Consider the following 55,609-nt stretch of genomic DNA (forward strand, 5'->3'; position numbering starts at 1 on the left):
ATTGATTGGTCTTTGGGTGAGGCTGCTGACCATCCCAAAGCCTTGGCTCTATTCCGGCATCCTCGTGTTCGCGACGCTTGGCACCATCGGGGCCAATCCATCCGTGTTCGAACTCGGACTGCTGCTCACCTTTGGCGTGCTGGGCTATATCATGCGCGTCTTCGGTTATCCGATCGCTCCTGTCATCGTGGGCCTGATCCTTGGCCCCATGGCCGAGCAACAGCTTCGTCGAGCTCTGTCGATCAGCCAGGGGGACGCGACCGTTCTCTTCACCTCGCCGATTGCAGCGATCTTGCTTATCCTTGCTGCTGTCGCGCTCTTCGTGCCCATGATCCTTCGGGCTCGCGGCAAGGGTCAGGTGCTCGCACAGGTCGCTGGCAGCGAGGATTGACGGCTAACACTCCTCTGCCGATGCAGGACTTCGTTAACTCGGCCTGCATCGGCTGCATGGCTGGCCTGACTTTCCATCCATTGTAATTCCGTCGTCGGAGTATCATCTTCTGCTTGCAAACAAAGAAAGCGAGCAAAGAAATGTCTAGCCTCCGCAAGTCCATCCAGCAGGGTTTCCTCGGTCGTGCGATCGCCGTTATCGGCGCTGCAAGCTCCGCAGCGGCCGCTGTCGAGGGACATCGTCGTCCGAAGGACCATCACCTGAAGACGCTCGGCATCAACCCTGCCGATTTCCCGCGCTACTGATTAGCGGCGAGACAATGGGTGCCCATAAGGGCGCTTGAGTAAGGGCCGAATAGCCCAAGTGCATTATGCCGAGCGCTCCATCGTGGGCGCTCTTTCTGTTTGAACGATCCCGCAGCGGGTTACCTGCCGAGTCGCTCCCCTGCCGCAGTGAGCGCGATGATGACGCCGCCCGGCAGCCACTCAAAATCGATGCTTCCGCCGAGGTGGTGAATCGCGCTGGTTCGCGCCAACTTGCTGCCGAAGCCTTCCTGGGTTGGAGCCTTGATTTCGGGGCGGATGACATTTTCTTGCCATTCCAGATGCAGCGCATCCTGGTCCATCCGCCAGCGAACATCGAGCCTACCATCCTCATCGCGGAAGGGGCCATATTTTGCCGCATTGGTCGCAAGTTCATGAAAGATCAGTGCAAAGCTCGTTGATGCATGCGGGCCGAGACGAATTTCTGGGCCTTTAAGGGTGACTTGCCTGTCACGATCCGCCAGATGGGGTGACAGGATTTCTTCCAGAAGTGCGTGGAAGGCGACGGTTTCAGCAACTGATGATCCGGCGATGATGGCCGGCTGGATCAGGTGGTGGGCCTTCGCCAAGGCTTGCAGGCGACCGTGCAGTGATTGTGCCATCACGCTTACCGACGATGAGGATCGTGCGGTCATGTTGATCATGCCTGCAGTGATGGCGAAGAGGTTCTTGACGCGGTGGTTGAGTTCCCGCAGCAGAAGCTGACGAGCTTCCTCGGCCACCTTGAGATCGTGAATATCCGTGCAGGTCCCATACCAGCGTGTGATTTCGCCGTTCTCGTCGCGCACGCATTGGGCGCGTCCGATGACCCAGCGATAGACGCCGCTTCGATGTCGAAGACGGTATTCCACGTGATACGGTTCGCCGGTCTCCAGGCTGTGCTGCCACTTGGCCCAGGTGTCAGCCCGGTCATCGGGGTGAAAGACATTTTCCCATTCCGAGCCGTCGGTGAAGCCTTCGGCGACGCCGGTATATTCGTACCAACGCTGGTTGAAGTAGTCGTGGTATCCGTCTGCTCGGGTCGACCAGATCATCTGGTCGATTGAGTTCACGATGGCTTCGAAACGCTGTTCACTGTCCCGGAGAGCGGCCATGGCCGTTGTCGCCTCGGTGACATCAGAGGCCTGGATGAAGATGCCCGCTGGCTGGCCCGCCGTGTCGGTGATCGGCTGGAAGACGAAGTCCACGTATCGCCCCTGGAGTTTCCCATCGGGGCGCACGAATTCCACTGGCACCGCCTTGCCCTGGTAGGGTTCGCTGCTCGCATAGACGGTATCGAGCAGGCGGATGAAGCCTTGATCCTTCACTTCTGGCAGGGCCTCTTCAACTGGTCGTCCCAAGAGATTGCTTCTCTGTACCAGCTCTTCATAAGCCGGGTTGGCTAGCTTGAAGGTATGCGAAGGGCCTTCCAAAATGGCGATCGCGGCCGGTGCCTGCGCAAAGAGCCGGCCCAGCCGGGCAATCTCTTGCTGCGTCTGGCGCCTGGCGAGGACGGCAGCCGTGGTTTCGTTGCCCTGGTTGAAGATGCCGACGATGTTGCCGTGTTCGTCGCGTATGCTGGACAGGCTGTAGTTCCAGTAGCCTTCAGTCGGAACGCCGTTGCGCTCCATCATCAGCAGCTGGTCGTAGGTCGTCACGCCTTCCCCGGTGGTCATCACCTGGTGGAATTGCGGTCCGACAACGTCCCAGATGTCCAACCATACTTCGGCCGCCGGTCGGCCCAAAGCCCAGGGATGGCGGTCTGCCGGAATGGGTGCCCAGCTATCGTTATAGAGGAGCCGCATTTCCGGGCCCCAATAAATGGCCGTGGGAAAGCTAGAGTTCAGACAGATGGACAGTGCCGAGCGCAGCGCGGCTGGCCACTCTTTGATAGGGCCGAGACCGTCTGCCCAGTCATGCTTCAGGATAAGTTCGGCCATCTGGCCGCCATTCCTGAGAAAGCCGGGTATCACGTTTTGTTGCTCGTCGTGGGACATATATCCGGCTGCCTTGAGCTATGCGTTGCGGCTTATGCTATGTCAGATAGGACAAACACGTTTCCGTGTCTATTGCCCCTTATGGCCCGCTTCGGGCGGCCTTGGCATTTCAAAATCCCTGGTCGTCAAATTTTTTGAGAGTGCAGGGAACTTTTTTATTTGGCCGTTGTTTTCGATGGTGGCCTGTTCCAGGACTGGGTATGAATGTCTGATAAAAACTCCTCGCGCCGCGACGCACAAGACGCCGGCGACCGCCTACTCGCCTCCCATCCATCCGAGGATCCGTTCGCGGCAGCCTTCAAGGCTACCCGCATGCCGATGCTGATCACGGATCCGCGGCAGCCCGACAACCCAATCATTTTCTGCAATCAGGCATTTTCGAACCTGACTGGCTACAGCACCGATGAGCTCATCGGGCGCAACTGCCGTTTGCTGCAGGGACCGGAAACGGACAGCGGTGCGATTGCCCGTCTGCGCGAGGCTATTGCGGCAGAGCGGGACGTTGCGATCGACATCCTCAACTATCGCAAGGACGGTAGCCAGTTCTGGAATGCGCTTTTCGTCAGCCCCGTCCGGGATGCCGACGGCGAAGTGGTCTATTTCTTTGCATCACAGCTCGATTTCACGACGATCAAGAGCAAGGAACTCGATCTGGCAGAGGCGCGGCAATCGGCCGAACGTGAGGTCGCAAGGCGGACGCATGATCTGTCCGAGGCTCTGAAGGCCCAGACCCTTCTGGTGCATGAGGTCGACCACCGCGTGAAGAACAACCTTTTGACCATCGCCTCGATCGTCAAGCTGCAGGCGCGAATGTCTGGAAACGACCTCGTAAAGAGAACCTTGTTCTCGGTGCTCAATCGCGTCGAAGCGCTGAGCACCGTGCAACGAAAGCTGTTCACAAGCGCCGACCTTGGGCGGTTTGACGTTTCCGACTTTGCCAAGGATCTGATCGAGGATCTGGTCGGCGCCTTGAAGCGCGACGACATTCGCGTGACGACCGACCTGTCGCCTGTGCTCGTTCCGGCGGTGAAAGCTTCGCCGCTCGCTCTCATCATCAACGAACTGGTGCTGGATGCCGTGCGCCGAGGACTGAGCGACGGGGGTGGCGACATCCATCTGGAGGTGCGGCGGACCAACGGGCATTTCTTGATCCGGGTAACCGATACGACGAAGCCGGTCTCCGTCAATCCGGAAGAGGAGGCTTTTGGCAGGCTCATGCTGGAGACCTGTGCCAAGCAACTGGGCGCGAAGATCGCGCGAGAGGTCGAAGGCTACCGGACCGACGTTCAGGTCACAATGCTCGTCGAAGACGCAAAGGAAACAGACACTTGAAGATCATGATCGTCGAGGATGAGGCGCTTCTTGCCCTGGAACTGGAGCTTGAAGTTGAGGCCGCCGGCCATGTCGTCGTGGGCACGGCCGCGTCGCGCAAAGCCGCATTCGACATCATCGAATCCAGCAAGCCGGAATTCGCCTTCGTCGATGTGCACTTGAGCGATGGTCCCTCCGGGATCGAGATCGGTCGTCGACTGGCGGAACGCGAGGTCCCGTTTGTGTTCGTTACGGGGAATGTCAAACGGATACCGGAAGATTTCGTCGGCGCCATCGGAGCGATTGAGAAGCCTTACACGATGAACGGCCTTCAGAATGCCCTGACCTATATCAGTGAGCAGGTGGCCGGCGGTCAGGTGGCTAACCCGCCGCCGGGCTTGATCCTGGCCAAGGGTCGGCCGGTTCAGAACGACGCCAGCTGACAGGGCTGGCGCGGGCCGCCGCCATAGGGCTGGTAGGTGTTGTCGCTCGGACGATAGGAGCGATAGCGTTCCATGCAGGCCATGACGTGGCCTTCGTCCCCCATGCCGGCACCAGGATTGCTTCCGTCGGCACTGACGGTCATGACCCTCGCGTCGCCTTCTTCCAGCTCCGCCATGACCTCGACCTGGTAGGGTGAGTCACAGGGGCGAATGTCGCCGCTGAAGCCGCGATAGGCATTGCGAACGGGATCGTAGGAACGATAGCGCGCTTCACACCAGGAGAAATGCTCCGGAGGCAGCGTGTCGGCGCCGAAACCGGATGTCGCTTCGTCGATCGCCGCAGTGACGAGAGTGTCGATGTCACCAACCTCGGAACCCTGTTCTGCGGTCGCGGTCTGCATACTCTGATCCGATGACCCTACGTCGGGTTCGACTATCACCACATGGCTTGCATAGCGGGGCGGTAGACGCTCCAGGTTCTGTGCGGACCTGTCGATGCGAACAGGCTCCATCGTCCAGAGGTCCTGGATGTCAAGGCCGGTGAATCTGTGGGGGTCTTCTTCCGGTGCGAGCGCGGCTGACGCGAGGACGACGCCACCAATCACCATCCCGGCGGCGAGCGCTGACGCTGAGAGCAGTTTTATCACGGGTTTCATCGGGATCTCCATTCATCGTCTGTGACAGAAGAATGAGATTCCCGTCGGAGGGTTCCCGATGAAACGTGTCTTGTCCTTGATTTTTCGACGGTTTCTCCGAAAGGAGGTTAACAATCGAAATTCGTCTCAGTGGTTGTGACGCGGCGGTGTCTTGGAGATCTGCCGGAAATCCTCTGCGTTTTTGATCGTCGCACCATCGGCCAACTGGGTGACTGTCTGACGATAGAGCCGCTGCCAGGGTGTCGCGTCTTTCGGCACGGGGGGAATGCCCTCAGCTTTGCGCGTTTCGATTTCCTCGTCGCCCACCAGCATGTCGCAACGCCCCTCATTCAGGTCGATGCGGATGGTATCGCCGGTCCTGACCCATGCCAGACCGCCGCCGGCTGCACTTTCAGGCGATGCGTTGAGGATCGAGGGGCTGTCGGCAGTGCCGGACTGGCGGCCGTCGCCGATCGTCGGAAGACTGAGAATGCCCCGCTTGATGAGGTGATCCGGTGGCTGCATGTTGACCACTTCGGCAGAACCCGGCCAGCCGAGCGGGCCGGCGCCGCGGATGACGAGAACGCAGTCCTCGTCTATGTCGAGGGCGGGGTCGTTGATGCGCTTGTGGTAGTCCTCCGAGCCGTCGAAGACGATCGCGCGGCCCTCGAAGATGCCTTCGCGGCCCTTTTCCTGCAGGTAACGCAGGCGGAAACCCTCGGAAATGACGCTCGTCTTCATGATAGCGAAGTCGAAGAGGTTGCCCTTCAGCACGACGAAGCCGGCGCGTTCACGCATCGGTTCGTGGTAGGGCTTGATCACCTCCCGATCCGTCGCCTCCCTGCCTTGCAGGTTCTCAACCATGGTGCGGCCGGTTACCGTGCGACAGGTCGTGTCGATCTTTCCGACTTGCATCAGCTCCCACATGATCGCCGGGACACCTCCGGCGCGGTGGAACCGCTCGCCGAGATAGGCGCCGGCCGGCTGAACGTTGGCGAGCAGCGGAATGTCGTAGCCGTGAACCTGCCAGTCCTCGGGCAGGAGTTCGACGCCAGCATGCTTGGCCATGGCCATCAGATGCGGCTGGGCATTGGTCGATCCGCCGATCGCCGAGTTGACCCTGATGGCATTGAGAAAGGCTTCGCGGGTGAGGATGTCCGAGGGGCGGATATCCTCCAGAACCAGTTCGACCGCCCGCTTGCCGGTGCGATAGGCCATCTGGCCGCGTTCGCGGTAAGCGGCGGGAATGGCGGCGCAGCCGGTGAGCGACATGCCGAGTGCCTCGGCAATCGCGTTCATGGTCGAAGCGGTGCCCATGGTGTTGCAATGTCCGGCAGAGGGGGCCGAATCGAGCGCGCGTTCAAGGAATTCCTCGCGGCTGATCTCGCCGGCCGCATATTTGCGACGCGAGCGCCAGATTACGGTGCCGGAACCCACCAGCTCGCCATCATGCCAGCCGTCAAGCATGGGGCCGCCGGATAGCACGATCGCCGGGATGTCCACCGTCGATGCAGCCATCAGGGCAGAGGGTGTGGTCTTGTCGCAGCCGGTGGTCAGCACGACGCCATCGAAGGGATAGCCGTAGAGCAACTCGACCAGACCGAGATAGGCAAGGTTGCGGTCAAGGGCGGCCGTCGGTCGCTTGCAGTTCTCGAACAGCGGATGCGACGGGAATTCGATCGGAATGCCACCAGCGTCGCGGATGCCGTCGCGCACGCGTTTGGCAAGATCCAGGTGATGACGGTTGCAGGGATTGATGTCGGAGCCCGATTGGGCGATCCCGATGATCGGCTTGCCGGAGCGCAGTTCCTCCGGCGTCGTGCCGTAGTTCATGAAGCGCTCCAGATAGAGCGCGGTCATGTCGAGGTGATCGGGGTTGTCGAACCAGTCCTGCGAACGGAGGCGGCGTTTCGGTTTCTCAGACTCGGTCATCGACAGCACCTTTGCGGCGGTTGATCTTTTCCAGATGAAGCAGAAGGGCACTGTGGTCGAGTTCGCCATTGCCGTCTGCAACGAAGGCTTCGAAGGCCTGGCGAACGTCCGATGTCAATTGGAGCTCAAGGCTAAAGGTCTCGGCCATGGCGGCGACGGCGTTCAGGTCCTTCAACTGCAGGCGCGAGGGGCCGCCCGGCTCGAAGCGCCGCTCGACCATACGCTGTCCGTGCAGTTCCAAGATGCGGCTTTCGGCGAAGCCGCCGCGGATTGCTTCGCGGAACTTCTCCCGCGAAGCGCCGCCGGCCTCGACGAGCATCATGGCTTCTGCAACGGCGCCGATGGTGATCGCGACGATCTGCTGGTTGGCGAGCTTACAGATCTGGCCAGCTCCTGATGGGCCGACATGCGTGACGCGGCCGAGCGGGGCGAAGACATCTGCCAGGCCCTCGATGACATCGGCATCGCCGCCCGCCATGATCGCCAGCGTGCCGGCTTCCGCCCCGACGACGCCACCTGACACGGGTGCATCGACATGGGCTACGCCGTGGCCAGCGAGACGGTTTGCGTGATCTTTGGCAATCGGCGGTGCGATCGATGATGTGTCGATGACGACCGTGCCCTTTGCCAGCGCTTCGGCCGTACCCTTGGTGAAAAGTACGTCCTCGACTGCGGAGCCGTCCGACAGCATGGTGAAAATCACGCTTGCGCCGGAGACTGCATCTGCAGGGCTCTTGGCAAGCCTTGCACCGGCCGCCGCCAAAGGCTCTGCCTTGCCAAGGTCACGGTTCCAGACCGTGACCGGAAGGCCAGCCGCGAGCAGGCGCCTTGCCATGGGCGCGCCCATCAGTCCCGTCCCGAGAAAGGCGATCTGCCTGTTTTCAGTTCCCGTCAAAGCTTGCCTCCCAGTTCATCCTCGATATGCACCCGAATAATTTCGTCAAAAGAGCTTTCGGCGGTGAAGCCGAGTGCGCGGGCGCGGGTTGCTTCGAAGCCGGGAGCCCAGCCGGCGCAGATGCGCATGATCATCTCGTCAGGCTCGTGGCGGATGAGCTTGACCGCTTTCTCGCCTGCTACGCGGCGCAGCGCTTCGATCTGCTCGCCAACGGTTGCGCTGAGGCCCGGCATCGACAGGTTGCGGCGTGGGCCGACGGTTTCCAGGTCGATGTTTGCGCCGTGGATGAGGAACCCGACCGCAGATCGGGGCGAGGCGTGCCAGTGGCGGACATCGCCGCCCACCGGCAAGACGGCCTCCTGGCCGACCAGCGGCTCGCGCAGGATGTTGGAGAAGAAGCCCGAGGCTGCCTTATTCGGCTTGCCGGGGCGAATGCAGATTGTTGGCAGGCGGATGCCGATCCCGTCGAAATAACCCTTTCGGGAATAGTCGGAGAGCAGCAGCTCGCAAATCGCCTTCTGCGTGCCGTAGCTGGTAAGCGGCGTGGTGTGGAACTCGTCCGGGATCGGGTAAGGCAGCGGCGCACCGACGACCGCGATCGACGAGGTGAAGACCACTCTGGGGCAATAGCCGTCCGCCATGTGGGCGAGACGAATTGCCTCGAACAGGTAGCGGGTGCCGTCGAGGTTGATCTTGTAACCCTTTTCGAAGTCGAGTTCCGCTTCCCCTGAGACGATCGCAGCGAGATGGAAGATGACATCGGGGCGCGATGCAATCAGGCGCTCGGCGGATGCGGGCTCGGACAGATCGACGGTCTCTATCGTCACTCTGCCGTTGAAGCCTGTGGGAGCATCTGCAGCCACGACATCGGCGAGCGTCATCGCCGTGATCTGCCGTCCCTGCAACTCTCCATCGCGTGTGAGCCTTTGCGCCAGCTTGCGCCCGACCATGCCGGCCGCGCCAATCACCAGAATATGCATGTGACAGTCTCCTCCCGTGTCATTCTTCGACCCTGCGCGCATCTGCACAAGGGCCTTCTTCAAAAACCATTTGTAAGGTTGTCTGATAACCTTATATCACTTTCATGGAAACCGAATTTTTGGTCCAGCTTGCGATGGGCGGACTGGGAGACTGATGATGGCCATGGAAAGCGCGATCGAGGGCAAGGATTTGTGGAGCGGGGCGGGCAACCCGGTTCCTCGCCTCGTCGAGGCTCTTGGGCCCGACATGGTGGTCGTCGGCGCCGAGGTCGAGCGCTACTGCCGGGATTGGCATGGCGATGTCACGACCGGTGCGGTGGCGGTTGTTCGTCCGCGAACGACTGAGGAGGTCTCCCTTGCCGTTCGGACCATCCGCTCTCTGGGGCTGACGATCGTGCCGCAAGGCGGCAATACTGGGCTGGTTCTCGGGTGCACTCCCGACGCGCCGGCGAGCCAGGTTGTCGTCAGTCTCGAGCGCATGACGGCGATCCGCCGCATTGATGCGCATGATTTCTCGGCCATCGTCGAAGCGGGCGTCATCCTGCAGGACTTCAAGGACAAGGTGGAGGACGCAGGGCTATACTTCCCGCTTGCTCTCGGTGCGCAGGGTTCCTGCCGGATCGGCGGCAATGTCTCGACCAATGCAGGCGGCATCAACGTGCTGCGTTACGGCATGACGCGCGAACTTGTGCTTGGTCTCGAAGTCGTCCTGCCCGATGGCTCGATTTTCGAAGGTTTGTCCACGCTGCGCAAAGACAATCGCGGGGTCGATCTGAAGCAGCTGTTCATCGGGGCGGAGGGCACGCTTGGTATCGTCACCGCCGCTGCCTTCAAGCTTGCTCCGCCGGCCGAGAAGGTTGCGACGGCTTTGCTGGGGCTTGGGGCCTTGTCGGATGCGATCACGCTCTATCGGCGTGCACGCAGAGACTGTTGTGATCTGATGTCTGCCTTCGAGTTCATGCCGCCGATCGCCTTCACCCTCGCGCAAGAGGCAATTCCTGATCTGGCCATGCCCATGAGCGCCGACTATCCGGCCTATGTGCTGCTCGAGATTTCGGGTTCCGGCCTTGTGGATATCGAAGATCTGATGCACCGCTTTCTCGAAGGCGTGCTGGAGGACGGCCTGGTGCTGGACGGCGTCGTCGCAACGTCGCGGAGCCAGGCCCGCTCTCTCTGGCTCTTCCGCGAGGGCATGAACGAGGGGCAGGCCAAGCGGGGCCCGCATCTACGAACGGATGTGTCCGTGCCTTTGTCGCATCTTCCGGAGTTCGTCGAACAGGCGGAAGCGGCCATCGCAGCCCGCTTGCCGGACTGCACCTGCGTTTCCTACGGTCATGTCGGCGACGGCAACGTGCATCTGAACGTGCTGCCGCCTTCTGGTCTTTCCCGCGATGAGGTGGCCGAGAGGATCTACACGGCCAAGCACGTCGTCAATGATGTTCTGGATGGTTTCCAGGGGTCGATCAGCGCCGAGCATGGTATTGGCCGCTTGAAGAAGCCGGACTTTCTCTCGCGTGTGCCGGCCACGCAGCTGAAACTCCTGACTGCGATCAAACAGGCCATTGATCCCTCAGGGATTATGAACCCGGGTTGCCAATTGAATTTGACTGCGGATTCGTGAAATACCGGAGTGGATGGCAAGGAGACCAGCGGGCATGTCGATCGACCTCGGGCAATTGAATTTCGGACAGATCAGGCGCAGTGAGCACCTGCCCGCCCGAATTGCCGCGCAATTGGCCGACGAGATCAGCCAGGGACGCTTGAAGCCAGGTGAGCGATTGCCCACCGAGCATGTTCTGGCCAAGACGCTCGGCGTCAGCCGTTCTGTCGTACGCGAGGCCATAGCGCAGTTGCGCAACGAAGGTCTGGTGGAGACCAGGCAAGGTGTCGGGGCGTTTGTCAGCGAACCTTCGGCCAGACCTATCCGCATCAAGGATGGCGAACTCTCCGAGCCCCAGAGTTTTCGCGCGCTCTTTCAGTTGCGTGTGCCACTCGAAATCGAAGCGGCCGGTCTCGCTGCCGTGCATCACACCTCGGAGGATCTGGCGAAGATCGACGAGGCGCTGTCGCGCATGACGGGGGCAGGAAAGTGGACAGAGCAGGGCATCGTCGCCGATCTCGCCTTCCACCGGGCCGTCGCCGAGGCGACGCACAATGAGTATTTCGCGCTATTCATCGGCTTCATTGCCGAGCGCATTAGCATGGCGATCGATGCGGCACGCTCCCGCGCTGTGCTCGAGGAGATCGTCGAAGTGACCATTGCCGAACACGTCCGGCTGAGAGATGCGATCGCGAAGCGTGATGGCGCTGGCGCCCGCGAGGCCATGCGCGCCCATCTGCACGGTGCGGCAAGCCGGATCGATCTCAGCCTCGAGCAGTTCTGACACGGTCTCGTGCGGCAGCTTTGTCCACAAGTCCGTCGTCCGGGGTAGACAGGCGTCAAATCTGACCCTATGAATTTGCATCAAGAGTTGTCAGACATCCTGACAATATGGCAGGCGACAGTGTCGTTCATGCCGGAGGACAAGGAGGAGGTCCATCTTGCAGCGCCGTCAAAGTCTCGAATCCGTCTATATTCTGCCGGAAGATTCCTCCCAAGCTTTGCTGGTCGGCAGGGTTTGGTCGAAGGCCGCCGGTGGTCCTTGCCCGGTAATCGTGCGCAACGGCACCCTCTGTGACCTGACGGGCATCTCCCCCACGGTTTCCGGACTGTTCGAGTTGGACAATCTCGCCGAGCGCTTGATGGCTGACGAAAGCCTCCCCGCTTTGGGTACGCTCGACCAGTTCCTGTCCGGCGAGGCCGGTCATCTGCTCGCCCCCATCGATCTTCAAGCCGTAAAAGCCGCCGGTGTCACCTTTGCAGACAGCATGCTGGAGCGGGTGATCGAGGAACAGGCGAAGGGTGATGCCGGGCGTGCCCAGGCCATCCGCGAGAAGCTTGCTCCCGTGCTGGGCGACAGCCTCCGTGGGCTCGTCGCCGGCTCAGAGCAGGCGGCAAAGGTGAAAACACTGCTGCAGGACATGGGTCTCTGGTCGCAATACCTGGAGGTCGGTATCGGCCCCGATGCCGAGATCTTCACCAAAGCCCAGCCGATGTCATCAGTGACCTGTGGGGATTCCGTCGGCATTCATCCGATTTCCCAATGGAACAATCCGGAGCCCGAAATCGTTCTTGCCGTTCGTTCCGATGGCAAGATCATCGGTGCGACGCTCGGCAATGACGTCAACCTGCGAGATGTCGAGGGCCGGTCGGCGCTGCTTCTGGGGAAGGCGAAGGACAACAATGCATCGTGCTCGATAGGGCCCTTCGTCCGGCTTTTCCATGGCAGCTTCACGATGGACGTGCTGCGCAAGGTTCGCGTTTCGCTGCTCGTGCGGGGCGAGGACGACTTTGAAATGACGGGGGAAAGTCCGATGGAAGCGATCAGCCGGGCGCCGGAGAACCTTGTTGCGCAATTGCGCAACCGCAATCATCAGTATCCCGACGGCGCGGTTCTGTTCCTCGGCACCATGTTCGCGCCGGTCAAGGATCGCCGTGGTGCTGGCCTCGGCTTCACGCATGAGGTTGGCGATCGTGTCGAGATCGCGACACCGACGCTCGGTCGCCTGGTTAACTGGGTCGATCGCACGGATGCCTGCCCGGAATGGACCTTCGGAACACGTGCTCTTTTCCGCAACCTGGCCCAGCGCGGCCTGCTCGACAAGGCGTGAGAGCTGATGACCAGAATTGTCGATCTCTTCTACAAGCTCCTTGAACTGATTCTGATCCTGCTCTTGTCGGGCATGGCGATCATGGTGTTCCTCAACGTCATCTTGCGCTACGGCTTCAACTCCGGCCTGACGGTCTCGGATGAAATGGCTCGCTATTTCTTCGTATGGTTGACCTTTGTTGGCGCGGTCGTCGGCTTTCGCGAATACGGACACATGGGCGTGGAAAGTCTTGTCGCTCTGTTCGGTCGGCGCGGGCGGGTCATCTGCATGATCCTGTCCAATCTCCTGATCCTCGGCGTTTCTGCCATCTTCTTCTGGGGAACCTGGAAGCAGTTGCCGATCAATGCCAGCATGAGCGCACCAGTCACCGGGCTCTCCATGGGCTGGGTCTATGGTATCGGCTTCTTCACGGGTGCCGGCTGCAGCCTGATCGCGCTCGAACGCCTCTTCCGTCTGTTCACGGGGCGTGTCACCGAAAGTGAAATCGCAGCATTTGCAGGCGAACACCAAGGCATTGAGAAGCTGGTGGAGCGTGCCTGATGACCCTTCTTGTCTTTATCACCTCGCTCCTCGGCGCTATGGCCATTGGTGTTCCGGTCGCCTTCGCTCTGATGTTCTGCGGCGTGACGCTCATGTGGTACATGGGCATGTTCAACAGCCAGATCATCGCGCAGAACATGATTGCGGGCGCCGACACGTTCACGCTGCTCGCCATTCCGTTCTTCGTGCTGGCTGGCGAGTTGATGAACTCCGGCGGCCTGTCACGGCGCATCATCGAGTTCGCGATTGCCTGTGTCGGGCACATCCGTGGCGGCCTCGGCATCGTCGCCATCATGGCCGCCGTGATCATGGCCAGCATCTCCGGCTCGGCCGCTGCCGACACGGCAGCTCTGGCCGCGATCCTCATTCCGATGATGGCCAAGGCGGGATACAACGTGCCGCGCTCCGCCGGCCTCATTGCGTCCGGGGGCATTATTGCTCCCGTCATCCCGCCATCGATGGCGTTCATCGTCTTCGGTGTTGCGGCGAATGTCTCGATCACGCAGCTCTTCATGGCCGGGATCGTTCCTGGCATATTGATGGGGGTCGCCCTGGTGATTGCCTGGCAGATCGTGGTCCGCAAGGAAAATGTGCTGCCCTTGCCGAAAGCGCCGGCTAAAGAGCGCTTGCGAGCCACAGGGCGTGCTGCCTGGGCGCTCGGCATGCCGGTTATTATCCTGGGAGGGATCAAGGCCGGGGTGGTGACGCCTACGGAAGCGGCTGTCATTGCGGCTGCCTATGCCATGTTCGTCGGCATGGTGATCTATCGCGAGCTGAAGCTGAGGGATCTGCCGCGGGTCATTCTGCAGGCGGCCAAGACAACCTCGATCATCATGTTCCTGGTTTGCGCAGCGCTCGTCTCCGCCTGGCTGATTACCGCAGCCAATATTCCTGGCGAGATCACGCGCTACATCGAGCCTCTGATCGATCGGCCGATGTTGCTGATGTTCGTCATCATGGCGCTGGTCCTGGTGGTCGGAACCGCATTGGACCTGACACCAACGATCCTGATCCTTACGCCCGTGCTGATGCCGATCATCAAGCAGGCGGGCATCGATCCGGTCTATTTCGGTGTCATGTTCATCATGAACTGCTGCATTGGCTTGATCACCCCGCCCGTCGGCGTCGTGCTCAACGTGGTCAGCGGGGTCGGGCGCGTGCCGCTTGGCAAAGTCGTGACGGGTATTGGTCCGTTCCTGCTGGCGCAGGTGCTGGTTCTCGTTCTGCTCGTCATATTTCCCGAGATCGTCATCGTGCCAGCGCAGTGGCTACGGTGAGGAAAGAAGTTCAACCAACTCATTTCAATCCAAGGGAGGATACACCATGAGGAAGACACTACTCGCAACGACAGCACTGGCATTCGCCGTTTCCGGAGCCGTTCCGGCTTTTGCGGAATTCAACGACCGCACCATCCGCGTATCGAACGGCATCAATGCCGATCACCCTGTCGGTAACGGCATCGAGGCCATGCAGAAGTGCCTGGATGACAAGTCCGGCGGCAAACTGAAGCTGCAGGCCTTCTGGGGCGGTGCCCTGGGTGGCGACCTTCAGGCGACGCAGGCTCTGCGCTCGGGCGTCCAGGAAGCCGTGGTGACGTCTTCGTCGCCGCTCGTCGGCATCGAGCCAGCGCTTGGTGTCTTCGATCTGCCTTTCCTCTTCGGCTCCGCTGACGAGGCCTACAAGGTGCTCGACGGCGAGTTCGGCGACATGATGAACCAGAAGCTCGAAGCCGTCGGCCTCGTGAACCTCGGCTACTGGGAGAATGGTTTCCGCAACCTGTCGAACTCGGTTCGTCCGGTGACGAAGTGGGAAGACTTCGAAGGGATGAAGGTTCGCGTCATGCAGAACAACATCTTTCTCGATACCTTCCAGAACCTGGGCGCAAACGCCACCCCGATGGCATTCGGCGAAGTCTTCTCGGCACTCGAGACCAACACCATCGACGCCCAGGAAAACCCCTATGTGACGATCGATACCTCGAAGTTCTTCGAGGTTCAGAAATACATCACCGAGACGAACCACGCCTATACGCCGTTCCTCTTCCTGTTCTCCAAGGCGATCTTCGATACCTATACGCCGGAAGAACAGGCAGCCTTGCGCGAATGCGCAACGGTTGGCCGTGATGTCGAGCGTTCGGTTATCGCGGACCTCAACAAGCAGTCGTTGGAGAAGATCAAGGCTGCCGGCCTTGAGGTAAACACGCTTTCGCCTGAAGAGCAGCAGCGCATCCGTGAAAAGTCCATGGTCGTCTATGAAAAGCACAAGGAGACGATCGGTGCCGAGGTGGTAGACGACATTCTCGCCAAGCTCGCCGAACTCCGTAAGTGACCTCCCTGGTCGTGGCGCTCTTGAGCGCCGCACCAGAAGAAGCCCGCAGCGGGAAACCGCTGCGGGCTTTTAATTGATCATTCTGGGACGGAGGGCAGAACCTTGTCCTGCTTCTTCAATTGCTGCTCACGGAAGAAGATGAACAGGCCCGAGCCGACGATGAGGGTTGCTCCGACGATCATGGTCAGTCGAGGCACTTCGCCGAAGAAGAAATAGCCGAAGACAACAGCCCATAGCAGCAGTGTGTATTGGAGCGGCGCAACGGTCGCGGCGTCCGAGATCTTCAAGGCACGGTTGACCAGCATGTGCGCGCTCATGGCGACGATGCCGAGAAGTCCAAGCAACAGGATTTCATTCACCGACGTGATCGGTGTCCAGCCGAAGGGGGCGGCAATCAGGCCGACCACTGCGGCTCCACCCGTCTGGAACAGAACCAGCGTCTTGTCCGGCGTGCCGCGCAGGCTGCGGCCAGAGAGCATCATGAAGGCGAAGGCGGCGGTGCCGATGATCGAGATCAGCGCGGGTGTGGTGAACATCGCGCTCGACGGCTCCAGCGTGATCACGACGCCGATGAAGCCGATGGCAATTGCGGTCCAGCGCCGCCAGCCGACCTTTTCTCCCAGCAGGAAAGGCGCTGCCGCCGCCACATAGATGGGCGCTGCGAGCCAGTAGGTCATGACATCGGCCAGCGGCAGATACATGACCGCATAGTAGAAACAGAAGAGTTCCAGCGTCGAAAGCACGACGCGCGTGAACTGCAGCCAGGGTCTCTCCGCCTCGACGATCGGCTTCAGGCCGGCCATCCAGAGGAAGGGCGCAAGGATCAGAAGTGCTGCAATGCTGCGGATCAGGATGACCTGACCGAGGCCGTAGCTCGCAACCAGCCATTTGCCCATCGCATCGTTCATCGCAAAGAGCAGCATTCCGAGCAGCATGACCGCGGGGCCAGCCATGCCGGCCAGTCCGAGTGCCTTTCCAGAAGCCTCATCTGTCGTGTGCGTTGTCATGGCTCCTCCTTACAAGCGTACGACTCTCGTCTGTCATGTTGTCTGACAATTCAACAGTTGTATTGGCTGATGGGCCATCGATTGACAAGGCCACAGGCATGCCGTTTCGCCCAAGACTTGCTGATTGCCCTGGCTGGGCGAGATTGGTTCACGACCGGGCTTACCATAGAGAGGAATTTTCCGAACCCGCCCATCTTTAGAATACCAATCTAGTCGTGATTGTTGACGCGGAGCTGATTATGACGAAAATGTGTCAATATCAGCCGGAGCCAATGAGTGGCTCCGTTCGTGGGAGATGGCGATGTCACATGCGATCGCGAAGTTGTTCGGTGAACCGAAGTCCTGGCGTTCTGTCGAGGTTTGCCGGCAGCGGATCGCGATGGCCGCCGCGACTGTTTCCATCGCCTTTATCGCGGTGCTCATCGTCACGCTGTAGGCTTAGGAACATCCGATCATCGAAGAGACGTTGATAGTTCGTGGTTGAGGGCCAGCGTTACGATTTAGTTCTCTCCGGCCCTTGATCGCCATAACCGGGCATAATCCTCCAGTCCTTCAAGTGCGTTGCTAATGCTCCGCATTTTGACGTCGAGCGTGATTCCGGTCAGCAGGGCTGCGCCGATCGCGGTGCCTGTGGTCGCCGCCGATGCGTGCACCGGGCGCTTCGTCAGCGTGTGAAGCGCTCGAAGATAGAGTTGATTGGCGGCAAATGGACCCTCGACGATAATCGGCCCCTTTGCTTCGATGAGATCGAGACAGGTCTGGGTCATCAGGGCTTCGTAGAGGCTGGCCGCGGCCAGTCGTTCGCTCACAGAGCCCGGCTCGTCGATCCAACGGACATGCGAATTCGGGAACGGGCCGGTACCCTTGACCACGCTCGGCAGGATCATCGAACCTGCGTCGATCACCGCTGTCGCGGCAATCAGTTCCTCCTCTATGGGGACGACCGCCATGTCGCGGGTCAGAAGGTCCCATTCGCGGCCGCCCATGAAGCGGGCCGAGGGAACCGCCTGACCATTGGCGTCGACATTCACGAGTGTATCGCGCGAAAGATCCAGTCTTTGCGGCTTGGCACCGACGCCGAAGCAGATCACCCAGGTTCCCGTGGACACGACAGTGCAAGGGCTGCCGAAGCCGACGAGATGCGGCAATAGGGACGCGTTGGAATCGTGAAGGCCGCAATAGACGGGTACCGGGATCTTTAGGCCGATCGTGTCGGCCACCTCCGGTTTGATAGGCCCAAGGGCATCGAAAGCGGAGCGCAAGGGTGCCATCCGCTCGCGAATGCCAAGCGTGTCAACCAGCGTCGAATACCGCCCTTCAAACGGGTGCCAGAGGTCAGTGTGGCAACCAAGCGAGGTCCGCTCGTTGGCGACAACACCCGTCAGGCGGTAAGCCCAGTACTGCGGATAGGTGAGGATCGTTGCGACCTTGTCGAACTGGTCCGGGAAAGTTGTCTTCTGATAGTGTAACTGCGCCCCGACGTTCAGGCCCCCTGTGAGAGCTGGCGAGAAGGTTTCCGAAAAATGCGGCCGCAGCTTGCCATAGGCTTGGCTTGTGGCGTCTGGATAGAGATGTTCGTAGTCCAGAACCGGCATTGCCAGGCTGCCCTCGTCGTCCAGCAAGGCTGCCGATGCGCCATGCGTGGTGATCGACAAAGCGTCGAAGCCAGGTCCGGCGGCGAATTCCCTCAGAGACGCCAGCAGGAACGCCCAAAGCGCCTCGACATCGAAGTGCGGGTAGGGTGGGCCGGGGATGACCGCATTCGCGGTTTTTCGCACTGCCAGTTCGGTGCCGGTCATCCCATCCACCAGGACGACCTTGGCATTGGTCTTACCGATGTCGATGACGGCGATGCGTTGGAAAGACTGGCTCATGGCATGTGAAAGACGGGTTTCAGATCGACGGCCCAGGGCGAGTTGTCGGGGTTGGTGGCCATGATGTCGGCCATGTGCGCCCACCAGCGCTTCATCACGGGATGCGATGGCAGCGCCGCCATGCTGTGGCTCTTGGTCCGGGTCAGGACTCCGATCAGCAGGTTCGTCTCCGGATCGAGATGGATCGTGTAGTCGCTGATGCCGGCATCATGCAGCAGGTCGACGAGATCAGGCCAGATCTCGTCGTGGCGCTTTTTATACTCCGCCTCCATGCCCGCATTGAGTTTCATCTTGAAGACGTGGCGTTCGGTCTCGCTCATTGCGCGTTCCTCGCATGCTTGATCCGCCGCGCGACTATGGGGAGCGCAATGGTGATGATCAGGAGCAGGCCGATAAATATCGACATGACGATGCCTGGCACGTTGAGCAGGCCAAGGCCGAAGGTGACGAGGCCCATGACGAAGGCGGCGATGACAACGCCGACGATGGTGCCCGAACCGCCGAGGATCGAGACGCCGCCGAGCACCACCATGGTGACAACTTCAAGCTCCCACCCTTGAGCGATCGAGGGGCGGGTGGAGCCGAGGCGCGAGGTGAGACAAACGGCGGCGATGCCGCTCATCAGGCCGGTCAGCAGGAAGAGGATGAACTTCACGCGCTCGACCGGGATGCCGGAGAAGCGGGCTGCCAGCGGGTTCATGCCGATGACATAGACGTGGCGACCGAAATTCGTCCGGTGCAGCAGGATGGCGAAGAGGCAGGCGACAACCAGGAACAAGACGAACTCGAATGAGATGACCCAGAAGACGTAACCCTGGCCGAAGAAGGCAAAGTCCGCAGGATATCTGCCGAAGGCCTGATCGCCCAGCACGAGATAGGAAATGCCGCGGAAAAGGCTCATCGTGCCGATCGTCACGACGATTGAGGGCAGTTTCAGGCCGGCGACGAGCAGGCCGTTGAAGGCGCCACAGGCAAGGCCTGTGGCAATGCCGATCGCGACCAGCCCCGGTGCGCCGACGCCGAGCTGTGCTGCATAGCCCATGGCGGTCGAGGCAAGCGCAATGATGGCGGCAACCGAGAGGTCGATCTCTCCGGCGATTATCAGAAGGGCCATGGCAAATGCGATCAGCGCCTTTTCGGTGAAGTTGAAGGTGGCGTCCGACAGGTTCCAGGCGTTCAGGAAGTAGGGGGAGGCCAGCGAATTGGCGATGAAGATCAGGATCGCCACGCAGAAGAGCAGGACTTCCCAGCTGCCGAGCAGTCGGCGCAACGGCGTTTCGAGACGGTCGGGGATGACGCGCTTTGTCTGTTCGGCTGCAGTGCTCATGCGGTCACCTCCTTTCCGGCTGCGCGGTCGCGCAGAATGATACGGCCCTTCTTGGCTTCGGCCCGGGCGTTGAAGACAACGGCGAGTACGATGACGATGCCGGAGATCGCCATTTGGGCGAAGGGCGAGATGCCGATGACGGGCAGGGCGTTCTTGATGACGCCGAGGAAGAGTGCGCCGAGCACCGTGCCAATCACGGTGCCGATGCCACCCGCAATCGAGATGCCGCCGATGACGCAGGCAGCGACGCTGTCGAGCTCGAAGCCGGCGGCGATATCGACATAGGCGACTGCATAACGCGAGACCCAGAGGTAACCTGAAAGGCCCGCCAGCGCACCGGATAGGACGAAAGCCAGAAAGCGGGCGCGACCGACATCAATCCCTGCATAGATGGCAGCCACCGGATTGCCGCCGGATGCATAGGTCGAGCGGCCGAAAGGGGTGCGGGCGAGGATGAAGCCGACCAGCAGGATGACTGCGATCGCGACCCAGGAGAGGATCGGCAAGCCCAGCACCGGCAGACGCGGGACGCCGAGAAAGTCCGGCTGCATCTGGTGGGCATTCACCCAGGCGCCGCCTGAGAGCACGAAGCTCATGCCGCGATAGATGGTGAGCGTGCCGAGGGTCACGACGATCGGCGGGATCTGCAGCGCCCAGACGAGGAAGCCGTTGATAGCGCCGAGGGCGGCACCAATGCCAATTGCGATGAGAACGAGGAGCGCCAGCGGCAGGCCTGGATAGGTGCTGTCGAGCATGGCGACCGCCATGCCGGTAAAGGCGAGATTGGCGGCAACCGAGAGGTCGATCGATTTGGTCAGGATCACGACCATCTGGCCGAGCGCCAGGATGATCAGGATCGAGGTGTCGTTGAAGATCGTCACCAGGTTTTCAGGTGTCGCGAAATTGGGTGCGCGCGTGGTGAAGCTCAGGATCATGCCGATGATGATCATGCCAAGCAGCATTTCCCGGTTTTTAAAAAGGTTCTGCATTGTCATTCCTCACGCATTGCCGGTCGCGGCGCGCACGAGCGTCTCGGCCGTCAGGCCCTCGCGCTCGAAAATGCCGGCCTGCAGGCCCTCGCGCATCACCATCACACGGTCCGACATGCCGAGGATTTCGGGCAGTTCCGACGAGATCATGATGATCGACAGGCCTTCGCTAGCGAGTTCCGAGATGAAGCCATGGACGGCGGCCTTGGAGCCGATATCGATGCCCTTGGTCGGTTCATCGAGAATGATGACCTTGGGCGAGGTGGCGAGCCACTTGCCGATGACGACCTTCTGCTGATTGCCGCCGGACAGCGTGCCGACCGGAACCGACAGAGCGGCTGCCCGCAGGTCGAGCCGTTCGGCGAAACGGCGCGCAAGCTTCAATTCATTGGTTGCCTTCAGGAAACCTGAGACGGAGGTCCGGATCAGCGAGGGCAGGGACATGTTCTGGTAGATCGGGAGCTCGAGCGCCAGACCATGGCGACCTCGTTCCTCGGGCACATAGACAATGCCGGCTGTAATCGCATCGGAGGTGTTGCGAATGGTGATCTCGCGACCTTCGAGTTCCAACCTGCCGGACTTCGGCCTGTTGATGCCGAAGATCGACTGGCAGAGCTCCGATCGCCCGGCACCGATCAGGCCGTAGACACCGAGGATCTCGCCCTTGCGCAGGGTGAAGCTGATATCGCGGAATTCGGTTTCGTGGCTGTAGCCGCGGACACTGAGAACGGGCGCACCGATGACGGCTTCGACTTTCGGGAAGACATCGTGCACGTCGCGGCCAACCATCATCCGCACGATCTCGTCCTGGGGCGTGTCTCTCAGAACGCCGGAGCCGACCATGCGGCCATCGCGGAAGACGGCATAGTTGTCGGCGATCTCGTAGAGTTCGTCGAACTTGTGGCTAATGAAGAGGATGGCCTTGTCCTGGCGCTTCAGGCCCTCGACGATGCGGAAGAGATCGTCGATCTCCTTGCGGGAAAGGGCAGCCGTCGGCTCGTCCATGATGACGATGCGTGCGTCGACCGATAGCGCCCGGGCGATGGCCACCAGGTGGCGCTGGGCGATCGAGAAGTCCTTGAGCTTGGTGGTCGGGTCGATGTCGCTTTCCAGCGCCTTCATTAGGTCCCGAGAGCGATCGTTGATGGTGCGCCAGTCGATCAGCCCGAAGCGGGTTCGGGGGGCGTGGCCGAGAAAGATGTTTTCGCCGACGGTCAGTTCGTCGAACAGCACCGTCTCCTGATGGATGGCTGTCACACCTGCGTCGATCGCCTCCTGGGCGTTGGAGAAGGTGGTCGGCTTTCCGTCGATCAGGATCTCGCCTTCGTTCGGGCGATAGATGCCGGTCAGGATCTTGACGAGCGTCGACTTGCCGGCGCCGTTCTCGCCGATCAGCGCGGTCACCTTGCCCGGGTAGAGGGCGATGTCGACCTTGTCGAGCGCCTTGACGCCCGGAAAGATCTGGGAAATGCCCCGCATTTCGAGAATGGGTTCGCCAGCCGGGATCGCGCCCGCCGCGAGCTTGGCAGATTGAACGGTCATCATGTGCTTACCGAATGAGTGAAATCCCGGCGGCTTGAGCCGCCGGGTCTGCTTCGCCGAGATCAGAAGATCTTGGAGAATTCCTCGATGTTCGAGGCGTTGTAGACGAAGGGATCCGCCATGGCGGCTTCGCCACCGTCGCCAACCTTGATCTTGCCCATGCGGCCGGCTTCGATTTCTGAGCCGGGAGCCGCATCGGTTTCGCCCTTGGCGAGACGATAGGCGATCTGGGTGGCGGAATAGCCAAGGTCGATCGGGTTCCAGATGGCGAATTCCTTGGTGGCACCCGACTGGATGGCGCCCGCCATTTCGGAGGGGAGGCCGAGGCCGGTGACGTAGACGTCGCCGATCTTGCCGGCATCTTTGACGGCCTGCGAGGCGGCGAGAACGCCAACCGTCGTCGGGGCGACGATGACCTTGACGTTGGTCTGCGATGTCAGGAGGCCGTTCGCTTCGCGGTAGCTTTTGTCGGCGAGGTCGTCACCATAAACGGTGGTCACGAGGTTGAGGCCGGGGAAGTCCTTCAGCTGTGCCTTCATTTCCTCGATCCAGATGTTCTGGTTCGTGGATGTTGTGGTCGCCGACAGGATCGCGAAGTCGCCCTTACCATCAGGCAGGTGGTTGGCTGCGAGCTGCAGGCACATCTTGCCGATCAGCGCATTGGATGACGGGTTCAGGTGCATGATGCGGCCTTCAGGGGCGACACCGGAATCCCAGGAGATGACCTTGATACCACGGTCCATGGCCTTCTTGAGGGCCGGTACGACGGCGTCCGGATCGTTGGCGGAGATCGCGATGGCATCGACGCCCTGTGCGATCAGCGAGTTGATGACTTCGATCTGGCCTTCAGCTGTGGTCGAGGTCGGGCCGGTATAGATGACTTCGACGCCGCCGAGTTCCTTGGCTGCTTCCTGCGCACCCTTGTTGGCGGCTTCGAAGAAGCCGATGCCGAGCGATTTCACCACAAGTGCGATCTTCATGTCAGCTGCCTGTGCGGCAGAGCCCATGGTGGCGAGTGCAATGGCTGCACCGGCCAGCAAGATTTTCGTCAGTTTCATGTCTTCCTCCCAGGTTGATGAACTGTTTTATTCTCCCTCCCGGCGCCTCCTCTCAAGCGACCGATGAGGTATCCTCCCTTGCCGATGAAGCCATCGGCCTCACGGTTATGAGCTTCACGCCGGCATCGGCGACCATGGCGGCCGCCTCGTCGGAAATTCCGTCATCGGTGATGATCGTCGAGACCTTGTCGAGCGCACACAGGATCAGGCTCGACCGCTTGGCGAACTTGCTGGAATCGACCATGACGATCAGCTCTTCGGCCTGGCGCACCAGCTTCTGTTCGCTCTGGATGACCAGTGCATCCGATTCCATCACGCCGTGGGCGTTGATGCCCTGAGCGCCAATGAAGATGCGTCGGGCGTAGAAGTTGCGGATCGCATCATTCTCGAAGGGTGAGAGGATCAGGCTCTGGTCGCGATAGATCGCGCCGCCGGGAACCGAGACCGTGCATTTCGAGTGCTTCACCAGGTGCTCGGCAATGGCGAAAGAGTTGGTCATCACCTGCAGGCGGCGGGCCGACATGAAATGCACCATCTGGAAGGTGGTGGTGCCGCCGTTGATGATGATCGAATCCCCTTCTTCGCAGAGATCGACAGCTGCGCGCGCAATTGCGCGTTTCTTGTCGATATTGACCGATTCGGAAACGCGGAAGGGGCGTGCTGCGAGATTTCCAAGCTGCGGCGGGTGAACCGCTTCTGCGCCGCCACGGACGCGTCTCAGCTTTCCCTGCACATGGAGAGACGCGATATCCCTGCGGATCGTGGCTTCTGAAGCCTCGGTCAGCTCGGCAATATCCTGCACCGTGATCACAGGCTTTTCCTGGATCGCGCTCAGAATAATGCGATGGCGTTCGCGTTCGTGCATGGGGTCCTCCTGACGTTGATTTATTCGCAATGTTTTTACGCTGTCAATCAGAAACGATCAAAAATAATAATACTGCAGCGCAACATGAAAAGAAATGATCGAAATTGATTGACAATCTGGCGAGGGCTGCGCGATATCTGCCAACAAGATGGAGATGAGCCGGCACTGTCGGTTCATGAGATAATTGCAGGGAGGATGTCATGACGGGCCAAACCCGCCTTCTCGAAAATCGTTGGGATGATGCTTATGCCGCCACGCTCGATGAGCCCGGCAAGCTTCTATATCGGTCCAACCTGCTGGGTGCCGACAAGCGCATCACCAATTATGGCGGCGGCAACACCTCTGCCAAGGTGATGGAGATCGATCCGCTGACGGGGCAGACGGTCAAGGTCCTCTGGGTCAAGGGATCCGGCGGCGACGTCGGCACGATCAAGCTCGATGGTTTCGCGACGCTTTACCAGGACAAGCTGGAAGCGCTGAAGGGCATCTATCAGGGTGTGCACGACGAAGACCGCATGGTCGGTTTCCTGCCGCATTGCACCTTCAACCTGAACCCACGTGCGGCGTCCATCGATACGCCACTGCATGGTTTCGTATCCTTCACGCATGTCGATCACATGCATCCTGACGCGATCATCGCGATTGCGGCCTCGAAGAATTCGAAGGAATTGACGCAGAAGATTTTCGGCTCCGAAATCGGATGGCTGCCCTGGCGCCGCCCGGGTTTCCAGCTCGGCCTCGACCTCGAAGCCTTCGTGAGGGCCAATCCGACCGCCAAGGGCGTCGTTCTCGAAAGCCACGGCCTGTTCACCTGGGCCGATGATGCCAAGGACTGCTATCTCCTGACGCTCGCGATCATCAACAAGGCGATCGCGTGGTTTGCGAAGGAGACCGAGCGCAAGACGATCTTCGGCGGTGCCGTGGCAAAGAGCCTGCCGGCAGAGGAACGCCGCGCGATTGCCGCGCGCCTGATGCCGGAGGTTCGCGGACGGATTGGCAAGGGCGAGCGCAAGCTCGGCCATTTCGACGATCAGGATGCCGTGCTCGAATTCGTCAATTCCAGCCATCTGCAGCCGCTTGGCGCGCTCGGGACTTCCTGCCCGGACCATTTCCTGCGCACCAAGATCCGACCGCTGATTGTCGATTTCGATCCGGAAAAGCCGGATGTGGACGCGGTTCTCGCCGGCCTAGATCAAGCGCTCGAAGCCTACCGCGCAGACTACACGCGGTACTATGAAGCTTGCCGCCACGACAATTCGCCCGCCATCCGCGATCCGAACCCGGTCATCTTCCTGGTTCCGGGCGTCGGCATGCTGTCCTTCGCCAAGGACAAGGCGACGGCCCGCATCGCGGGTGAATTCTATGTCAACGCGATCAACGTTATGCGCGGCGCCTCGACGGTCTCTGAGTATCAGGGACTGCCGGAACAGGAAGCATTCGACATCGAATATTGGCTGCTCGAAGAGGCAAAGCTCCAGCGCATGCCGAAGCCGAAGAGCCTGGCCGGTCGCGTCGCCTTTGTGACCGGCGGTGCTGGCGGCATTGGCCGGGCGACGGCGGACCGTCTGATGGCAGAAGGCGCCTGCGTGGTGCTGGCCGATATCGATGCTGCAGCACTTGAGCAGACGATTGCCGACTTCTCGAAGCGCCATGGCGCGGATGTGGTCCGCTCCGTCCAGCTCGACGTGACGCGCGAGGATGCGGTTATCCGCTCGTTCGCCGAAGCCTGTGTGGAATTCGGCGGCGTCGACATTCTCGTTTCGAATGCCGGGATCGCCTCGTCGGCTCCGGTCGAGGATACGACCCTTGCGATGTGGGACAAGAATATCAGTATCCTGGCTACCGGCTATTTTCTCGTCTCGCGCGAAGCCTTCCGTCTGTTCCGGCGTCAGAAGCTCGGTGGCAACGTCGTCTTCGTTGCCTCGAAGAACGGGCTTGCCTCTTCGCCAAACGCATCGGCCTATTGCACAGCCAAGGCCGCCGAGATCCATCTTGCCCGCTGCCTGGCCCTTGAGGGCGCTGACGCCGGCATCCGGGTGAACACGGTCAATCCGGATGCAGTTCTGCGCGGTTCGAAGATCTGGAATGGCGAATGGCGCGAGCAGCGGGCGGCCTCCTCGAAGATCGAAGTTACCGATCTCGAGGAGCATTACCGCAATCGCTCGATGCTGAAGCTCAATGTCTTCCCGGAAGACATCGCGGAGGCGATCTACTTCCTCGCCTCCGATCTCTCGGCGAAATCGACCGGCAACATCATCAATGTCGATGCTGGTAATGCGCAGAGCTTCCCGCGCTGATCTCCCGAGCCGTCGCGGCGCGTGCGCCGCGCCGGGATCCTACTTGCGGATGATCACCCAGATGGCGTGGATGATGCCGGGGATATAGCCGAAGAGCGTCAGCAGGATGTTCAGCCAGAAATGCAGGCCGATGCCGACCTGAAGGAAAACGCCGACCGGCGGCAGGAGGATGGCAAGCAGAATGCGAACAACGTCCATGATGGCTCCGAATTTCATTTGAGACTGCAGATAAACGCGCTTGGAACAAAATCGTTCGCGCGAGGTGGAGGAAAGAATGAGCGAGATCCGAATTCCCGTCGATGTCATCGCTGCGGAGAACGAGCGGCGCGAGGCGGCCCACCGCAGCGACTTCCAGGCGCTGGGAGAGAAGCTGGCGCGAAGCTCGATCGATATCGAGACGGTCACTGCTAAGGTCGCGGCCTTTTTCGTCGCAGTTCCCTCCTGGGGCGTAGGCACTGGCGGCACGCGCTTTGCCCGCTTTCCGGGACAGGGAGAGCCACGGCACATCTTCGACAAGCTCGACGATTGCGGCGTCATCCAGCAGCTGACGCGGGCGACCCCGACAGTCTCGCTGCATATCCCTTGGGACAAGGCGGATCCGAAGGAGCTGAAGGCCAAGGCGGATGGCTTGGGGCTGGGCTTCGATGCGATGAATTCCAACACCTTTTCCGACAGCCCGGACCAGCCACATTCCTACAAGTACGGGTCGCTCAGCCATGTCGATGCGGGCACGCGCCGTCAGGCCGTCGAGCACAATCTCGAATGCATCGAAATTGGTCGGGCGCTCGGCTCCAAGGCACTGACCGTCTGGATCGGCGATGGCTCCAACTTTCCCGGCCAGAGCAATTTCACCCGCCAGTTCGAGCGTTATCTCGACGCGATGCGCGACATCTACAAGGCGCTGCCGGACGACTGGCGGCTGTTCTCCGAACACAAGATGTACGAGCCGGCCTTCTATTCGACGGTGGTGCAGGATTGGGGCACGAACTATCTGATCGCCCAGACACTGGGTGAGAAGGCCCATTGCCTGGTCGACCTCGGGCATCATGCTCCGAACACCAATATCGAGATGATCGTCGCGCGGCTCATCCAGTTCGGCAAGCTCGGGGGCTTCCACTTCAACGACTCGAAGTATGGTGACGATGATCTGGATGCCGGATCTGTCGAACCCTATCGCCTATTCCTCGTGTTCAACGAGCTGGTCGATGCCGAACATCGCGGCGTGAAGGGCTTCCATCCCGCGCATATGATCGATCAGAGCCACAATGTGACGGATCCGATCGAGAGCCTGATTTCCAGCGCCAACGAGATCCGTCGGGCCTATGCGCAGGCGCTGCTGGTCGATCGGGCAGCGCTTGAGGGCTACCAGACCGACAACGACGCGTTGATGGCATCCGAAACGCTGAAGCGGGCTTATCGGACCGATGTCGAACCGATCCTTGCTGATGCGCGGCGGCGGTCCGGCGGGGCGATTGACCCTGTGGCGACTTATCGTGCGAGCGGCTACCGGGGTCGTGTTGCGGCCGAGCGTCCGGCGGTCAAGGGCGGCTCTGGCGGGATTGTCTGAGCCAGGCTTTCTTCTCATCTCGTGAAAACGCCCGGGCAATACCCGGGCGTTTCCTTGTCAAAGCGTTCTCCCGACGCGTTTTTATCTTATTCTTCGCGCTGGCCAGTGAGGCTCAGCAGCAGCTGGAACAGGTTGACGAAATTCAGGTACAGCGAAAGAGCGCCAAAGACGGCGAGCTTCTGCTGGCTCTCCTGGTCGAAGTTCTCGGCATACTGCTGCTTGATGTTCTGGGTATCCCAGGCAGTCAGGCCGACGAAGACGACGACGCCGATCACCGAGATCGCGAACTGCAGGGCGCTTGAGCCGAGGAAGATGTTGACGATCGAGGCGATGACGACACCGATCAGACCCATCATCAGGAACGAGCCGAACTGCGCCAGGTCACGCTTGGTGGTGTAGCCATAGAGGCTCATCGCGCCGAACATGGTCGCAGTGATGAAGAAGGTGCGGGCGATCGAGGTTCCGGTGAAGACCAGGAAGACCGACGACAGCGACAGACCCATCACGGCAGCGAAGGCCCAGAAGGCCATCTGCGCGGTTGCGGCCGACATCGCGTGGATGCGGAAGGAGAAGAAGAATACGAAGGCGAGCGGTGCCAGCATCACGACCCACTTCAAGGGGGTCGAGAAGATCGGCACGTAGAGCGCCGGGGTCTGGCTCACCACAAAGGCGACGATACCGGTGATGACCAGCCCGAGGCCCATGTAGTTGTAGACGCGCAGCATGTGCTTGCGCAGACCTTCGTCGAAAAGTGCTGCGGACTGGGCCTGAGCGCCGTAGCCGAAGCGGTTCTGGATGGGATCCATAGTCAGTTACCTCCTTGGATGGATCAGTAAAGCGTGCGGGCAAGCTTGCGGGCCTCTTCGGCTAGCTTATCCGCGTTTTCAGTTTCGGAGATCAGCGCGTAAGCAACCTCGCCGATCTGCCAATAGGCAGCGTTGGTCTGACCCTCCTGCTTCAGCAGCACCTGCTGAACGGCAAAATTGCCAGGCCTCACGGCGAAGAGGGACAACCTCTCGCCGGATTGGGGCTCGACCTCGAGCTCGACGCTCGGTCCATAGGTCGAGGGGAAAATCTGGGCGTCCCGAACGGTCCAGTCATCCGGCATAGCCGGCAGAACGATGGCCGTCGCTGAACGGATCTCGGCCGGATCGAAGCGGCTCGTTTCGGACTGCGAGCTCATCTTTTCCCGTAGTTCCGCCGTCTGATGCGCGCGTACGGCCTCCTCGACGAATTGCGGCGGCGGCACGGAGGCCACGACTTCGCCGATGCTGCCGGGGGCGATCCAGCCATGGGCGATCCAGCCGGCGCCTACAAGCAGTACGACGGCTGCCGCACGCCGCATGACATCGATCGTGCGGGGACGGTTGAAGGCGCTTTCCAGCACTCGGGCTGCATCGCGTGTTTCCTGACGCACGACTGCTGGCATGCCCGCAAGCGCCAGTCGCAATTCGTCGCGCACACGCAGATCGGCCATGACCTTGGCGGCGATCGCAGGGTTTTCCGACAGATAGGCCTCGACCTCGATACGGCGGCCGACATCCAGCTGGTCGTCGACATAGGCGTGCAGGTCGGCCTCGATTACAGGATCATTGCTGGTCATCGGGGTTTCCTCCAACGATTCTCAGGTGGGGTACGAGGTTCGCGTCTTCGCCGCTTTCCATCGCCCTTAGTCGGGCGCGGGCACGGGAAACGCGGGACATCAGTGTGCCCACAGGGATATTCAGGACATCGGCGGCTTCCTGATAGGAAAGCTCTTCAATGGCCACGAGATGCAAAGCTTCGCGCTGGTCTTCCGGCAGCGACAGGAACGCGTCGCGTACCTGCGCCAGCCGGACCGAATGCTCCTGGCCGGCAGGGGCCACAATATCGCTGAGCTCCAGGGCCGCGTTCTGACGGCGGTTTTCAGCACGGTCCCGACGAAGCCGGTCGATATGGGTGTTGTGCAGGATTGACATTAACCAGTTGCGGATGCTGCCACTGCTCTTGAAGGTCGACCTGCGCTCCAAGGCCCGGATCAGTGCATCATGAACGAGATCTTCTGCCTCGTCGGGATTTCTGACGAGCGAACGGGCGTAGCGTCGCAGGGCTGCGAGCTGGCCAATCACATTGAACGGGTTCGAATTCGTCGTCATGGTCCAGTATACGGAGTCGATGGCGCTCCTATTCCATCGCCGAGAAGATTTTTTTCAGGGGCCGACAATCGAGCCCAGTCCCCAGGCCGCAGCATAGACAAGGCCGCCGGTCGCTCCGAGCGCGATCACGCCCATACCCAATCCCAGCATCGTCACCAGACCGTCCCGCTCCATGAGACCGAGCGCGATCATCACAAGGGCCGCCACGGGGAGCATGTTGCCGAAAGGGATCGGTAGCGCGACGGCGATGGCAAGCAACAGAACGGGGAGGCCAAGAAATACCTGAGCACGTGGTCCGGCAAAGCGTCGCAGGCGGTTCTTGCGCAGGAGAGTTTCGACGCGTGCCACGAGCGGCGCCGTGTAGCGCACCATGAGGTCGATGGTTGCGCCGGACACCTGTCGCCGGCTCAGAAATTGCGGCAACCAGATACGGCGGTAACCGGCGATGATCTGAAGCGAGACGATGGCGAGGCAACTCCCGAAGACAAGGCCAAACGGGCCGGGAATTGGAGTGAGCGCCGGAAGAGCGAGGATCAGGATAGCAAAGGCGATGCTGCTGCGGCCCATGGTCGACATCAGCTCATCCAGGCTGACCGCACCCGCCTCTGCGGCATGGGCTCGGAGCCTGGATAATCGTCTGGATGCCACCCCGCCTTCAGCAGAGGTGCTGTCTAGCGGCGCGGTGCTGGTCATCGGTTTAACTCTCCTGTCACCGCCAAGATGTAGGAGAGCTTTTGGCCGACGCAAGATCGCTTGCCCACGCTTGGTCGGCTATTGGCGGGCTGCTATCAGCCGGACCAAAGCTCGGAAGCTTTCGACGTCGCCGTCGGCCCTGTCGAGAAGGTCGATCGGAAAAAGGACCGCCTTGCGGTTGGCGTCGGAGAGCGAGGACGTCTGCAGGTCCTGCTCCGCTGCCCGGCGGGCCTCGGCCATTGCCTGATGCAGGTCGTCTGCGTCAAGCAGTCCTTTATCGATCATGCGGCGGACAAGGGCAGAGATCGCGAGATAAAGACCTTCCAGCTGGGGATTGGCTGTGTTCATGGCGATGATCTTCAATCTATCCGGCGCTTGGGATCGAGATCGACGCCCTGTTCGGTCGGCCCCTCCTCAAGGTCGTCAGCGTCGTCTCGTTCTGACAGTTCGAGGCGAGCGCCCCGGGTATTGTGGTCCCGGTGGGGCGTCTGACTGTCGTGCGGTTCGGTGTTCTTTGCGGTGGTCATGCGGTTCTCCTCCTCTTTCCATGCATATCGAACGTCGTGATCCATCGTCGGTTCCGGAGACATCGTATCGAATGGGCGGAACCTCTGCGCTGGCCAGCAGGTTTCCTGTGTCCCAGCAAAGGAGACATCCATGACTGAAAACATCGAACATTCGCGCAAGCGGCAAGACGCAGGGGAAAAGTCTCGCGCAGAAGACATGCCGGCGGCGGGTCCCCACGATAAAAAGGAGCTGCAGGACCCGATGAAGACGCCGGGCACGGGATCGCTACCGGAGGTCGGATCACAAAAGACGGACCTTGGCCCAGAGTGACACCTCGGTGATCCGAAACGACAAAGGCCGGCGCGAACGCCGGCCTTTCTCACTTTTCTCAAACGCTCTTGGTCAGATATTTTCGGCGACGCTTTCACCGGCGAGACGTTGTTCTTCTTCCCGCTCTTCCCGATTGTACTTGATCGAGGACCAGAGCGAGATGCCGATGAGTGCTGCGCCACCGAGACCGGTGATGACTTCCGGGATATGGAACAGCGTCTGGACATACATGATCACAGAGAGGATCAGGATGGCGTAGAAGGCGCCGTGTTCCAGATAGCGGTACTCTGCCAGGGTGCCCTTCTCGACCAACATGATGGTCATGGAGCGGACATACATGGCGCCGATGCCAAGACCGATCGCGATGATGAAGAGGTTCTGCGTCAGCGCGAAGGCGCCGATAACGCCGTCGAAAGAGAAGCTGGCGTCGAGCACTTCAAGGTAGATGAAGGCGCCGAGACCGCCCTTGGCCGCTTCGCTCATGGTCTTCTGCGATGCATCCAACAGTCCACCCAGCACTTCAACAGCCAGGAAGGTCACGAGCCCGTAGATGGCGGAATACACGAAGGTCGTCGATTCCTCGCCTTCGAGCAGGTTGGAGAACAGCAGGATCAGCAGGAGCACCAGCGCGATTTCGATGCCCTTGATGGAGGCCGAGCGTGCCAAGTGCTTCTCAAGCCACTCGATCCAGTGCACGTCCTTCTCATGGTTGAAGAAGTAGGTGAGGCCGACCATCATCAGGAAGGTGCCGCCGAAGGCCGCGATCGGAAGATGTGCGTCGTTCATGATGCGGGCGTATTCGGCTGGCTCGCGTGCTGCGAGGATGATCGCTTCGATCGGCCCGATCTGGGCGGCGATCACGACGATCAGCAGCGGGAAGACGATGCGCATGCCGAAGACGGCGATGATGATGCCCCAGGTCAGAAAGCGCTGCTGCCAGACGGGGGTCATGTCCTTGAGCTTGTTGGCGTTGACGATCGCATTGTCGAAGGACAGTGAGATCTCAAGCACCGCCAGAACCGCGCAGATGAAGAAGACGGTCGCCATGCCGGCGATCGTGCCGGTCGACTGCCAACCGAGAACGCCGCCGAGAATGAGGCCGATCGCCGTGACGATGAAGGCCCAGCGGAAGTAACCGAGAGTGGAATTGCCACCCGTTGCTGCTGCGGTGCTCATGTGCGGTCCTCCAGGTGGGAGGACACAGAAATGGTGGAGATGCGAGGCGTCCTGCACGCCTTCGCATAAAGCATGATCCAAGTGTTCATTGTTCTAGAATCCGCCGGCTGAAATTGCTGGCGGTACCGACATCACGAGAGCGCCGTAAACTCTCGCCAGAGGGGCCCGGCACCAGGTTTGGGCGCGATGATGCTGAAATCACGACGCCTCACATTCTTGTTAACGAACATTGGTCCGACGTCAAGATTTAAGGCGGAGAGGGCGGAATAGTTGATCGTATAAAGCATTGGCGATGGCTTCCCGACCAGCGTTGAAGCAAGAGGAGCAAGGCTCAAATGGCTGAAGATCATCCTCTCGTCGACTTGGAGTGCTTCGTCGAAGCGCAGCGTGAAACTCACGCACAAGCGCTTCGGGAATTACAGGGCGGCGGCAAGCGCAGTCACTGGATGTGGTTCGTCTTTCCGCAGTTGGAGGGGTTGGGCCGATCGCCGATTGCCCAGCGATTTGCCTTAAGGTCGCTTCATGAGGCGCGTGCCTATCTCGCGCATCCTATCCTCGGAGAGCGCCTGCGGATGGTCACCCGGGCCGTATTGGCGCATCCGGACCGGAGCCTGTTGGAGATTTTCGGTCAACCCGACGACATGAAGTTTCGATCATCCATGACGCTGTTTGCGGCGGCTGCCGATATCGAAAGCGCTGCAATCTTCCGCGAGGCTCTCGACGTGTTCTGTGGCGGAGAACCTGATCCCATCACGTTGCAGCGTCTCGCGGGCTAGGCGGAGTTGATGAACAAGGTGGGACGAACCGCCAGAGTGTTGCTGACAGTACAGATCTCCTCGGCGCGATGCGCAATCTTTGCCTGATCGTGCGGATCTAGAGTGTTCTGGAACGTCATCGTTACGGAGAGAGAGACAAAACGTGAGGGCTCGTCCGAGGCCTTCTCTCCGGTCACTTCGACCCGCAGACCCTCGAAATCATCCCCAAAGCCCAGTTCGCGCGCCGCAATCCGCGCGCTCATGCTCATGCATGCGGCAAGCGAGGCCAAGAGGAGGTCGAGTGGATTGAAGCCGGCCTGCGTGGGTCCGGTGACGATTTCGAGCTGACCACCGGTTGCGGATCTGATGACGGGATAACCCCGTCGCCCCAATGTGGCTGTCGCGCCGATCGGGCGGCTTCGCAGATCTGCCATTCCGGTCCCCATTCTGTTCAAATTTGAGAATAGGGACCGATGGATGGCGCGACAAGCTATGTCAGATGCTGTTGCCGATGCGCGCCGTGCCGGTTTGGCCGTTGTCGCGGATCCACTTGAGGCGCTTGTCGCCCGTGCGGATCAGCTCGAAGCACATGGGCGCCCCCTTGTACCAGCTGGTGAACTGCTGACAGAGGCGATCGCCATTGATCCACCAGCGTCCCTTGTCATTGGGCTTGGCAAACCGGCCAAGGCCGAGGGCTTCGCCCGAGCCGTCCACCTGACCGTTGGGACGATAATTCAGCGGGAATTCTCCGCCCAAGGGAACGGCAAGATAGATCCTCTTGCCGATGATTTCATCCTTGATGGCGGATGCGGTGAAGCGCTCGTTGGCCATCGCCGCCGGGGCGATGAACGCAATCGTCAGGAGCGTGATCAGTCCGGCACGCATGCTGCTGGTCATAACGAAGATCTCCCGTTCAAATGGGTTAACGGGATCATCTACGCGAGCCATCCTGCGGCGGATCACGCATGGCTGCGACAGGCGTGTCAATTCCGGACGAAGACATTCACCGAGGCGGCTCGCCCTTCCGCATCGATCACGGTCAGGGTCGATTGCCCGATGCCTTCAGGATGCCATTCGCCGGTTCTGCGGCGCGTGGATTCACGCATCGGCTTACCATCGACAAGCCACCGAAAGGGCGCGCGTCCGGCTTGCATCTTCATGACGACGGGCAACACCTTGCCATCGGGTCCCTTGCCGCGCTCGAGAACAGAGCCTTCCAGCGGGTAGACGATCTGGGGCGGCCGCTCGCGTGCAGAGACGGAGATCAGGCCGTTGGCGTTGACCGAGAAGCGGCGAAGCGATTGCGGCAGGTCCGATGCCGCGATGCGGTTCGCACCTGTCGGGGCTCGGGGCAGGGGCGTTCCGGCAAGGCCGGATTTGGCAAAGGCTTCGAAGAGGATCGGAGCTGCCGTCTGATAGCCCGATATGCCAGGGACGGCTGCATTGTCCGGGCGCCCGATCCAGACGCCGAGCACATAACGACCGTCATAGCCGACCGACCAGGCGTCACGGTAGCCGTAGCTGGTGCCTGTCTTGTAGGCGATCCCGGCGGGCGGGCTTCCGGTTGGCGGCAGGACGTCGCCGAGGACGTCGGCGACCGTCCAGGCGGCTGTGGGTTCGAAGAGGGGCTGTTCGTCGATCAGTTCGGCCAAGTCGCGGATGCCATCCCCCAGCCGGACCGGCTGTTCGCGGTTTGCGAGACCGCTGTAAAGCTGCACGAGATCCTTCAGCGTAATCCCGGCTCCGCCAAGCGCGATTGCCAATCCCGGCGCCTCGTTCGGCGGGAGCTTCAGCGTCACACCGGCGCGGCGCAGGCGCACCATCAGGCGGGAGGGGCCGACGGCATCGAGAAGACGCACGGCCGGGACGTTCAGCGACAGCTGTAGCGCCTGGCGGATGCTGACATCCCCCTGATACTGCATGTCGAAATTCTTCGGGCGATAGCCGAAGAAGTCGGCCGGGCGATCTTCGACAATCGTTTCCTGCGCCACCAGCCCCTGCTCGAAGGCAAGGCCATAGATGAAGGGCTTCAGCGCCGAGCCCGGCGAGCGCTCGGCGCGCGTCATGTCGATCCAGCCCGAGCGGGAGGCATCGAAGTAATTGGCTGCCCCGACTTCGGCGACAATCTCGCCGGTGGTGGCATCGGCCATCAGCAAAGCGAGCGAGACCTTGGGATCGAGGTTGCGGCCTGCTTCGAGCGCCAATCTTTCTAGGGCCTCCTGCACAGGCCGCAGGATGGTGGTCTGGTGGGTGCCGGTCTCGGGTGCCTTGCGCCGTGCGGCTTCGGCGAGATGTGGGGCAAGCGCTGGCAACTGCCTGCGCATAGACGGGAGGGATGCGTTCAGCGCGAGCTCGACCTCCGCCTTGTCGACGACTTCGGCCTCGCGAGCGCGTTCCAGAACCCGCTTGCGCGCTTCGTGTGCGTTGTCGCGGAATCGGTCTGGGCGACGCTTTTCCGGCAGTTGCGGCAGGGCGACCAGCAGAGCGGCCTCGGCGGTCGACAGCCGCTTCGGCTCCTTGCCAAACCAGGCGAGGCTTGCTGCGCGCACCCCTTCCAAGTTTCCGCCATAAGGGGCGTGGGTGAGATAGAGGTTGAGGATCTCGGTCTTCGACAGCCGCCGTTCCAACTGGATCGCGCGGGCGATCTGAATAAGTTTGGCGGTCAGTGATCGCTCGCGACGAGGCTCTATCAGGCGGGCGACCTGCATGGAGAGGGTGGAGGCGCCCGAAACGATGCGGCCGTTAACGGCCAGTTGCCAGGCGGCACGTCCCAGCGCCATGAGGTCAACGCCGTGATGGTCCGCGTAGCGCCTGTCCTCATAGGCGATCAGCATGCGGATGAGAGCAGGGTCGACGTCATCGACTGTTGTTTCTAAGCGCCAGAGGCCTTCTTTCGTGGCAAAGGCACGCAAGAGCTGGCCGTCGCGATCGAGAATTTCGGTCGAGATCTCGCGCGCTTCCTCGAGCGGCGGAGGGTAGTTGCTGTCTGCCCAATCCAGCGCAGCGAGCGAGGCAGTGGCCGTGATGGCAGCCACCCCCAAGCTTATGCCGATGCGCCTCAGGCGGCCCATCAGGGTGCCGTCGAGACCGTCATCGCAGCGGCTGCCGTGCGCGCGGACAGCTGCGGACGATACATGTCTTCGACGTTTGCGGCCGGCAGGTCGTAGGTACCAGGCGTGACGGCGCGGACGACGTAAGCCAGCGTGATCGTACCGTTTTCGCTCTCGCCTCGGTTGATCGCGGCGACAAAACGATCGCTGCGGAATTCCAGGTGTGCGGTCTCCGTCTGGCCGATCCAGTCGAAGTTGGCGAGCGCCGCGCTGTCGACCAGGCTCGGATTGTCGATCTCGAAACCGGCCGGTAGCAGATCGGTCACAAGAAGCTGGGCCGGCCAGTCATCCGCTTCCGTCACCTCCAGCACCACAACATAGCGTTCGTTCTGGATGACCTCGGTGATGTTGGCCTCTTCGCCGGTCAGGCTGTAGTAGGTCTTGCTGATCTCGAAGCCTTCGCCGCCGGCTGCCGGAGGCAGGGCCGGGGCTGCGACCGTGGTAACCGCAGCGCTGACGGGATCAAGGCCGGTGTTGGTCAGCGTCAGCGGCGCCTCGAGGAGCGCGTCGCCCAGGATCGTGGCGGCATATGCGCCGGTCTTTTCGGCACCATTGACGTCAAGCTTCAGCCCCTCGTCATCCTGCTGGAGCGCGCGGGCGGCGAGCAGCATCCAGGTCTGTTCCTGGGTGCTGAGCGTTTGCTTGGCCTTCCACTCATCGGCCACGACCTTTGCCAGTATCGGAACGACAGGCGGTACCGGGCGGCTTTCGGCAGCGAGCGCCAGAACGCCGGCTGCATCGCGAAGCGCCGAGCCATAGTCGGAGCGGGAGAAGCTGACCGGCGTCAGGCGGGCCTGTTCGCTCATGCCGGCCGCATCGAGGAAGACGGCGTTGGCTCGTTCGCTGTCACCGTAGAGCGACAATGCCGCTGCCAGATGCGCTTTCGACAGGGGGGTCGGGAAGTCGCCCAGCATCGTGTCCGCGTAGTAGCGAAGGTCACTCAGCGAGGCCTTGCGGCTGCGAGACAGCACGTAGAGCGCATAGGCGATCTCGTTGCCGCGTGTGCGGATGTCGTTGTCATAGGCGATGCGGTTCTGCAGGTTCTGCAAGGCCTGGACCAGAGCTTCCTCCGGCACGTCGAAGGTCTGTTCGCGGGCGCGGGTCAGGAAGTCGGTGACATAGGCGTCGAGCCAGAGGCTTTCGGAACCCGGTGCCCAGAGGCCAAAGGAGCCACTCGACGATTGATAGGCCAGCACGCGCAGGATGCCGTCCTGGACGCGCTTGTTGATTGACTCGTCCTCCGGCAGGCCGGAAAGCTTGGCCAGTTCATCAAAGTATAGAAGCGGCAGGGCGCGGCTGGTGGTCTGCTCGGCGCAGCCATAGGGATAGCGGTCGAGTGCCATCAGCAGGCCCGGAATGTCGAGGCCATCGGCGCGAGCGACATTGAGGCTGACCGAGGCTCCCTGGAGCAGGCTGTCGGCGAGCAGGTCGCCATCCACGGTCAGGCTCTTGCCGGGTGCCAGCGTAATGACCTGGCGTTCGGTGATCGGCAGCGTTGCCGGGCGTACGGGAAGATCGAGAGACTGGGCAATGGCTATGCCGTCGGCGCCGGAGAGAGCAATGTCGATGGCGCCCTCGCCGGGCGTGTTGGCAGTGAGCGGCAGCGTGACGGTGGTAGCTTCGCCTGCGGTCAGTGCGACCTCCTGGCTTTCTGCGCCACCGACGCTGACGGGACCGTTGCCGGTCACGGCCAGCGTGTAGGTGCCGGATGGAGCGTCCGTCGCGGCGATGTCCAGACGAAGACTGCTTTCGTCTTCAGGCGCGAGGAATTTCGGCAGGCTCGCCGTCACGACGATCGGATCTCGGATGATCACGTCCGCCTCGCTGTGGCCGACGCCGGTCTTCGACCAGGCCCAAGCCATCACACGGGCGGTGCCGTTGAATTGCGGGATGTCGAAGGAGACCATCGCCTTGCCTTCAGCATCGAGCTTCACCGCACCGGAGAAGAAAGCCACGAGCTTTTCGCGCGGCGGATTACCTTGCAGGGCGACCTGGCCGCCGTCACCACCGGTGCGCAGGCGTCCGGTTGCGCCCAGCGAGCCATCGATCAGACGGCCATAGAGGTCGCGCAGTTCGAGGCCGAGGCGGCGCTGGCCGAAGTAGTAGCTTTCGGGATCGGGTGTCTCATAGCGGGTGAGGTTGAGAATGCCGACATCGACGGCGGCGACCATCACATAGGCCTCCTCGCCGATGCCTGCGCCGGTCACTTCCACCGGGATTTCCAGCGGCTGGCGGGGCAGGGTCTTTTCCGGTGGCGAAAGCTTGATGGCAAGCTTGTCGGCACCCGGATCGACGGCGAGCCAGGCAATGCCGATCGCACGCGCCGGCATACGGCTTTCCTCGGCGTCACCCGGACGGAAAAGGGTTGTCGTCACATAGGCGCCGGCGCCGAAATCCGCAGTAACTGGAATTTCGATTTCCGTGCCGGTGGCTGGTACCTCGGCAACCTGCGTCGAGATCAGGGTATCCGTGCCCGAGGTGACGATGACCTGGCCTGCGAAGCGCGGCGAGATCATGAGCTTTGCGGTGTCGCCGACCTGGTAAGCCGGCTTGTCGAGGCCAATCTCGAGTGCGTCTGGGGTTTCGGTAGAGCTTGCAGCGACGAACCAGCCGGCATCGAAGTCGGTGCTGGTGACGGCGCCGCCCTGTTCGACTTCGAGGCGGTGGCTGCCCCAGGTGACGGGCACCGAAAGCGGTGTACCATCGGCTGCAATGTCGATCGTACCATCGGCCACGAGCTTGGTCGTGGTGATTGGCTCATAACGCCAGGAGGAACCATCGCGGTACCACTGATAGTTCCGCTCGAGTTTGATCAGCTTCCAGCTCGCACCGGCCAAGGCCTGACGCTCGCCATTGGGGCCGAGGGCGATCAGGTTGAAGGCGGCATTGGTGTTTTCGGAGACCTCGCCTTCGAATTCCGGCTTGATGCCGATCATGGGTCCATCAGGCGTCACAGGTAGGGTCAGCTTGCGCTCGACCGCGCGGCCTCCACTTTCGCGCAGACGCAGGACGACATCGGCGTTCAGGAGGCGTGTCGTCGAGGGCAGGTCGGCCAGGGCAACCTCGATTTCGGCGCGGCCATCGTCATCCAGCGCATCCAGCCCTTCAAGCGGCAGACGCATGTCTTCGATGCCCTCTTCGTCTGCAAGGCCGAAGCTGTAGCGGGCAAAGTCTGGATGGCTTGTCGTCGGGCGGATCACCACCTCGCCTTCAAGCGTCAGGCCCGCTGCCGGCGCGCCATAGAGATAACGGCCATCGGCCGACACGGTAACGGCTTCGTCCGTAGAAATTGCACCGGTTTCGCTCGAGAGTTTCAGGTCGAGCCGGTCCGGCACGAAATCGTCGACCAGGAATGTCGACCGAGCGATGGCCTGCTTTTTCGGGTCGGTGTGGATGGCGACTGTCCAGGTGCCACGCATCGCATTGGCAAGGATCGGCAGGTCGACGGTATAACCGCCCAGCGTTTCGCTTGATACCGCCATGCGGCGGAACTCGACACCATCCGGTCGCGAGAAGAGGAAAGTCAGCGGCAGGCCGGAAATGGCGTCGGCATTGGTGTCGCGGGCCAGCGCTGCGGCATGCACCGTCTCGCCGGGGCGATAGATACCACGCTCGGTCCAGGCGAGGATATCGACCGGGCCGGGGGCAGGGCGTCCGGTGACGCCGCGATCCGAAAGGTCGAAGCCGGCGCGCGTCATGTCGAGGAAGACATTGTCGTCAGCACTGCTGCGCGCGGCAATGACGGCCGGTGCGAGCGCTGCACCGCCTCGGACGAGACCGGCGTCGAAGCGGGCCCGGCCTTCGGCGTCGGTTGTGGCGGTCGCCAGGATCTCATTGTTCTTGGCGATCAGTTGCAGCTCGATATTGGCAAGCGGGCTGGCCGTTGCCAGAGAGCGCGCGAAGACATGCAGCCCATCGGTGCCGGCAAAGGTCGAGAGGCCGATGTCGGAGACGACGAACCACTGCGTCGCGCGGCTGTCCCAGCTCTCGGTGACACCAGTAGGTGAGACCGCAGTCATCACATAGATGCCGGGCTTGCGGGTTCGCAGGGCCTCCTGCAGCGGAATGCTGGTAACGACTTCCTTGTTCTGCTCGTTGGCAATCTCGACCGAACCCTGCCAGACAAGTTCGCCGATCTCGTCCTTCACGCGGCCGGCGGTGTAGCCGTCCATCTGGGTGAGAAACTGCGAGGCGGCAAGAAGCGGTGCGATGTTGCGGTCGCCGATCCGGTAGAGTTCGAGATTGGCGCTTTCGCTGTTGATCGAGACGAGCGGAATGCCCTGGCGGGCGGAGGAGGGCAGAACGAAACTGTCGCCGGTAAAGCGCACGGTCGATGCGCGATCGCGGACATAGAGTTCGAGCTCGACCGGGGCTTCTAGGTTTTCGTCGACCGAAGAGGGAAGGCCGGCGCGGATTGCGAGGCGATAGCGCCCGCCATGCTCCAGGCCTTCGACGCAGATCTGGTTGTTCTTCGCTTCCAGCGCCTTCGGCGTCGTGCCGTCCAGGGTTACGAAGGACGAATAATCGACGCCGCGTTTGACCAGCGGTTCGGAGAACTCGACGCAGGCGCGCGGTGAAGCACTGTCGGAATCAACAGTGTTGTTGACGACGCGGAAACCCTGGCGGGAGCGCAGGTCTTCGAAGGCGGCGCGCACTTGCGCATTCGACGCGAGTTCGAGGCTTGCCTTGTACGCGCTGAGAGCCGGACGCCAGTTCTCGCTGTTCTCAAGGGACTTTGCCAGCGTGACGAGCGCGTCGGCGCGGGTAGAGGCGCCGCGGGTCAACAGATAGCCGTTGATCGACGCCATCGCGCCTTCGTTGGCCATGCCGTAATTGTTGATGACGGTATTGGCCATCCGGGCCATTTCGAGCCAGAGTGCTGTGTCGTCTGCATCGATCGCCAGTGCACCCTTCAGGGACAGAATGGCGTAGTCGATGTTGCCACTAGCAAAGGAGGCGCGGCCTATTTCAATCAGTGCATCCCGTCCCAGACCCTGCTGTTCGGCTGCAATGACAAGATTGCTGCGCTGATTGCGGGCTTCCGATTTCAGGTAGTCCGAGACGAAGGTCAGCGCCGGCGGCGCACCGATGTCGTCTTCCGCCGTCTGAACGACGATGCGGCCCGCGATCGCGCCCGGGAAGCTGTTCAGCTGGTCGTAATCGGACTTCAGGAAGCACCAGTTGACCTTCGGATTGTAAGTGAAGGCGCGGCATGACGCGTCGCCAATGCAGCTAGCCTCGCATTCATCGATGGAGACGTTCTTTTCGGTTCGCAGGTCGAACCCGAAATAGTCCGCATCGTCAATGCGTTCGATTGTCCTGACATCCTGGGCGTAAGCTGAAGGGGATAATGGCAATAGAGCCAGCGCAACTGTGAGCAACGCCGAAAAACGGTTTGTAAACATGGTCCCCTCCAAGCCTGATCATGGCTTCGGAGGTTAGTCTTTGCTCATGACGGAGGCTTGTCAATCGGCACAGGACACAGGCTGCGAGTCATTTCTGGGTGGTCCTCACGCACTCGCGGGGCGTCGCTCGCTGAAGCTTCTTGCCTGTTCGAGGATCCAGGCGGCAAAGGTGCTGGCCGGCCCATAGGCCATCTTCGACAGCGGGCGGACGAGGTAGTAGGCGCTTGCGCTTTTCACCTCATGATCCCAGGCGCGGACCAGCTGCCCGCTCGAAAGTTCCGGCTCGATCAGGAATGTCGGGACGAGCGCGATCCCGAGGCCTGCATGGCAGGCCTGGACGACGTTGGAGAACTGCTCGAAGCGCATGCCGCCGCCGCGGCCCTCGCTGATGCCGAGGCTTGAAAACCATTGCTCCCAGGCCCGTGGGCGGGACGCCATGTCGAACAGCGGCTTGGACAGAAGATCTTCCGGTCGCTTCACCGGGTTGGCGGCAAGGAAGGCCGGGCTGCAAACCGGCACCACCAATTCATGCATCAGAAACTGGCAATCGGTGCCCGGCCAGTTGGGTTCACCGATATGGATTGCGGCATCGAGACCGGAGCCCTCGAAATCGAACTGGCCGATGCGGGTGGCGAAGTCCATGATGATGGCTGGGTTCTTCGCGAGGAAGTCCGGCATGCGCGGCATTAGCCAGCGGGTGCCGAAGGTCGGCAGGATGGCGAGGCGCAGATGGGTGTCGTCGCGGGTTGCCATGGCCTCCAGCGACAGCGTGCGGATCGTGGCTAGTGCGTCGCCGATGCCCTTGGCATAGGTGCGGCCGATAGCGGTCAACTCGACACCGCGATTGGTGCGTTCGAAAAGCTTGACGCCGAGCTGATCTTCGAGAAGCCCGATCTGTCGGCTGATTGCCCCTTGTGTCAGCGCCAGCTCGTTGGCGGCGGCCGAGAAGCTGCCGAGCTTGGCGACGGAATCGAAGGCGGCGAGAGCACTCGTCGATGGCAGGAAGCGGCGTTGATGTGTCAGCATGCGATATGAATAGACCTAATAGCAACATGAGTAAACATGGGTTGAATTGCACTCCGACATGAGCAATCTGGGATAACGAAACAAATGGATGAGACCGATGAGCGAGATGCGACCCTTTTCTTGGAGTGATCCCTTCCTGATGTCTGAGATCCTGAGCGAGGATGAGCGGATGATCCAGGATGCGGCAGCGGCCTTTGCTGAAGCCGAACTCGCGCCGCGGGTTGCCGACGCCTATCTCGGCGAAACGGTCGAGCCGGAACTCTTCCGGCTGATGGGCAAGGCTGGCCTGCTTGGTGTCACCCTGCCCGAAAAATACGGCGCTGCTGACGCCAATTATGTCTCCTATGGCCTCGTCGCCCGCGAGATCGAGCGCATCGACTCCGGCTATCGCTCGATGATGAGCGTGCAGTCGTCGCTGGTGATCTATCCGATCTACGCCTATGGCTCGGAGGAACAGAAGGACAAGTATCTGCCCGGTCTCGTCTCCGGCGAGCTGATCGGCTGCTTCGGGCTGACCGAGCCGGATGCCGGCTCGGATCCCGGTGGCATGAAGACGCGCGCCGAAAAGATCGAGGGCGGCTATCGCCTGCGTGGCTCGAAGATGTGGATCTCCAATGCGCCGATCGCCGACGTCTTTGTCGTCTGGGCGAAGTCGGAAGCGCATGGTGGCGAGATCCGCGGTTTCATTCTCGAAAAGGGCATGAAGGGCCTGTCGGCGCCAAAGATCGGCGGCAAGCTCTCGCTGCGTGCTTCGGTCACCGGCGAGATCGTCATGGATGGCGTCGAAGTCGGCGAAGATGCGTTGATGCCCAACGTGTCGGGTCTCAAGGGTCCATTCGGCTGCCTCAACCGTGCTCGTTACGGCATTTCCTGGGGCGTTCTCGGCGCTGCGGAGGATTGCTGGCACCGGGCCCGCCAGTATGGCCTCGACCGCAAGCAGTTCGGCAAGCCGCTTGCCGGCACGCAGCTCTTCCAGAAGAAGCTTGCCGACATGCAGACCGAAATCTCGCTTGGTCTGCTGGCTTCACTCCGCGTCGGCCGTCTGATGGACGAACACCAGTTCGCGCCGGAGATGATTTCCATCATCAAGCGCAACAATTGCGGCAAGGCACTCGACATTGCCCGCATGGCCCGCGACATGCATGGCGGGAACGGCATCCAGATCGAATACCATGTGATGCGTCATGCGCAGAACCTGGAGACCGTCAACACCTATGAAGGCACGCATGACGTGCATGCCTTGATCCTTGGCCGCGCGCAGACCGGCATCCAGGCCTTCTTCTGATCGCTCTTTCGAACTCGAGCAGTCCGGCGTCCCTGACTATTTATGGGTTTGGGCGCCGGACTGTCGCATTCTTGCGTCGCTCCCAGAACTCCGAGATTTCAGCTTAAACATTCATATACTTGTCGGTGGCTAGAAACACATTCAGAAGCCGTGATGTTTGCTTTATGCTGATGTTTGGCGATTCCTGGCCTATCAGGCAGGATGGCTTTTGCTGTATGCTACGGCCGGTTGTGGAGGACGCGTCATGTATGCTCTAACAGTGCTCGACCACTCTGCGCTTGCGGTGTTCCGGAGAGAACACCCTTGGCTGGAATTCCCTGATGCGATCTTGGAGGTCTGCATCTACTTCGACGACAATGGCGGACCGACCCGGCTGACTGCGCTCGAAGAGAGCAGCGATGGCAAGGCCATGCCTGCCGACGTAAACCGGTTCGGCATCGACACTGTTCTCAGTCTCATTCGTTACGCTCCGCAGGGGACTGCCGAGGTGGAGGAATGTCCCGAGGAGCGCACGGTCTGGGCCTTGCTTGAATCGCTTCCGGTCGCGGACGGAATACGTCCGCTCGACGATGTCGAAGCGGAGCGTGCAACGGCGTTGCAGGGAGCCTATGAGACCCTTCACGGCATCGCTTTGGACAAACTGCGAGCCCTGCGCGACGCGGCCCGCAGTCCGCGTGAGATGCAGCGACTGTCGGATGCCGTAGCTTCTTTACCGGCACTTCTGGAGCAGGTCGACGAAGCCCATAAATCTTCCTTTATTGAAGTCGATCTGTGGCGGCTGGTTGCCGTGCTGCGTGACGAGCTGTCCATGCCGGCCGACTACGAGATGATGGCAAGCGGCGAGGACAGATTGCCATCCCGGGAAACGATCGAAATGGCCGAGACCAATGCGATGTCCGGTCCCGTTATCCAGGCGCTCTTTGAACTTTCGCCTGTTGCCTTTTCGATCTCAAGCATCGGCCAGAAAAGCTCCCGCTATGTCAGGGTCAACCAGGCTTATCTCGATCTCGTCGGGAAAACCTGGGACGAGATCCGGGGCAGTGAGATGGTCGCGTCCGGCGTTGTCTCGGGAAGCGAGGTTCGTGCGGAGCGTCTCATGCTGCTCGATCGCGATGGTGGATATGCGGGTATGCGCGGCGAGATCCGCCATTCGTCCGGAGAGGTCGTCCCCGTGATGATTTCTGCCCGGCGCATTTCCGTAGCCGGGCAGCTTTACGACTTCGAAGTGCTTCAGCGCGCTTCGGACGACTGAACGTGTCGGTCAGGCCCGTCTGAGGAGTGCCAGCGACCTCGCCTCCAGCCTGAAGGCCTTGCCTTCTTCCGCGATATCGCCGTGTCTCTCCACGTCGAAGGTCGTCAGCTCGAGTTGCCAGTTCCCACCGCCGGTCTCAGGAAGGACAAAATCAATGTCCTCGGCGACCGGATTGAAGAGCAGAAGCGCCTCTGGCCACACACCCTCTTCGCCATCGAGGTCCGGCCTCAGGAGCTTCAAGGCCAGCGGGTTGCCATCGTACCAGTGTTCGGCCTCCTGATGGCCGCCTTCCACATGGTACCAGTCGATGATCATGCCATCCCGCCAGTTCGAGCGGCGCAGAAGTGGCTGCTCCTTGCGGAGGGTTATCAGCCGGCGTGTTAATTCTCGCAGTTCTTCACAAGTCTGCGGCAGGTCTTCCCAGTGCAGCCAACTGATCTCACTGTCCTGGCAATAGCCGTTGTTGTTGCCCATCTGCGAGCGGCCAAATTCGTCGCCCGCCAACAGCATCGGTGTGCCGTGCGAGAAAAACAGTGTTGCCAGGAGATTGCGCTTCTGGCGGTCGCGGATCGCATTGATCTCCGCGTCGTCTGTCGGACCTTCATGACCGTAATTGTGGCTGCGGTTATGGTCGTGGCCGTCGTTGTTGTCCTCGCCATTCGCTTCGTTGTGCTTCTGGTCGTAGGAAACAAGATCGTTCAGGGTAAAGCCGTCATGGGCGGTGATGAAGTTGACGCTCGCCCAGGGGCGGCGGCCGCGCTGGTCATAGATGTCGCCCGAGCCGAGCAGGCGGGCGGCAAAGTCCTGAGAGGTGTTGTCGGCATTCAACCAGTACTCGCGGGTGGAATCGCGATACTTGTCGTTCCACTCGGCCCAGCCCGGAGGGAAGCCGCCGACCTGGTAACCGCCGGGGCCGATATCCCAAGGCTCGCCGATCAGCTTGACCTTGGAGAGAACGGGATCCTGGCTGACGGCATCGAAGAAGCCGCCGCGCTGATCGAAGCCTTCCGGTTCCCGGCCGAGGATCGTGCCCAGATCGAAGCGGAAACCGTCGACATGCATTTCCTCAGCCCAGTAGCGCAGGCTGTCCATCACCATCTGCAGGACGCGCGGATGGGATGTGTTCACCGTATTTCCGGTGCCCGTGTCGTTGATGTAGTAACGGTGATTGTCGGGCATCGTCCGGTAATAGGAAAAATTGTCGATGCCCTTGAAGGAGAGCGTCGGGCCGAGCTCGTTGCCTTCGGCCGTATGGTTGTAGACAACGTCGAGGATAACCTCGATGCCAGCATCATGGAAAGCGCGCACCATGTCGCGAAAGCCCACCAGGCCTTTGGGACCGTAATAGCGGCTCGCGGGCGAGAAGAAGCCGATCGTGTTGTAACCCCAGAAGTTATGAAGCCCCTTGTCCATCAGGTGGCTATCGTCCGGGAAGGCATGCACGGGCAGGAGTTCGATCGATGTAATGCCGAGGCTCTTTACATAGTCGACGGCCGCCTTGTGGCCGAGCCCGTCGAATGTGCCCCTGAGATTGTCAGGGATCGCGGGATGCAGCTTGGTGAAGCCTTTGACATGGGTCTCGTAGACGATCGTTTCGGCCCAGGGGATGCGGGCGAAGCCGTTTGAAATGCGGTTCTCACTCGGATCGATCACCCGGCATTTCGGCGAGCATGACGCGCTGTCGAGCGTGTTGAAGGTGAGGTCCTTCTCTTCCGCATCCAGGTCGTAGCCGAAATGAGCCTTCGACCAGGCGAAATCGCCGACGATTTCGCGGGCATAGGGGTCAAGGAGTAGTTTGTTCGGATTGAAGCGATGACCGTTCTCCGGCTCATAGGGCCCGTGAACCCGGTAGCCGTAAAGCTGTCCCGGCCTCACGCCCGGCACATAGCCATGCCAGACTTCGTTTGTGTATTCCGGAAGCTCGAGCCGGGCGATTTCGACCCTGCCGCTGTCGTCAAATAGGCAGAGCTCGACACGTTCAGCATGGGCGGAAAAGAGAGCGAAGTTCGTGCCCTCTCCATCGAAGCACGCGCCGAGATTGTGCCATTCGCCCGGCGTGACATGAAAATGCGTGCTCTTGGCGTCCATCTGATCCTCTGATGTCTGGAGTTGCGCAGCTTAATTCCCGAACGCGATGCTTTGTTCCAAGCCCTTCTCCGGCCGGAACTTTCGGCCCATTTGCCGGTTTGCCTCGCATCGAAATCGGATGAAACATGAGGTGTGCAGATGCCGGCGAAATCGAAGGCGCAGCAGAAGGCGGCTGGTGCTGCACTGGCCGCCAAGCGGGGCGAGGCTAAGGTGTCCGATCTCAAGGGCGCGTCGCGCAGCATGGAAAAAAGCATGAGCAAGAAAGAGCTCGAAGAGCTCGCCTCAACGAAGCGTCAGGGCAAGCCCGAACATGTCGAGGGCAAGTCATGAGGCGCGGCGAACTGGACGGGAGAACCGCCCTGGTGACCGGAGCCGGCTCCGGGATCGGCAAGGGGGCTTCTCTCAATCTGGCAAAGGGTGGTGTCTTTGTCGGCTTGCTGGGGCGGACACGAGACGAGCTGGACGAGACGCTCGCGGAGATCCGCGCAGCTGGCGGTGACGGGATGGTCCTGGTCGCCGATGTGAGCGATCATCAGGAGATGGAACAGGCGTTGACGCGACTGATCGACGAACGAAAGCGGCTGGACATCGTTGTTGCGAATGCCGGGATCAACGGCACATGGGCGCCGATCGATGACCTCAAGCCCGAGGAGTTCGACAAGACGATCGCGATCAACCTGCGCGGCACTTATCTCACGCTGCATCATGCCGTGCCGCATATGAAGAAAAACGGCGGCTCGATCGTAGTGATCTCTTCGATCAACGGAACCCGAACGTTCACCTCACCGGGTGCAACAGCCTATTCAGCGACCAAGGCCGCCCAACTTGCCATGGTGCAGCAATTGGCGCTCGAGCTCGGCCGCCACGGCATTCGCATCAATGCAGTTTGCCCGGGCGCGATCGAGACTGAAATCGACGACAACACGCATATTCGCAAGAAGGATCAGACCGAGGTGCCAGTGACCTTCCATGACGGCGACATTCCTTTGACGGGTGGGGAACCCGGCACGATAGAGGAGGTGGCCGATGTGATCGGCTTTCTCGCGTCTGATGCATCGCGCCATGTGACCGGAACGCCGATTTGGGTGGATGGCGGCCAGAGCCTGTTGCGGTAGGATCGCCTTGCCGAGCGCGGCTTCAGTCGCGCTCGGGAGGAAGGGGCAGCCGGTGTTCGATCAGCCGCAATAGCCAAAGCACGCTCAGCGCAAAGCCGCTTGCAATAAGGCCGATCTGCCAAAAGCCGAGCCCGCAGGCAAGGCCGATGGAACCGGCAAACCAGAGGCCAGCACCCGTCGTCAGGCCTCTCACCTCACCCTTGTTGAAGACGATCATTCCTGCCGCGAGGAATGCAACACCTGCCGTTACGGCTTCAATCAGGCGGATGGGGTCCAGACGGATCTCGTCTCGGTCGAAGGCGCCGTGATGGGCGATTTCGATCGTCAATATTGCTACAATCGCCGCCGACAGGCAGACGAGGATGTGGGTGCGCAAGCCGGCAGCGTGGCTGCGCCATTCGCGCTCCAGGCCTATACAGGCGCCGCAGACCATCGCGATCAGTAGCCTGATGACGATGGCCGACAGTTCCAGCGTGGTCGCGGTGCCGAAGCTGTTCAATTCAGAGGGCATGCCCGAATCCCTGACGGTACCGTTTTACTTCGGGGATCAATGCTTCCGATCGCCGGCGATGGTCGATGTGTAGGACGCAGAGACCGGGTCACTGGCGGGGAAGGTGTCTTCCAGTCCTTCCTGCAGGGCGGAGTTGCTGTTCGGATTGTCGGCTGTCTCTTGCTGCTCCTGACGCAGGCTTTCGACCGCTTCACTCTGTTCATCGTTTCCGCTTTCGGCGGTTGCGCCAAAGCGGCTCGCCTGCACAAGCAGTACTTGCGCCTTTTGCAGGGCGTTGTCCCGGTTCAGGCTTCCGTTTTCCGACTGTGCCATATGAACCGATACCTTCTCGCCGCCGTCTCCGAGGAATTCGACGACGAAGCCACCTTTTGTGTCGTGGCCTTCAATAACTTCTGTTCCGATGATCTGCATGGATGATCTCCCGTGGTTTCCGGCATGGGAAACGCGTGGCTTCGTAGGGATGTTCCATCGGACGGCATGTTCCATCTATACGAGCAACATGTCTCCTGCTTGAGCTGTTAAGTCTATGTTTACCGTATTGTTTAGCAATTTAAGAAAATCTGAACAAACGGGGGTTGTGGGCGTTGTGGTGGCAAAAGGAGAACGAAGATGAGACCAGGACAGCCCCTTGCCATCGATACGATCCTCATTGTCGAAGATGATGTATTCATTTCCATGGATGCCGCCGACGCTGTTGCGCGCGCCGGGGTCAATGTCATCACGACCGAAACGGTCCGCGACGCGCTCGAAATTCTCGAAAACGAGCATATTTCCGGGGCGATCCTTGACTTCAAGGTTCGTGATGGGGACGTGACGCCGATCGTTCAGCGCCTGCGCCGCAGCGGGATACCGTTTCGGATCGTCTCGGGATCAGCCATCCGGGAGATCGAGGCGAACGGCATACCGCCGGAGCTTTGCGCACCGAAGCCTGCAGACTACGGGAAGGTCCTGGTTTCCATTCTGAACGACGTGCCGCCGCCCCGACAGGGTGGTCAGCACTAATGTCGCGTCAGGCGCGCTTGGACATCAGACGTTCAAGCGTGCGCTCAACCACCTCAACCATCACCATAGTCTGATGATCGACCTCGATGTTCAACGCATCACCAGCGTTGTAACGTGGAAACGTGGTTTGGCGCAGCGTTTCCGGGATGAGGTTGATCGTAAATGTATCGTCTTCGGCCTCCGCCACCGTGAGGCTTGCGCCATTCACAGCAAGATAGCCCCGCTTGAAGACATACTTCGCCCACTCCTCGGGCACGCGGAAACGGATGAACGCGCCCGGCATTTCCATCTTTGCCGCGACCAGTTCTGCCGTCGTCGCGATGTGTCCGGCAATGTTGTGACCGCCATTTTCGTCGGTCGGCTTTGCCGAACGCTCGATATTCACCCGGTCTCCGGCCTGCAGCATGCCCAGATTGGTGCGCTCTAGCGTCGCATCCATTGCGTCGAAGGTGACGATTGTGCCGTCCATCGAGGTCACGGAAAGGCATACGCCTTCGACTGAGACGCTCGCACCCAGTTGCAGATCGACCATCAGCCGCTCGGGGAGTTCGACGTAGAACGTCGTGAAGCCGTCATGGCGGATGACGGAGTTGATGGGGGCGACTGTCTGGACGATGCCGGTATACATGGTGCTTTCCTCGGTAAATGCGTTGCGAACGTAATGTCTCAGGCGCCAAAGACAATGCCCTGCGGCGATACCTCAGTGTTCACCATCCATGAAAACGGGAACGAGGCGGTGCAAACTCGGTTGAGTAAGTGCGGCTTTCGACCGGGTTGCGGAGGGGACCTTGCCCGTCCTAGATCTGTCGTATCTTTGTTGCAGTCTGGCATTCCGACTTTTCCTTGGTGGCCCCTTCTATGACCAAAATCCTTTGCCTTGCACTCAATCCGGCGATCGACATCTCCAGCGATGCGGAGGTGGTGCGTCACACTCACAAGACCCGGACCTATAACCAGCAGCAATTTCCAGGTGGTGGCGGGATCAATGTCGCCCGCGTCATCGTCACTCTCGGCGGGACATGCGAGTTGATGTTCCTGTCGGGTGGGGCCACGGGCGAATTGCTCGAGGCCATGTTGAAACCCCTGCCGATCATGGAGCGAACATTCCGGATTCATGATCCCGTCCGTGTGGCTTTTGCGGTGCACGAGACCTCGACCAATCTCGAATATCGTTTCGTGCCGGAAGGGCCGCTGGTGACGGAGGAGGAGCTTAAGCCCGTATTCGATGCCGTCGAAGCCAGCGATGCCGAATATGTCGTCGCAAGTGGCAGTCTGCCAAGGGGTGTGCCGGATGATACCTATGTTCGTCTCGCGGATCTCGTCGCGGCGCGGGGCGGCAAGTTCGTCCTCGATACATCGGGAACTCCGCTTTCGCAGGCGTTGTCGCGATCGCGCATGTTCCTGGTAAAGCCCAGCCTCGGTGAGTTCGAAGCCTTCCTGGGGCTCAAGCTGCCGCATGACGAGGTGGGACCTGCAGCACAAGCGCATGTTCTAACGGGCGCTGCCGAACATATTGCCGTCACCCTGGGGGGCGACGGTGCGATCCTTGCCTCTGCCGATGAGATCATTCACCTGCCGGCAATCGATGTGCCGGTCAATTCTGCGACCGGGGCCGGCGACAGCTTTGTCGCAGGCATGGTGTGGTCACTTGCCCAAGGCTACACAGTCGGCGACGCCTTTCGTTTCGGCCAGGCGGCCGGTGCTGCGACGGTCATGACATCGGGCACGGAACTCTGCCGCCAGAAGGACGTCGTCGATCTCTACGAGCGCGAGCGGCAAAGAGCCAGTTGATCCTCAGTCGAGCGATTGCGACGGCTGGAAAACCGCGCTTTGGTTGTTTTATTACTTGTCACCGATTATCAAGTTTTATATGGGGAAGGCAGCGTGACGGCGCGGGATGAGCGCCTGTTTTGTATCACAAGTTCATAAGGAGCTCCCAATGCCGCTCAACCATTCGGGACCTTCGCTGAAGCGATTTGGCCTTCTTCTTACTCTTGTTCTGTCTGCATCCCTGGCGCAGGCCCAGCAGCCGGCTCCGGCGGCCACGGAAACACCCGTCGTCGCGCCTCAGACTGGCGCGACAGCTGCGCCGACGACAAGTGAAAGCTCTGCAACTTCGCCTCGCGTCATGACGCAGCCCGACGCTTCCACGCCTCCGGCAGCGACCGCCGCCCCCATTTCGCCTGCGAACCCCAACGGTGAGGCTTCTCCACCAGAACAAGAGGCCGTGACCGCTCCGAGCGCGCAGGCCCCAGTCTCCGACGCTGCCAACCTTCCTTCTGCCGTGCAGCCGGTCGATGCCGCTGCCACCGGCGGTGAAGCCGCGCAATCTCCGACGGATCCGCTTGCCTCCGAGGTCGAGGCTGGTACGGACGTGCCGCCGACGAAGGCCATGCCGCATGATCTCTCGCCTGAGGGCATGTTCATGGCAGCAGACTGGGTGGTCAAATCAGTGATGATTTCGCTGGCTGTGGCTTCGGTTCTGACCTGGACCGTGTGGCTTGCTAAATCTTTGCAGCTTTTCGGTGCGCGGGCACGCGCCAAGCGCGGCCTGAAGGCCGTTGCGAATGCCCGCCAATTGCGTGACGCCCTTCAGGCCCTCGAAAATCGCGGTGGTGTGGTGGCGACCATGGTTCGTGCCGCCCAGCATGAGGTCAGTCTTTCCGATGCGGCAATCGACCAGGTCGGTGGCGAAGGCGTCAAGGAACGCGTCGGTTCGGCGCTGGCGCGGATCGAAGCCGGGGCAGGTCGCCGGATGTCGAAGGGCACGGGCGTTCTCGCCAGCATCGGTTCCACCGCACCCTTTGTCGGTCTCTTCGGCACGGTCTGGGGTATCATGAATTCGTTCATCGGCATTGCCGAGACGCAGACCACCAATCTTGCCGTCGTCGCACCGGGTATCGCCGAGGCGCTGCTGGCGACGGCCATCGGTCTGGTCGCGGCCATTCCGGCTGTTATCATCTACAATGTCTTTGCACGCTCCGTGACGGGCTACCGCCAGCTTCTTGCCGATGCCGGTGCCGGCATCGAGCGGCTGGTCAGCCGTGATCTCGACTTCCGCAAGAGCGCCCGGATCGCCCAGGCGACCAAGGCCATGGCGATGGCGGCGGAGTGAACCCATGGCCGGTGGCATCAGAGAAAACAGTTCGGGCGACGATCTGGCCGAGAATCACGAGATCAACGTGACGCCGTTTATCGACGTCATGCTGGTGCTGCTGATCATCTTCATGGTCGCCGCTCCCTTGTCGACGGTCGATGTGAATGTCGATCTGCCCGCTTCCACGGCCAAGCCCGCTGAGCGTCCCGATGAGCCCGTTTATGTCACTCTCAAGGAAGACATGAGCCTGGCTCTTGGAAACGACACCGTCGCACGCGAGACGCTCGGCACGTCGCTCGACCGTATGACCGAGGGCAACAAGGACGCGCGCATCTTTCTGCGTGCCGACAAGACGGTCGACTATGGTCAGTTCATGGAGGTCATGAACCTCTTGCGGGATGCGGGATATCTAAAGATCGCCCTGGTTGGGCTGGAAGCGGTTGCGGCCGCGCCGACGCCTGATGCTGCTTCAGCGGCTGAGCCCGTAGGACCGGCACCATGATCGAGCCTCGCTCCACGAAACGGATCCTTGGTGAAGGGCTGTTGTGGACAACGGCCGGGGTCCTGATCGCCACGGCCCATGCGGGTGCGGTGGCTGTTCTGTTGCGCGAACCGGACATGCTGATGGCCGATAGCGGGCCGCCGCCGGCGATCATGATCGAACTTGCTCCGGAACCTGAGGCCGTCATCACAGACGAGACCGAGATCTCGACCGAACAGGTCGATGCAGAAGAGGTCAAGACCGCAACCAGCGAGCCGCTGCCTGAACCCATTCCCGAGCCTGTGGAGCAGCCTCTCCCGGAGCCGCCGCCTCCAGAGCCTGAGCCAGAACCCGAGGTCGCAGAACTTCAGCCCGAAGTGCCTCCGCTGATCGAGCCCGAGCCGCTGCCGGAACCTCTGCCGGAGATCGATCCGATCGAGCAGATGGTGATGGCGGAACTGGAGAATGTCGAGGTTCCGATCCCGATGCTGCGGCCGCCCGTGCCGAAACCGGAGATCGAGAAGAAAAAGGAACCGGCGCCGAAGAGAGTGGTCAAGAAGCAGGCCACGCCTCCCGCATCGCAGGCGGCACGCACAGCCAAGGCCGAGGTCGCCCAATCGACCCGCAATGCGGCTGCGGCAACCGCCAGCGGTGCCGGTCGGAGCGTTTCGCCGGCGAGATGGCAGTCGCGTCTGATGTCCCATCTCGAACGTCGCAAGCGTTACCCGAGTGCTGCCCGCAGCAACCGGGAAGAAGGCACCGTCTATGTCCGGTTCCGGATCGACGATTCCGGCAATGTGCTGTCCGTCGCGCTGTCTCGCTCGTCGGGCTTTCCGACGCTCGACAACGCGGTTCTCGACATGGTGCGCGCTGCTTCGCCGGTGCCGGCCCCCCCTGTCGGGGTCAACAAGACGATCACGGCACCCGTGCGCTTCAACCTTCGCTGACTTTTCAGGCGGCCGCGAGATCCAGCGCCGCCTGCGCAACGGATGCCGGGGGTCTTGCCGCATCGATGCGATGCCAGCCGATCGGACCGGTTCCGCTCTCCAACTGTTTGTCGAGCACGCTCACCGTCGCATCCGAGTCGACAACCGGTCGGGCCTCGACGCGGGCTCTGAGAACAGCCGGGTCCGCCTCCAGCCACAGTCCGACGAACGGCACATGGTTCGCCCGCGCGACTTCCTCAATGGCTATTCTTTCGTCAGCATGGGCGAAGACGGCATTGGCGACGACGCAGCCGCCCGACCTCAGAACCATGCCAGCCTTTTCGGCGAGGGTCGCATAGACGCGTGCTGATGTTTCCGGCTTGTAGGCGTCCTGTGGCATAGGATGACCTCGCGCATGGCCGAGCATTGCGCGGCGCAGGCGGTCGCTCTCGAGCAGGCGCGCGCCGGGAGCAAGCCCCAGACGGGGCGCCATGGCTTCGGCGAGGGTGGATTTGCCAGAGCCGCTTAGCCCGCCGATGGCAACCAGCATCGGTTCCTTCCGCTGCAGCAGCTCGAGCGCCAGATCTCGGTAGGCGATCGCTTCCTCTGCGCCATGGCCGGTGCGATCTCCGAGGTCGCGCACCAGTGTCGCGCCGACATGAGCGCGGATCGCGGCCCTCAGTGCCAGGAGGAATGGCATCAGCCCATAGCCGGCGTCATCGCC

Annotated in this window: 55 protein-coding genes (2 of these 55 cut by a window edge); 24 read left to right on the forward strand and 31 right to left on the reverse strand. The window is 61.1% G+C overall.

Features of this window, described 5'->3' with window-relative positions:
- Window positions 1–391: the end of a tripartite tricarboxylate transporter permease gene (locus BW978_RS20810; RefSeq protein ID WP_076397752.1), read on the forward strand. 1,127 nt of this gene lie to the left of the window's left edge; 391 of the gene's 1,518 nt are visible here — the last part of the coding sequence; the start codon falls outside the window, past its left edge; it ends in the stop codon at window positions 389–391.
- Between the two features lie 140 nt (window positions 392–531).
- Complete coding sequence (locus BW978_RS23650; RefSeq protein WP_172450246.1) at window positions 532–696, forward strand: hypothetical protein; 165 nt, start codon at window positions 532–534, stop codon at window positions 694–696.
- 119 nt (window positions 697–815) lie between these two features.
- Here the strand turns inward: BW978_RS23650 and BW978_RS20815 are convergent, their stop codons facing one another.
- On the reverse strand, window positions 816–2,690 hold the full coding sequence (locus BW978_RS20815) for a sensor histidine kinase (RefSeq protein ID WP_244552022.1): 1,875 nt from the start codon (window positions 2,688–2,690) through the stop codon (window positions 816–818).
- 204 nt (window positions 2,691–2,894) lie between these two features.
- Between BW978_RS20815 and BW978_RS20820 the strand changes: the two genes are divergently transcribed.
- Window positions 2,895–4,022, forward strand: a complete 1,128-nt coding sequence (locus tag BW978_RS20820; RefSeq protein ID WP_076397754.1) for a PAS domain-containing protein — start codon at window positions 2,895–2,897, stop codon at window positions 4,020–4,022.
- Entirely contained in the window at window positions 4,019–4,444 is a 426-nt protein-coding gene (locus BW978_RS20825) for a response regulator (protein WP_076397755.1), read from the forward strand. The genes BW978_RS20820 and BW978_RS20825 overlap by 4 nt, the downstream gene beginning before the upstream one ends.
- Here the strand turns inward: BW978_RS20825 and BW978_RS20830 are convergent.
- The 4 genes from BW978_RS20830 to denD form a co-directional block, all read right to left on the reverse strand.
- A complete protein-coding gene (locus BW978_RS20830) occupies window positions 4,426–5,100 on the reverse strand; it encodes a BA14K family protein (RefSeq protein WP_175616923.1) in 675 nt (224 codons plus the stop codon). The genes BW978_RS20825 and BW978_RS20830 overlap by 19 nt on opposite strands.
- Window positions 5,101–5,226: 126 nt before the next feature.
- Window positions 5,227–7,011, reverse strand: a complete 1,785-nt coding sequence (locus BW978_RS20835; RefSeq protein ID WP_076397757.1) for an IlvD/Edd family dehydratase — start codon at window positions 7,009–7,011, stop codon at window positions 5,227–5,229.
- Complete coding sequence (locus tag BW978_RS20840) at window positions 6,998–7,906, reverse strand: NAD(P)-dependent oxidoreductase (protein ID WP_076397758.1); 909 nt, start codon at window positions 7,904–7,906, stop codon at window positions 6,998–7,000. Before BW978_RS20840 ends, BW978_RS20835 begins: the two co-directional genes overlap by 14 nt.
- Window positions 7,903–8,886 carry a D-erythronate dehydrogenase gene (denD, locus tag BW978_RS20845; protein WP_076397759.1) on the reverse strand — a complete coding sequence of 328 codons (984 nt, stop codon included), beginning with the start codon at window positions 8,884–8,886 and terminating at the stop codon, window positions 7,903–7,905. The genes BW978_RS20840 and denD overlap by 4 nt, the downstream gene beginning before the upstream one ends.
- A gap of 163 nt (window positions 8,887–9,049) precedes the next feature.
- Here denD and BW978_RS20850 point away from each other — a divergent pair, with 163 nt between their 5' ends.
- The 6 genes from BW978_RS20850 (at window position 9,050) to BW978_RS20875 (ending at window position 15,465) form a co-directional block, all read left to right on the forward strand.
- Entirely contained in the window at window positions 9,050–10,507 is a 1,458-nt protein-coding gene (locus tag BW978_RS20850) for an FAD-binding oxidoreductase (RefSeq protein ID WP_139330628.1), read from the forward strand.
- Between the two features lie 34 nt (window positions 10,508–10,541).
- Window positions 10,542–11,270 carry a FadR/GntR family transcriptional regulator gene (locus BW978_RS20855; RefSeq protein ID WP_076397760.1) on the forward strand — a complete coding sequence of 243 codons (729 nt, stop codon included), beginning with the start codon at window positions 10,542–10,544 and terminating at the stop codon, window positions 11,268–11,270.
- A gap of 157 nt (window positions 11,271–11,427) precedes the next feature.
- Window positions 11,428–12,597, forward strand: coding sequence for a fumarylacetoacetate hydrolase family protein (locus tag BW978_RS20860; protein ID WP_076397761.1), 1,170 nt, complete (start codon window positions 11,428–11,430; stop codon window positions 12,595–12,597).
- Window positions 12,598–12,603: 6 nt separating this feature from the next.
- Window positions 12,604–13,137 carry a TRAP transporter small permease gene (locus tag BW978_RS20865; protein ID WP_076397762.1) on the forward strand — a complete coding sequence of 178 codons (534 nt, stop codon included), beginning with the start codon at window positions 12,604–12,606 and terminating at the stop codon, window positions 13,135–13,137.
- Entirely contained in the window at window positions 13,137–14,414 is a 1,278-nt protein-coding gene (locus tag BW978_RS20870) for a TRAP transporter large permease (RefSeq protein ID WP_076397763.1), read from the forward strand. Before BW978_RS20865 ends, BW978_RS20870 begins: the two co-directional genes overlap by 1 nt.
- Before the next feature lie 46 nt (window positions 14,415–14,460).
- Window positions 14,461–15,465 carry a TRAP transporter substrate-binding protein gene (locus BW978_RS20875; protein ID WP_076397764.1) on the forward strand — a complete coding sequence of 335 codons (1,005 nt, stop codon included), beginning with the start codon at window positions 14,461–14,463 and terminating at the stop codon, window positions 15,463–15,465.
- A 77-nt stretch (window positions 15,466–15,542) separates the two neighbouring features.
- Here BW978_RS20875 and BW978_RS20880 read toward each other — a convergent pair whose 3' ends face one another.
- On the reverse strand, window positions 15,543–16,418 hold the full coding sequence (locus tag BW978_RS20880; RefSeq protein ID WP_076397835.1) for a DMT family transporter: 876 nt from the start codon (window positions 16,416–16,418) through the stop codon (window positions 15,543–15,545).
- 355 nt (window positions 16,419–16,773) lie between these two features.
- Here BW978_RS20880 and BW978_RS23915 point away from each other — a divergent pair, with 355 nt between their 5' ends.
- Window positions 16,774–16,908: a hypothetical protein gene (locus BW978_RS23915; protein WP_280173603.1), complete on the forward strand. Its 135-nt coding sequence runs from the start codon at window positions 16,774–16,776 to the stop codon at window positions 16,906–16,908.
- 64 nt (window positions 16,909–16,972) lie between these two features.
- Here BW978_RS23915 and BW978_RS20885 read toward each other — a convergent pair whose 3' ends face one another.
- From BW978_RS20885 to BW978_RS20915, 7 genes are read right to left on the reverse strand one after another with little or no spacing between them, the layout of a single operon-like run.
- Window positions 16,973–18,346 (reverse strand): FGGY-family carbohydrate kinase, encoded by a 1,374-nt coding sequence (locus BW978_RS20885; RefSeq protein ID WP_076397765.1) that lies wholly within the window; start codon window positions 18,344–18,346, stop codon window positions 16,973–16,975.
- Complete coding sequence (locus BW978_RS20890) at window positions 18,343–18,666, reverse strand: L-rhamnose mutarotase (RefSeq protein ID WP_076397766.1); 324 nt, start codon at window positions 18,664–18,666, stop codon at window positions 18,343–18,345. Before BW978_RS20890 ends, BW978_RS20885 begins: the two co-directional genes overlap by 4 nt.
- Window positions 18,663–19,673 (reverse strand): ABC transporter permease, encoded by a 1,011-nt coding sequence (locus tag BW978_RS20895; RefSeq protein ID WP_076397767.1) that lies wholly within the window; start codon window positions 19,671–19,673, stop codon window positions 18,663–18,665. The genes BW978_RS20890 and BW978_RS20895 overlap by 4 nt, the downstream gene beginning before the upstream one ends.
- Complete coding sequence (locus BW978_RS20900) at window positions 19,670–20,662, reverse strand: ABC transporter permease (protein ID WP_076397768.1); 993 nt, start codon at window positions 20,660–20,662, stop codon at window positions 19,670–19,672. Before BW978_RS20900 ends, BW978_RS20895 begins: the two co-directional genes overlap by 4 nt.
- A 9-nt stretch (window positions 20,663–20,671) precedes the next feature.
- Window positions 20,672–22,207, reverse strand: coding sequence for a sugar ABC transporter ATP-binding protein (locus tag BW978_RS20905; RefSeq protein ID WP_076397769.1), 1,536 nt, complete (start codon window positions 22,205–22,207; stop codon window positions 20,672–20,674).
- 59 nt (window positions 22,208–22,266) lie between these two features.
- Window positions 22,267–23,262: a rhamnose ABC transporter substrate-binding protein gene (gene rhaS, locus BW978_RS20910; RefSeq protein ID WP_076397770.1), complete on the reverse strand. Its 996-nt coding sequence runs from the start codon at window positions 23,260–23,262 to the stop codon at window positions 22,267–22,269.
- A 52-nt stretch (window positions 23,263–23,314) separates the two neighbouring features.
- Entirely contained in the window at window positions 23,315–24,127 is an 813-nt protein-coding gene (locus tag BW978_RS20915; protein WP_076397771.1) for a DeoR/GlpR family DNA-binding transcription regulator, read from the reverse strand.
- A 200-nt stretch (window positions 24,128–24,327) separates the two neighbouring features.
- Between BW978_RS20915 and BW978_RS20920 the strand changes: the two genes are divergently transcribed.
- Window positions 24,328–26,424, forward strand: a complete 2,097-nt coding sequence (locus BW978_RS20920; protein ID WP_076397772.1) for a bifunctional rhamnulose-1-phosphate aldolase/short-chain dehydrogenase — start codon at window positions 24,328–24,330, stop codon at window positions 26,422–26,424.
- Between the two features lie 39 nt (window positions 26,425–26,463).
- Here BW978_RS20920 and BW978_RS20925 read toward each other — a convergent pair whose 3' ends face one another.
- Window positions 26,464–26,622, reverse strand: coding sequence for a YqaE/Pmp3 family membrane protein (locus BW978_RS20925; RefSeq protein WP_076397836.1), 159 nt, complete (start codon window positions 26,620–26,622; stop codon window positions 26,464–26,466).
- Window positions 26,623–26,698: 76 nt separating this feature from the next.
- Between BW978_RS20925 and rhaI the strand changes: the two genes are divergently transcribed.
- Window positions 26,699–27,991: an L-rhamnose catabolism isomerase gene (gene rhaI, locus BW978_RS20930; RefSeq protein ID WP_076397773.1), complete on the forward strand. Its 1,293-nt coding sequence runs from the start codon at window positions 26,699–26,701 to the stop codon at window positions 27,989–27,991.
- An 86-nt stretch (window positions 27,992–28,077) separates the two neighbouring features.
- Here rhaI and BW978_RS20935 read toward each other — a convergent pair whose 3' ends face one another.
- From BW978_RS20935 to BW978_RS23655, 6 genes are all read right to left on the reverse strand, one after another.
- Window positions 28,078–28,797 carry a Bax inhibitor-1/YccA family protein gene (locus tag BW978_RS20935; RefSeq protein ID WP_076397774.1) on the reverse strand — a complete coding sequence of 240 codons (720 nt, stop codon included), beginning with the start codon at window positions 28,795–28,797 and terminating at the stop codon, window positions 28,078–28,080.
- A 23-nt stretch (window positions 28,798–28,820) separates the two neighbouring features.
- Window positions 28,821–29,594 carry an anti-sigma factor family protein gene (locus BW978_RS20940; protein WP_076397775.1) on the reverse strand — a complete coding sequence of 258 codons (774 nt, stop codon included), beginning with the start codon at window positions 29,592–29,594 and terminating at the stop codon, window positions 28,821–28,823.
- Window positions 29,581–30,126 (reverse strand): sigma-70 family RNA polymerase sigma factor, encoded by a 546-nt coding sequence (locus BW978_RS20945; RefSeq protein WP_076397776.1) that lies wholly within the window; start codon window positions 30,124–30,126, stop codon window positions 29,581–29,583. The genes BW978_RS20940 and BW978_RS20945 overlap by 14 nt, the downstream gene beginning before the upstream one ends.
- Window positions 30,127–30,180: 54 nt before the next feature.
- On the reverse strand, window positions 30,181–30,819 hold the full coding sequence (locus tag BW978_RS20950; RefSeq protein WP_076397777.1) for an exopolysaccharide biosynthesis protein: 639 nt from the start codon (window positions 30,817–30,819) through the stop codon (window positions 30,181–30,183).
- A gap of 78 nt (window positions 30,820–30,897) precedes the next feature.
- On the reverse strand, window positions 30,898–31,167 hold the full coding sequence (locus tag BW978_RS20955; protein ID WP_076397837.1) for a hypothetical protein: 270 nt from the start codon (window positions 31,165–31,167) through the stop codon (window positions 30,898–30,900).
- Window positions 31,168–31,178: 11 nt separating this feature from the next.
- Window positions 31,179–31,346, reverse strand: a complete 168-nt coding sequence (locus BW978_RS23655; protein ID WP_175616924.1) for a hypothetical protein — start codon at window positions 31,344–31,346, stop codon at window positions 31,179–31,181.
- A gap of 130 nt (window positions 31,347–31,476) precedes the next feature.
- Here BW978_RS23655 and BW978_RS20965 point away from each other — a divergent pair, with 130 nt between their 5' ends.
- Complete coding sequence (locus BW978_RS20965; protein WP_076397779.1) at window positions 31,477–31,656, forward strand: hypothetical protein; 180 nt, start codon at window positions 31,477–31,479, stop codon at window positions 31,654–31,656.
- Between the two features lie 72 nt (window positions 31,657–31,728).
- On the opposite strand, the gene BW978_RS20970 is transcribed toward BW978_RS20965, so the two are convergent.
- Complete coding sequence (locus tag BW978_RS20970; RefSeq protein ID WP_076397780.1) at window positions 31,729–32,832, reverse strand: DUF475 domain-containing protein; 1,104 nt, start codon at window positions 32,830–32,832, stop codon at window positions 31,729–31,731.
- A 335-nt stretch (window positions 32,833–33,167) separates the two neighbouring features.
- Here BW978_RS20970 and BW978_RS20980 point away from each other — a divergent pair, with 335 nt between their 5' ends.
- Window positions 33,168–33,608, forward strand: a complete 441-nt coding sequence (locus BW978_RS20980; protein WP_076397781.1) for a DUF1810 domain-containing protein — start codon at window positions 33,168–33,170, stop codon at window positions 33,606–33,608.
- Here the strand turns inward: BW978_RS20980 and BW978_RS20985 are convergent.
- The 5 genes from BW978_RS20985 to BW978_RS21005 all read right to left on the reverse strand — a co-directional run bounded on the left by BW978_RS20985 (window position 33,605) and on the right by BW978_RS21005 (window position 43,128).
- Window positions 33,605–34,021 carry an OsmC family protein gene (locus tag BW978_RS20985; protein WP_076397782.1) on the reverse strand — a complete coding sequence of 139 codons (417 nt, stop codon included), beginning with the start codon at window positions 34,019–34,021 and terminating at the stop codon, window positions 33,605–33,607. The two genes, BW978_RS20980 and BW978_RS20985, sit on opposite strands and share 4 nt — an antisense overlap.
- A gap of 61 nt (window positions 34,022–34,082) precedes the next feature.
- On the reverse strand, window positions 34,083–34,484 hold the full coding sequence (locus BW978_RS20990) for a hypothetical protein (protein ID WP_083697669.1): 402 nt from the start codon (window positions 34,482–34,484) through the stop codon (window positions 34,083–34,085).
- 86 nt (window positions 34,485–34,570) lie between these two features.
- Window positions 34,571–36,658, reverse strand: coding sequence for a penicillin-binding protein 1C (pbpC, locus tag BW978_RS20995; protein ID WP_076397783.1), 2,088 nt, complete (start codon window positions 36,656–36,658; stop codon window positions 34,571–34,573).
- A complete protein-coding gene (locus BW978_RS21000; RefSeq protein ID WP_076397784.1) occupies window positions 36,658–42,102 on the reverse strand; it encodes an alpha-2-macroglobulin family protein in 5,445 nt (1,814 codons plus the stop codon). The genes pbpC and BW978_RS21000 overlap by 1 nt, the downstream gene beginning before the upstream one ends.
- 105 nt (window positions 42,103–42,207) lie before the next feature.
- Window positions 42,208–43,128 carry a LysR family transcriptional regulator gene (locus BW978_RS21005; RefSeq protein ID WP_076397785.1) on the reverse strand — a complete coding sequence of 307 codons (921 nt, stop codon included), beginning with the start codon at window positions 43,126–43,128 and terminating at the stop codon, window positions 42,208–42,210.
- A gap of 97 nt (window positions 43,129–43,225) precedes the next feature.
- Here BW978_RS21005 and BW978_RS21010 point away from each other — a divergent pair, with 97 nt between their 5' ends.
- Together BW978_RS21010 and BW978_RS21015 are read left to right on the forward strand one after the other, a co-directional pair.
- Window positions 43,226–44,413 (forward strand): acyl-CoA dehydrogenase, encoded by a 1,188-nt coding sequence (locus tag BW978_RS21010; protein WP_069043063.1) that lies wholly within the window; start codon window positions 43,226–43,228, stop codon window positions 44,411–44,413.
- Between the two features lie 244 nt (window positions 44,414–44,657).
- Window positions 44,658–45,665 (forward strand): PAS domain-containing protein, encoded by a 1,008-nt coding sequence (locus BW978_RS21015; protein WP_076397786.1) that lies wholly within the window; start codon window positions 44,658–44,660, stop codon window positions 45,663–45,665.
- A gap of 9 nt (window positions 45,666–45,674) precedes the next feature.
- Here BW978_RS21015 and glgX read toward each other — a convergent pair whose 3' ends face one another.
- Window positions 45,675–47,753, reverse strand: coding sequence for a glycogen debranching protein GlgX (gene glgX / locus BW978_RS21020; RefSeq protein ID WP_076397787.1), 2,079 nt, complete (start codon window positions 47,751–47,753; stop codon window positions 45,675–45,677).
- A gap of 138 nt (window positions 47,754–47,891) precedes the next feature.
- Here glgX and BW978_RS21025 point away from each other — a divergent pair, with 138 nt between their 5' ends.
- Together BW978_RS21025 and BW978_RS21030 are read left to right on the forward strand one after the other, a co-directional pair.
- Window positions 47,892–48,083 (forward strand): DUF3008 family protein, encoded by a 192-nt coding sequence (locus BW978_RS21025; RefSeq protein ID WP_006728162.1) that lies wholly within the window; start codon window positions 47,892–47,894, stop codon window positions 48,081–48,083.
- Window positions 48,080–48,868: an SDR family oxidoreductase gene (locus tag BW978_RS21030; protein ID WP_076397788.1), complete on the forward strand. Its 789-nt coding sequence runs from the start codon at window positions 48,080–48,082 to the stop codon at window positions 48,866–48,868. The genes BW978_RS21025 and BW978_RS21030 overlap by 4 nt, the downstream gene beginning before the upstream one ends.
- Before the next feature lie 22 nt (window positions 48,869–48,890).
- On the opposite strand, the gene BW978_RS21035 is transcribed toward BW978_RS21030, so the two are convergent.
- Window positions 48,891–49,379, reverse strand: a complete 489-nt coding sequence (locus tag BW978_RS21035; protein ID WP_076397789.1) for an MgtC/SapB family protein — start codon at window positions 49,377–49,379, stop codon at window positions 48,891–48,893.
- A gap of 36 nt (window positions 49,380–49,415) precedes the next feature.
- Complete coding sequence (locus tag BW978_RS21040) at window positions 49,416–49,790, reverse strand: hypothetical protein (protein ID WP_076397790.1); 375 nt, start codon at window positions 49,788–49,790, stop codon at window positions 49,416–49,418.
- A 198-nt stretch (window positions 49,791–49,988) separates the two neighbouring features.
- Between BW978_RS21040 and BW978_RS21045 the strand changes: the two genes are divergently transcribed.
- Window positions 49,989–50,381, forward strand: a complete 393-nt coding sequence (locus BW978_RS21045) for a response regulator (protein WP_076397791.1) — start codon at window positions 49,989–49,991, stop codon at window positions 50,379–50,381.
- Window positions 50,382–50,388: 7 nt separating this feature from the next.
- Here BW978_RS21045 and BW978_RS21050 read toward each other — a convergent pair whose 3' ends face one another.
- Entirely contained in the window at window positions 50,389–51,009 is a 621-nt protein-coding gene (locus BW978_RS21050) for a riboflavin synthase subunit alpha (protein WP_076397792.1), read from the reverse strand.
- Window positions 51,010–51,239: 230 nt separating this feature from the next.
- Here BW978_RS21050 and BW978_RS21055 point away from each other — a divergent pair, with 230 nt between their 5' ends.
- The 4 genes from BW978_RS21055 (at window position 51,240) to BW978_RS21070 (ending at window position 54,906) form a co-directional block, all read left to right on the forward strand.
- The gene (locus BW978_RS21055) at window positions 51,240–52,172 is read left to right on the forward strand and encodes a 1-phosphofructokinase family hexose kinase (protein WP_076397793.1); all 933 of its coding nucleotides are present in this window, start codon (window positions 51,240–51,242) and stop codon (window positions 52,170–52,172) included.
- Window positions 52,173–52,320: 148 nt separating this feature from the next.
- Window positions 52,321–53,496 (forward strand): tonB-system energizer ExbB, encoded by a 1,176-nt coding sequence (exbB, locus tag BW978_RS21060; RefSeq protein WP_076397794.1) that lies wholly within the window; start codon window positions 52,321–52,323, stop codon window positions 53,494–53,496.
- A 4-nt stretch (window positions 53,497–53,500) separates the two neighbouring features.
- The gene (gene exbD / locus BW978_RS21065) at window positions 53,501–53,980 is read left to right on the forward strand and encodes a TonB system transport protein ExbD (RefSeq protein WP_076397795.1); all 480 of its coding nucleotides are present in this window, start codon (window positions 53,501–53,503) and stop codon (window positions 53,978–53,980) included.
- Window positions 53,977–54,906 carry a TonB family protein gene (locus tag BW978_RS21070; protein WP_076397796.1) on the forward strand — a complete coding sequence of 310 codons (930 nt, stop codon included), beginning with the start codon at window positions 53,977–53,979 and terminating at the stop codon, window positions 54,904–54,906. Before exbD ends, BW978_RS21070 begins: the two co-directional genes overlap by 4 nt.
- A 4-nt stretch (window positions 54,907–54,910) precedes the next feature.
- Here BW978_RS21070 and BW978_RS21075 read toward each other — a convergent pair whose 3' ends face one another.
- A protein-coding gene (locus BW978_RS21075) for a bifunctional aminoglycoside phosphotransferase/ATP-binding protein (RefSeq protein WP_076397797.1) crosses the window boundary here: on the reverse strand, window positions 54,911–55,609 show its 3' end. 825 nt of this gene lie beyond the right edge of the window; only the last 699 of its 1,524 coding nucleotides appear in the window; the start codon falls outside the window, past its right edge; its stop codon occupies window positions 54,911–54,913.

It is taken from the genome of Rhizobium sp. RU33A (genome assembly GCF_900156055.1).
Lineage (GTDB): Bacteria > Pseudomonadota > Alphaproteobacteria > Rhizobiales > Rhizobiaceae > Allorhizobium.

Bases quoted from the DNA above. Each gene is read 5' to 3' on its own strand.
- BW978_RS20935 (WP_076397774.1), bottom strand. From the start codon at position 28,797: ATGGATCCCATCCAGAACCGCTTCGGCTACGGCGCTCAGGCCCAGTCC.
- BW978_RS21005 (WP_076397785.1), bottom strand. From the start codon at position 43,128: ATGCTGACACATCAACGCCGCTTCCTGCCATCGACGAGTGCTCTCGCC.
- BW978_RS20905 (WP_076397769.1), bottom strand. From the start codon at position 22,207: ATGATGACCGTTCAATCTGCCAAGCTCGCGGCGGGCGCGATCCCGGCT.
- BW978_RS21045 (WP_076397791.1), top strand. From the start codon at position 49,989: ATGAGACCAGGACAGCCCCTTGCCATCGATACGATCCTCATTGTCGAA.
- pbpC (WP_076397783.1), bottom strand. From the start codon at position 36,658: ATGGGCCGCCTGAGGCGCATCGGCATAAGCTTGGGGGTGGCTGCCATC.
- BW978_RS21030 (WP_076397788.1), top strand. From the start codon at position 48,080: ATGAGGCGCGGCGAACTGGACGGGAGAACCGCCCTGGTGACCGGAGCC.
- BW978_RS20870 (WP_076397763.1), top strand. From the start codon at position 13,137: ATGACCCTTCTTGTCTTTATCACCTCGCTCCTCGGCGCTATGGCCATT.
- BW978_RS21050 (WP_076397792.1), bottom strand. From the start codon at position 51,009: ATGTATACCGGCATCGTCCAGACAGTCGCCCCCATCAACTCCGTCATC.
- rhaS (WP_076397770.1), bottom strand. From the start codon at position 23,262: ATGAAACTGACGAAAATCTTGCTGGCCGGTGCAGCCATTGCACTCGCC.
- BW978_RS20890 (WP_076397766.1), bottom strand. From the start codon at position 18,666: ATGAGCGAGACCGAACGCCACGTCTTCAAGATGAAACTCAATGCGGGC.
- BW978_RS20965 (WP_076397779.1), top strand. From the start codon at position 31,477: ATGACTGAAAACATCGAACATTCGCGCAAGCGGCAAGACGCAGGGGAA.
- BW978_RS20815 (WP_244552022.1), bottom strand. From the start codon at position 2,690: ATGTCCCACGACGAGCAACAAAACGTGATACCCGGCTTTCTCAGGAAT.
- BW978_RS20895 (WP_076397767.1), bottom strand. From the start codon at position 19,673: ATGAGCACTGCAGCCGAACAGACAAAGCGCGTCATCCCCGACCGTCTC.
- BW978_RS20900 (WP_076397768.1), bottom strand. From the start codon at position 20,662: ATGCAGAACCTTTTTAAAAACCGGGAAATGCTGCTTGGCATGATCATC.
- BW978_RS20925 (WP_076397836.1), bottom strand. From the start codon at position 26,622: ATGGACGTTGTTCGCATTCTGCTTGCCATCCTCCTGCCGCCGGTCGGC.
- exbB (WP_076397794.1), top strand. From the start codon at position 52,321: ATGCCGCTCAACCATTCGGGACCTTCGCTGAAGCGATTTGGCCTTCTT.
- BW978_RS20880 (WP_076397835.1), bottom strand. From the start codon at position 16,418: ATGGCTGGCCCCGCGGTCATGCTGCTCGGAATGCTGCTCTTTGCGATG.
- BW978_RS20830 (WP_175616923.1), bottom strand. From the start codon at position 5,100: ATGAAACCCGTGATAAAACTGCTCTCAGCGTCAGCGCTCGCCGCCGGG.
- BW978_RS20940 (WP_076397775.1), bottom strand. From the start codon at position 29,594: ATGACCAGCAATGATCCTGTAATCGAGGCCGACCTGCACGCCTATGTC.
- BW978_RS20835 (WP_076397757.1), bottom strand. From the start codon at position 7,011: ATGACCGAGTCTGAGAAACCGAAACGCCGCCTCCGTTCGCAGGACTGG.
- BW978_RS20855 (WP_076397760.1), top strand. From the start codon at position 10,542: ATGTCGATCGACCTCGGGCAATTGAATTTCGGACAGATCAGGCGCAGT.
- BW978_RS21015 (WP_076397786.1), top strand. From the start codon at position 44,658: ATGTATGCTCTAACAGTGCTCGACCACTCTGCGCTTGCGGTGTTCCGG.
- BW978_RS21040 (WP_076397790.1), bottom strand. From the start codon at position 49,790: ATGCAGATCATCGGAACAGAAGTTATTGAAGGCCACGACACAAAAGGT.
- BW978_RS20980 (WP_076397781.1), top strand. From the start codon at position 33,168: ATGGCTGAAGATCATCCTCTCGTCGACTTGGAGTGCTTCGTCGAAGCG.
- BW978_RS20875 (WP_076397764.1), top strand. From the start codon at position 14,461: ATGAGGAAGACACTACTCGCAACGACAGCACTGGCATTCGCCGTTTCC.
- BW978_RS21035 (WP_076397789.1), bottom strand. From the start codon at position 49,379: ATGCCCTCTGAATTGAACAGCTTCGGCACCGCGACCACGCTGGAACTG.
- BW978_RS21025 (WP_006728162.1), top strand. From the start codon at position 47,892: ATGCCGGCGAAATCGAAGGCGCAGCAGAAGGCGGCTGGTGCTGCACTG.
- BW978_RS21055 (WP_076397793.1), top strand. From the start codon at position 51,240: ATGACCAAAATCCTTTGCCTTGCACTCAATCCGGCGATCGACATCTCC.
- BW978_RS21000 (WP_076397784.1), bottom strand. From the start codon at position 42,102: ATGTTTACAAACCGTTTTTCGGCGTTGCTCACAGTTGCGCTGGCTCTA.
- BW978_RS23915 (WP_280173603.1), top strand. From the start codon at position 16,774: ATGTCACATGCGATCGCGAAGTTGTTCGGTGAACCGAAGTCCTGGCGT.
- BW978_RS20865 (WP_076397762.1), top strand. From the start codon at position 12,604: ATGACCAGAATTGTCGATCTCTTCTACAAGCTCCTTGAACTGATTCTG.
- BW978_RS20985 (WP_076397782.1), bottom strand. From the start codon at position 34,021: ATGGCAGATCTGCGAAGCCGCCCGATCGGCGCGACAGCCACATTGGGG.
- BW978_RS20945 (WP_076397776.1), bottom strand. From the start codon at position 30,126: ATGACGACGAATTCGAACCCGTTCAATGTGATTGGCCAGCTCGCAGCC.
- BW978_RS20820 (WP_076397754.1), top strand. From the start codon at position 2,895: ATGTCTGATAAAAACTCCTCGCGCCGCGACGCACAAGACGCCGGCGAC.
- denD (WP_076397759.1), bottom strand. From the start codon at position 8,886: ATGCATATTCTGGTGATTGGCGCGGCCGGCATGGTCGGGCGCAAGCTG.
- BW978_RS20920 (WP_076397772.1), top strand. From the start codon at position 24,328: ATGACGGGCCAAACCCGCCTTCTCGAAAATCGTTGGGATGATGCTTAT.
- BW978_RS20970 (WP_076397780.1), bottom strand. From the start codon at position 32,832: ATGAGCACCGCAGCAGCAACGGGTGGCAATTCCACTCTCGGTTACTTC.
- BW978_RS20915 (WP_076397771.1), bottom strand. From the start codon at position 24,127: ATGCACGAACGCGAACGCCATCGCATTATTCTGAGCGCGATCCAGGAA.
- BW978_RS20955 (WP_076397837.1), bottom strand. From the start codon at position 31,167: ATGAACACAGCCAATCCCCAGCTGGAAGGTCTTTATCTCGCGATCTCT.
- glgX (WP_076397787.1), bottom strand. From the start codon at position 47,753: ATGGACGCCAAGAGCACGCATTTTCATGTCACGCCGGGCGAATGGCAC.
- BW978_RS23655 (WP_175616924.1), bottom strand. From the start codon at position 31,346: ATGACCACCGCAAAGAACACCGAACCGCACGACAGTCAGACGCCCCAC.
- BW978_RS21070 (WP_076397796.1), top strand. From the start codon at position 53,977: ATGATCGAGCCTCGCTCCACGAAACGGATCCTTGGTGAAGGGCTGTTG.
- BW978_RS21010 (WP_069043063.1), top strand. From the start codon at position 43,226: ATGAGCGAGATGCGACCCTTTTCTTGGAGTGATCCCTTCCTGATGTCT.
- BW978_RS20950 (WP_076397777.1), bottom strand. From the start codon at position 30,819: ATGACCAGCACCGCGCCGCTAGACAGCACCTCTGCTGAAGGCGGGGTG.
- BW978_RS20990 (WP_083697669.1), bottom strand. From the start codon at position 34,484: ATGACCAGCAGCATGCGTGCCGGACTGATCACGCTCCTGACGATTGCG.
- exbD (WP_076397795.1), top strand. From the start codon at position 53,501: ATGGCCGGTGGCATCAGAGAAAACAGTTCGGGCGACGATCTGGCCGAG.
- BW978_RS20850 (WP_139330628.1), top strand. From the start codon at position 9,050: ATGGAAAGCGCGATCGAGGGCAAGGATTTGTGGAGCGGGGCGGGCAAC.
- rhaI (WP_076397773.1), top strand. From the start codon at position 26,699: ATGAGCGAGATCCGAATTCCCGTCGATGTCATCGCTGCGGAGAACGAG.
- BW978_RS23650 (WP_172450246.1), top strand. From the start codon at position 532: ATGTCTAGCCTCCGCAAGTCCATCCAGCAGGGTTTCCTCGGTCGTGCG.
- BW978_RS20885 (WP_076397765.1), bottom strand. From the start codon at position 18,346: ATGAGCCAGTCTTTCCAACGCATCGCCGTCATCGACATCGGTAAGACC.